The sequence below is a fragment of the Asaia bogorensis genome (assembly GCF_900465345.1).
Lineage (GTDB): Bacteria > Pseudomonadota > Alphaproteobacteria > Acetobacterales > Acetobacteraceae > Asaia > Asaia bogorensis_A.
In genome coordinates this window covers 1-57671 of record NZ_UEGO01000010.1, presented here as the reverse complement: position 1 = coordinate 57671, position 57671 = coordinate 1, and the positions used below count along the sequence as shown (strand labels likewise).

At 59.4% G+C, this 57671-nt stretch carries 43 protein-coding genes, 1 tRNA gene, 1 rRNA gene and 1 riboswitch (1 of these 46 running past the window's edge); of the genes, 20 read left to right on the top strand and 25 right to left on the bottom strand.

Annotated elements, in window-relative coordinates:
* A protein-coding gene (locus ED655_RS03935) for a DUF885 domain-containing protein (RefSeq protein WP_162993381.1) crosses the window boundary here: on the bottom strand, positions 1–1722 show its 5' portion. Its footprint begins 87 nt before the window's first position; 1722 of the gene's 1809 nt are visible here — the first part of the coding sequence; its start codon is at positions 1720–1722; the stop codon falls past the left edge of the window.
* Between the two features lie 191 nt (positions 1723–1913).
* The gene (locus ED655_RS03930) at positions 1914–3503 is read right to left on the bottom strand and encodes an FAD-dependent monooxygenase (protein WP_162993380.1); all 1590 of its coding nucleotides are present in this window, start codon (positions 3501–3503) and stop codon (positions 1914–1916) included.
* A gap of 50 nt (positions 3504–3553) precedes the next feature.
* Between ED655_RS03930 and ED655_RS03925 the strand changes: the two genes are divergently transcribed.
* From ED655_RS03925 to ED655_RS03910, 4 genes are all read left to right on the top strand, one after another.
* Entirely contained in the window at positions 3554–4240 is a 687-nt protein-coding gene (locus tag ED655_RS03925) for a TetR/AcrR family transcriptional regulator (RefSeq protein ID WP_122049223.1), read from the top strand.
* Positions 4241–4406: 166 nt separating this feature from the next.
* Positions 4407–5360, top strand: a complete 954-nt coding sequence (locus ED655_RS03920; RefSeq protein WP_122049084.1) for a metallophosphoesterase family protein — start codon at positions 4407–4409, stop codon at positions 5358–5360.
* A gap of 181 nt (positions 5361–5541) precedes the next feature.
* On the top strand, positions 5542–6819 hold the full coding sequence (locus tag ED655_RS03915) for an anthranilate synthase component I family protein (protein ID WP_122049083.1): 1278 nt from the start codon (positions 5542–5544) through the stop codon (positions 6817–6819).
* The gene (locus tag ED655_RS03910; RefSeq protein ID WP_122049082.1) at positions 6816–7619 is read left to right on the top strand and encodes an aminotransferase class IV; all 804 of its coding nucleotides are present in this window, start codon (positions 6816–6818) and stop codon (positions 7617–7619) included. Before ED655_RS03915 ends, ED655_RS03910 begins: the two co-directional genes overlap by 4 nt.
* 47 nt (positions 7620–7666) lie before the next feature.
* On the opposite strand, the gene cls is transcribed toward ED655_RS03910, so the two are convergent.
* A complete protein-coding gene (gene cls, locus ED655_RS03905; RefSeq protein ID WP_122049222.1) occupies positions 7667–9115 on the bottom strand; it encodes a cardiolipin synthase in 1449 nt (482 codons plus the stop codon).
* 117 nt (positions 9116–9232) lie between these two features.
* Positions 9233–9745 carry a hypothetical protein gene (locus ED655_RS03900; protein WP_122049081.1) on the bottom strand — a complete coding sequence of 171 codons (513 nt, stop codon included), beginning with the start codon at positions 9743–9745 and terminating at the stop codon, positions 9233–9235.
* Positions 9746–9988: 243 nt separating this feature from the next.
* Here ED655_RS03900 and ED655_RS03895 point away from each other — a divergent pair, with 243 nt between their 5' ends.
* The 4 genes from ED655_RS03895 to cyoD are packed head-to-tail and all read left to right on the top strand — an operon-like array spanning position 9989 to position 13989.
* Positions 9989–10921, top strand: a complete 933-nt coding sequence (locus ED655_RS03895) for a cytochrome c oxidase subunit II (protein WP_122049080.1) — start codon at positions 9989–9991, stop codon at positions 10919–10921.
* Positions 10922–10958: 37 nt separating this feature from the next.
* Positions 10959–13022: a cbb3-type cytochrome c oxidase subunit I gene (locus ED655_RS03890; protein ID WP_122049079.1), complete on the top strand. Its 2064-nt coding sequence runs from the start codon at positions 10959–10961 to the stop codon at positions 13020–13022.
* Positions 13022–13675, top strand: a complete 654-nt coding sequence (locus ED655_RS03885) for a cytochrome (ubi)quinol oxidase subunit III (RefSeq protein ID WP_122049078.1) — start codon at positions 13022–13024, stop codon at positions 13673–13675. Before ED655_RS03890 ends, ED655_RS03885 begins: the two co-directional genes overlap by 1 nt.
* On the top strand, positions 13672–13989 hold the full coding sequence (cyoD, locus tag ED655_RS03880; protein WP_122049077.1) for a cytochrome o ubiquinol oxidase subunit IV: 318 nt from the start codon (positions 13672–13674) through the stop codon (positions 13987–13989). Before ED655_RS03885 ends, cyoD begins: the two co-directional genes overlap by 4 nt.
* Before the next feature lie 9 nt (positions 13990–13998).
* Here the strand turns inward: cyoD and ED655_RS03875 are convergent, their stop codons facing one another.
* From ED655_RS03875 to ED655_RS03860, 4 genes are all read right to left on the bottom strand, one after another.
* On the bottom strand, positions 13999–16089 hold the full coding sequence (locus ED655_RS03875; protein ID WP_122049076.1) for a Hint domain-containing protein: 2091 nt from the start codon (positions 16087–16089) through the stop codon (positions 13999–14001).
* Positions 16090–16550: 461 nt separating this feature from the next.
* Positions 16551–17429: an SDR family oxidoreductase gene (locus tag ED655_RS03870; protein ID WP_122049075.1), complete on the bottom strand. Its 879-nt coding sequence runs from the start codon at positions 17427–17429 to the stop codon at positions 16551–16553.
* A 181-nt stretch (positions 17430–17610) separates the two neighbouring features.
* The gene (locus tag ED655_RS03865; RefSeq protein WP_122049074.1) at positions 17611–19233 is read right to left on the bottom strand and encodes an NAD(P)/FAD-dependent oxidoreductase; all 1623 of its coding nucleotides are present in this window, start codon (positions 19231–19233) and stop codon (positions 17611–17613) included.
* A 200-nt stretch (positions 19234–19433) separates the two neighbouring features.
* Positions 19434–21122: a M28 family metallopeptidase gene (locus ED655_RS03860; RefSeq protein WP_346773208.1), complete on the bottom strand. Its 1689-nt coding sequence runs from the start codon at positions 21120–21122 to the stop codon at positions 19434–19436.
* Positions 21123–21860: 738 nt separating this feature from the next.
* On the opposite strand from ED655_RS03860, the gene ED655_RS16040 reads away from it, so the two are divergent.
* The 5 genes from ED655_RS16040 (at position 21861) to ED655_RS03840 (ending at position 26524) form a co-directional block, all read left to right on the top strand.
* Positions 21861–22061: a hypothetical protein gene (locus ED655_RS16040; RefSeq protein WP_408735641.1), complete on the top strand. Its 201-nt coding sequence runs from the start codon at positions 21861–21863 to the stop codon at positions 22059–22061.
* The gene (locus ED655_RS03855) at positions 22052–22939 is read left to right on the top strand and encodes a cation diffusion facilitator family transporter (RefSeq protein ID WP_408735640.1); all 888 of its coding nucleotides are present in this window, start codon (positions 22052–22054) and stop codon (positions 22937–22939) included. The genes ED655_RS16040 and ED655_RS03855 overlap by 10 nt, the downstream gene beginning before the upstream one ends.
* A complete protein-coding gene (locus tag ED655_RS03850; protein ID WP_122049073.1) occupies positions 22933–23832 on the top strand; it encodes a cation diffusion facilitator family transporter in 900 nt (299 codons plus the stop codon). Before ED655_RS03855 ends, ED655_RS03850 begins: the two co-directional genes overlap by 7 nt.
* Positions 23833–23972: 140 nt before the next feature.
* A complete protein-coding gene (locus ED655_RS03845) occupies positions 23973–25409 on the top strand; it encodes a chloride channel protein (RefSeq protein WP_122049072.1) in 1437 nt (478 codons plus the stop codon).
* Positions 25410–25528: 119 nt separating this feature from the next.
* Positions 25529–26524 carry an LLM class flavin-dependent oxidoreductase gene (locus ED655_RS03840; RefSeq protein WP_122049071.1) on the top strand — a complete coding sequence of 332 codons (996 nt, stop codon included), beginning with the start codon at positions 25529–25531 and terminating at the stop codon, positions 26522–26524.
* A 140-nt stretch (positions 26525–26664) separates the two neighbouring features.
* Here the strand turns inward: ED655_RS03840 and ED655_RS03835 are convergent, their stop codons facing one another.
* The 8 genes from ED655_RS03835 to ED655_RS03800 form a co-directional block, all read right to left on the bottom strand.
* The gene (locus ED655_RS03835; RefSeq protein ID WP_122049219.1) at positions 26665–28497 is read right to left on the bottom strand and encodes a glycoside hydrolase family 15 protein; all 1833 of its coding nucleotides are present in this window, start codon (positions 28495–28497) and stop codon (positions 26665–26667) included.
* Between the two features lie 111 nt (positions 28498–28608).
* Complete coding sequence (locus ED655_RS03830) at positions 28609–30135, bottom strand: carbohydrate porin (protein ID WP_122049070.1); 1527 nt, start codon at positions 30133–30135, stop codon at positions 28609–28611.
* A 205-nt stretch (positions 30136–30340) separates the two neighbouring features.
* Positions 30341–32791, bottom strand: a complete 2451-nt coding sequence (locus ED655_RS03825) for a TonB-dependent receptor plug domain-containing protein (protein ID WP_205835986.1) — start codon at positions 32789–32791, stop codon at positions 30341–30343.
* Between the two features lie 136 nt (positions 32792–32927).
* The gene (locus ED655_RS03820; RefSeq protein WP_122049217.1) at positions 32928–33566 is read right to left on the bottom strand and encodes a histidine phosphatase family protein; all 639 of its coding nucleotides are present in this window, start codon (positions 33564–33566) and stop codon (positions 32928–32930) included.
* Between the two features lie 14 nt (positions 33567–33580).
* Positions 33581–34912, bottom strand: coding sequence for a cobyrinic acid a,c-diamide synthase CobB (locus tag ED655_RS03815; RefSeq protein ID WP_122049069.1), 1332 nt, complete (start codon positions 34910–34912; stop codon positions 33581–33583).
* A gap of 90 nt (positions 34913–35002) precedes the next feature.
* The gene (gene cobN / locus ED655_RS03810) at positions 35003–38350 is read right to left on the bottom strand and encodes a cobaltochelatase subunit CobN (protein WP_122049068.1); all 3348 of its coding nucleotides are present in this window, start codon (positions 38348–38350) and stop codon (positions 35003–35005) included.
* A 3-nt stretch (positions 38351–38353) separates the two neighbouring features.
* Positions 38354–39367 (bottom strand): cobalamin biosynthesis protein CobW, encoded by a 1014-nt coding sequence (gene cobW / locus ED655_RS03805; RefSeq protein WP_122049067.1) that lies wholly within the window; start codon positions 39365–39367, stop codon positions 38354–38356.
* Complete coding sequence (locus ED655_RS03800; RefSeq protein ID WP_122049066.1) at positions 39364–39780, bottom strand: DUF1636 family protein; 417 nt, start codon at positions 39778–39780, stop codon at positions 39364–39366. Before ED655_RS03800 ends, cobW begins: the two co-directional genes overlap by 4 nt.
* A gap of 142 nt (positions 39781–39922) precedes the next feature.
* A riboswitch (cobalamin riboswitch) is annotated at positions 39923–40127 on the bottom strand.
* 783 nt (positions 40128–40910) lie between these two features.
* Between ED655_RS03800 and chvE the strand changes: the two genes are divergently transcribed.
* The 3 genes from chvE to mmsB are packed head-to-tail and all read left to right on the top strand — an operon-like array spanning position 40911 to position 44855.
* A complete protein-coding gene (gene chvE, locus ED655_RS03795) occupies positions 40911–41990 on the top strand; it encodes a multiple monosaccharide ABC transporter substrate-binding protein (protein WP_122049216.1) in 1080 nt (359 codons plus the stop codon).
* 4 nt (positions 41991–41994) lie between these two features.
* Entirely contained in the window at positions 41995–43593 is a 1599-nt protein-coding gene (gene mmsA / locus ED655_RS03790; RefSeq protein ID WP_122049065.1) for a multiple monosaccharide ABC transporter ATP-binding protein, read from the top strand.
* Between the two features lie 5 nt (positions 43594–43598).
* Positions 43599–44855 carry a multiple monosaccharide ABC transporter permease gene (gene mmsB / locus ED655_RS03785; RefSeq protein ID WP_122049064.1) on the top strand — a complete coding sequence of 419 codons (1257 nt, stop codon included), beginning with the start codon at positions 43599–43601 and terminating at the stop codon, positions 44853–44855.
* A gap of 121 nt (positions 44856–44976) precedes the next feature.
* Here mmsB and ED655_RS03780 read toward each other — a convergent pair whose 3' ends face one another.
* The 7 genes from ED655_RS03780 to ED655_RS15450 all read right to left on the bottom strand — a co-directional run bounded on the left by ED655_RS03780 (position 44977) and on the right by ED655_RS15450 (position 53384).
* Positions 44977–45258, bottom strand: coding sequence for a hypothetical protein (locus ED655_RS03780; RefSeq protein WP_122049063.1), 282 nt, complete (start codon positions 45256–45258; stop codon positions 44977–44979).
* 832 nt (positions 45259–46090) lie between these two features.
* Complete coding sequence (locus tag ED655_RS03770; protein ID WP_240993487.1) at positions 46091–46942, bottom strand: peptidylprolyl isomerase; 852 nt, start codon at positions 46940–46942, stop codon at positions 46091–46093.
* A 308-nt stretch (positions 46943–47250) separates the two neighbouring features.
* Entirely contained in the window at positions 47251–47592 is a 342-nt protein-coding gene (locus ED655_RS03765) for a TfoX/Sxy family protein (protein WP_122049060.1), read from the bottom strand.
* 93 nt (positions 47593–47685) lie between these two features.
* On the bottom strand, positions 47686–50841 hold the full coding sequence (locus tag ED655_RS03760) for an error-prone DNA polymerase (RefSeq protein WP_122049059.1): 3156 nt from the start codon (positions 50839–50841) through the stop codon (positions 47686–47688).
* A complete protein-coding gene (locus ED655_RS03755) occupies positions 50838–51101 on the bottom strand; it encodes a hypothetical protein (RefSeq protein ID WP_122049058.1) in 264 nt (87 codons plus the stop codon). Before ED655_RS03755 ends, ED655_RS03760 begins: the two co-directional genes overlap by 4 nt.
* The gene (locus ED655_RS03750; RefSeq protein ID WP_162993379.1) at positions 51101–52660 is read right to left on the bottom strand and encodes a Y-family DNA polymerase; all 1560 of its coding nucleotides are present in this window, start codon (positions 52658–52660) and stop codon (positions 51101–51103) included. The genes ED655_RS03755 and ED655_RS03750 overlap by 1 nt, the downstream gene beginning before the upstream one ends.
* Positions 52551–53384: an ImuA family protein gene (locus ED655_RS15450; RefSeq protein ID WP_162993378.1), complete on the bottom strand. Its 834-nt coding sequence runs from the start codon at positions 53382–53384 to the stop codon at positions 52551–52553. Before ED655_RS15450 ends, ED655_RS03750 begins: the two co-directional genes overlap by 110 nt.
* A gap of 220 nt (positions 53385–53604) precedes the next feature.
* On the opposite strand from ED655_RS15450, the gene ED655_RS03745 reads away from it, so the two are divergent.
* The 4 genes from ED655_RS03745 (at position 53605) to ED655_RS03730 (ending at position 57327) form a co-directional block, all read left to right on the top strand.
* A complete protein-coding gene (locus ED655_RS03745; protein ID WP_162993377.1) occupies positions 53605–54465 on the top strand; it encodes a hypothetical protein in 861 nt (286 codons plus the stop codon).
* 79 nt (positions 54466–54544) lie between these two features.
* Positions 54545–55462, top strand: coding sequence for a DUF2961 domain-containing protein (locus ED655_RS03740; protein WP_162993376.1), 918 nt, complete (start codon positions 54545–54547; stop codon positions 55460–55462).
* A gap of 167 nt (positions 55463–55629) precedes the next feature.
* Positions 55630–56325 carry a DUF421 domain-containing protein gene (locus ED655_RS03735; RefSeq protein ID WP_162993375.1) on the top strand — a complete coding sequence of 232 codons (696 nt, stop codon included), beginning with the start codon at positions 55630–55632 and terminating at the stop codon, positions 56323–56325.
* A gap of 171 nt (positions 56326–56496) precedes the next feature.
* Positions 56497–57327 carry a glycosyltransferase family 32 protein gene (locus tag ED655_RS03730; protein WP_122049053.1) on the top strand — a complete coding sequence of 277 codons (831 nt, stop codon included), beginning with the start codon at positions 56497–56499 and terminating at the stop codon, positions 57325–57327.
* Between the two features lie 134 nt (positions 57328–57461).
* On the opposite strand, the gene ED655_RS03725 is transcribed toward ED655_RS03730, so the two are convergent.
* Positions 57462–57538, bottom strand: a tRNA-Met gene (locus tag ED655_RS03725).
* Between the two features lie 35 nt (positions 57539–57573).
* Positions 57574–57671, bottom strand: a 5S ribosomal RNA gene (gene rrf, locus ED655_RS16180); the annotation flags it as partial.

Here is a 57671-nt window from a genome sequence, read left to right as displayed (position 1 = left end):
CAGATCATGGAAGCGCCGTTCATCGAAGCTGGTACCCTGTGCCTTCTCTGCCTGATGACGCAAATCGAGAATGGTCATCTCGCCAATCTTGTAGCCCAGAGCCTGACCCGGCCATGAAATATAGCGATTGGTCTCGTTCTGGATATTTTTCTCGGCAAGGGCCGTGTTGTCACGCAGGCAGGAGAGCGCCTGGTCTCGCGTCCAGTTCTTCCAGTGTATGCCAACATCCATGACCAGACGGCAGGCGCGCCACATCTCCATGGAAAGCTGCCCAAAACGCTCATAGGGCGTTGGGTAAAGTCCGATTTCGCTTACCATCTGTTCGGAATACAAAGCCCAGCCCTCGACGAAGGCGGTCGTGGCATAATCACGACGAAAACCCGGCAGATCGGTCATTTCCTGCGCCAGCGCGATCTGGATATGATGGCCGGGCACCCCCTCATGCGCCACAAGCGAGGGCAATTCGTAAAGAGGACGCTGGTCCAGATGGGACGTGTTGATCATCAGCCCGCCCGAAATGCCAAGCGCCGGGCTGCCCGGATCGTAACGCCCTGTCGTATAGCCCTCTTCAATGGCATGGGGCACTTCACGCACGCCATAGGTCAGCCGAGGCAACTTGCCGATCAGGCGGGGTAGTTCGTTGTCGATCTTCTTGGCCAGAAAACTCGCCTTTTCCAGCAGGGCAAGCCGTGTCGTGACATAGAACTGCGGGTCTGCCTTCATGTGAGTCACAAAGGCCTTGAAATCGCCCTTGAACCCGACGGCATCCATCTGGCGCTGCATCTCGCGATGGATACGGGCAATCTCGGATTGCCCAAGCGCAAAGATCTGGTCAGGGCTCAGGGTGGTGGTGGTCTCCTGTCGCACCAGATAGGCGTAATAGGCACGTCCGTCAGGCAAGGACGATGCCCCGAGAGTCGATCGGCTGGCAGGCAGATATTCCTTTGCGAAAAACGCCGCCAGGGCCTTTTCCGAAGGCTTGATACGCTCATGGACGATGCGCTCTCCCTGCGCACGCAGTTCGCGACGCATGGCTTCCGGCATCGTGGAGGGGAGTGAGTCGAAAGGCCGCAGGGCCGGGTTTTCACGCTCGGGCAGATCGGCCTGGGCCTGCACGGTATGGGCGGCAATATCCGCAATCAGCCTCGGCTGGACAAAGCCGGTGCGGATGCCGCGCCGCATATTGGCAATCTGCTGCGCATTGAAATCAGGAATACGGTTCATCCGCACCAGCCAGTGGCGCGCATCTGCCTCGCTGCGCAGGGGCGTGTTATCGGCAGCGTAGCCGACTTCCTGATAAAAACCTTCATCACTGGTGAACGGCATGCGCGAAGGATCGAATTTCTGGCTCTCGATCGCCAGATCATTCTCCCAGATCATCAGACGGGCATTGAGCAGATCCTCACCATGCAGCGCCTTCTGATCGAGCGCCGCCAGTCGGGTTCTGAACGCCAGACGTTGCGCAAGCCGCGTCTGCTCGGCCTTCGGGCTGTCATCAGGCCAGAGTTCGGCGGCAGCCTGATCACCACGCGAAGCAGCAGAAACAGGGTCGAGCGTCGTGGTAAAGGCATCGTAATCACGGACAATATGACCAATATCATCGGCCAATGCCGCGCCGGGAACGCCCAGAAGGACCATGCTCCCAAGGGCCACGCCCCCAAGAGCCACACTCTTGAGCCGGGCCAGCCTGCCCCTTGCCGAGATCCCGTTCTGATTGCGCATGATGCCTCCTGAAAAACCGGTTCGCCCGCATAACGAACCGATCACCAGCATCCGTCAACGCCTCCCGGACACATGAGACGACGGAGGACCGGACAATACCGCGCCCCCCGTCATCTGACCCAGCGGTCCAGTTAACAGTTGGAGGGCGCACGGGGCGGACAGGCGCACGAATTGTCAAAAAGCCGCCCGCGTCACCTCTGGGCCGATGATGGCATACCGAACCAGCGTGACAGGGCGCGGGTCAGAGCGGGGGTGGCCTCGATACCTCGCCAGACGAGGCAGCCATCCGGGCGGTACAACGCGCTGTATTCCTCAAGCGTGTCTGCAAGGACGAGATTGGGGGGCAGAATGGATAGACCAGCCCCCTGCCGCATGGCGGGAGAGAGCACGAATACCCCAGCCCCATGCTGCATCAGTCCATAGAGCGTCTGGCCGTTGGCCAGAGTCCTGTCCCCCGCGAGGCCGCCGAGGGTATCATCGTCACATGCCATACCCTTCTCCAGTGCGTCCTCATCCAGCGCGTAGCGCATGGAAAACCCTTTCATGTCCGCGCTCAATTCAGCGGCGATATCCGCATTGGCCAGCATAGTCGCCATGACATCACGCAAGGCGCGTGACCGTGGATCGGGCCTCATGAGGGCGGCCTGCGCCAGCGTGTTGGCCAGTACGGATGCTGCCACCGGGCGCCGTTCTGTCTCATAGCTTCCAAGCAGGGCTTCGGCCTCGACACCCGTTACCATTCCCCGCACCACTGCGGCGAGTTTCCAGCCCAGATTGGCCGCGTCGACCAGCCCAAGCCCAAGCCCCTGCCCACCGAAAGGGGCGTGGATATGCGCCGCATCACCGGCCAGAAACAATCGACCCTTGCGGTAGCCATCTGCCAGACGGGTATGGTCGGCCCAGCAGCGCCCACCGTGATAAGCAGCCAGAGGCACAGCCCGACCACAGATGCGCACAAGGGCCGCCTCGACATCGGCACGGTTGGGGATTTCCTGTCCCGCCCCCGGAGGGCCGGAAAAGTCGATCATGAAGAGCCTGCCGGGAACGGGGCCATACGCCGTGACGCCACCCGGCTGCATCTGCCAGCCAGAGGGAAACGCGCTGTCAGACGCAGCAAACGTGACCGAAACCTGATAGAATTTCAGACTGGGAGGCGTACCATCGAAGGTAAAACCACCCTTCTTGCGCAGCGTACTGCGGCCACCGTCGCATCCCACCGCATAGCGTGCCGCGATCTGTGCCGGTCGTTCCCCGTCGCGCCCGTGGACTGCGAGAGTGACACGCTCATTGTCGCTCTGCACATCGCACACCGTACAACCACGGCGAATGACAATACCGCGGGAAGACGCCTCGGTTTCGAGCGCCTGTTGCAGATAGCGTTGGTCGATCAGCCGTGTCGGGCGACGTGCATCGACAGGCTGGGCAGGCAGCGGGATACTGCCAAAATGCCCGGCAAACCGCTTCTTCAGAGGCAGCATGTCCGCCGGCGCATCTCTATCCCCGCAGGAGAAAGCGCCCTGCGCCCAGCCACCGCGGTTTTCGGCAAGGAAAGGGGCAACCAAGGCCTTCGTCTGCGCCTCCGCAGCATCGAGCGCCTGACTCATCCCTCGTCGCATCAGGGCTTCGGCGCCCAGCGGACCGATGGACAAGGCCTTCTGCACGTCCTCGGCAGTGTCTCGCGCCTCGAGCACCACACAGTCGACCCCTGCTACCGAAAGCTCTATGGCCAGAAGCAAACCGACAGGCCCTGCGCCTACAATGACGACATCGACATGTTCCATAGACCGAATCCATAATTGTACCGGGTATAGTTTTCTGATATGAAGGCGGTATGTCAACATCCAACAATCGGCAAGGCCGAAAACGTCAGGCCACGCGTCAGCGCATCTCCGATATCGCCACGGCGCTCTTCGCCACCCATGGCTTTGATCACGTGACGATCGACGCCATTGCCGAGGCGGCAGATGTAGGCCGGATGACGGTTTTCAATCATTTCGCCCGCAAGGAAGATCTGTTTTTCGATCGTGAAGACGAAATCAGGCAGATCATACGCAATGCGCTCACGGGGCCGCTTTCAGGCCACCCCCTCGACGTGCTGCGCCAGCTGGCTCATGAGATGGTCTTTAAAAACGCGCCTTTTCTGCGCTTTTCCCCCCAGACCCAGGGCTTCATCGACACGCTGACAGCCAGCGAAACCCTGAAATCACGCGCACGCGCCCTGCGCGATGTCATGACGGATGACCTGCGCGAGGCATTGTCTGCTGCCCTGCCTTGCCCGCCCGATAACCCTTCATTGCATCTCGCTGCGGCGCTTCTTGTCACGGGCTGGACGACAGCCTTCATCGAGGCGCAGCGTCTCTATCGACGCGAAAACGACAGCCGATCAGCCCAGAACCTGTTCCTGTCACTCGTCGATACCAGCACCGTCTCGGCGCTCTATGCCCTGCGCCAGATCGACACCTCGCCCCAGACGAGCCGGGCGTCGCCACACGCCGGAAAGACGGGGGCACCTGACTGAAATCATGCCCGTTCAACACGCGATGATGGGACACACTGTCACCAAAACTTAACCCTGCCTCCTTGCAAGGCGGGCTATGGCTGCCGGTCTGTTATCCCGTGCGCGTCAGATTTCGCTTCGCTGCATCCTGTCACGCGCCTCATCCTGATTGTGCAAGGGGCTTTCGATGCTGCTACCCAGACGCCGGTTTCTCCGTTCCGCCGCCCTGACCGGCCTTGCAGCGGGCACTATCGGCCTGACGGATCGGGCTCTTGCGCTCGCACCGCAGCGCCCGGCGATGCTCGGGCATGATGATTTCTCGTTCGTGTTCCTGACCGACACGCATATCCAGCCTGAGCTCGATGCCTCGAAGGGTTGTCTCGACTGTTTTCGCCAAGTGCGCAGCGCCAATGCCGATTTTACCCTGCAAGGCGGCGACCACGTTTTCGATGCCCTTGGCGTTCCCAAGTCACGCGCCCTGAGTCTGATGGATCTGTACAAGCAGACGGCCGACACACTGGGCCACCAGGTTTATAATACGATGGGCAATCACGACGTGATGGGCATCTATACCAAGAGCGGCATCGAGCCGAGCGACCCGCTCTACGGCAAGAAATACTACACCGATAATTTTGGCGCCCCCTATTACGCCTTCAACCACAAGGGTGTGCATTTTGTGGTGCTGGACTCGATCGGCATCACGGCTGATCGTTCCTATGAAGGGTTTATCGATCAGGCACAGATCGACTGGCTCAGCCGCGATCTCGCGGCCATGCCAGCGGGTATGCCAGTTATCGTGTCCACCCATATTCCGCTCGTCACTGCCGTCGAGGATTACGCTCCGCCACCGGGCAAGGCCCCGGCCCATCAGGGCATACGCGTCAGGAACGCTTGGCAGGTGCTGGAGCTGTTCGACCATTACAACGTGATCGGCGTGTTTCAGGGTCACACCCATGTGCTCGAAACCGTCACATGGCATGGCGTCCCCTATATCACCGGGGGCGCAGTCTCGGGTAACTGGTGGCACGGGACCCGCCTTGGCACGCCAGAAGGCTATCTGGTGGTGCGTGTCGAAAAGGGCCGCGTTATCCCCGATTATGTCACCTATGGTTTCAGGACCATCGACCCGAAAAACACCTGATCGGCCTGGGGCGTCAGCCAGCCTCGGTTTTCAAGAACCAGCCGCACCCGTATGGTTCCGCCCAATTTCTGGACGGGACCATTCAGGCGCGGTAAGGCCGATTGATGCGGCATTTCACCCACCCGTCCTGTGTCCCTGGTGCTTCCCTCTTTGCGAGACGGCATCCGCAGGGATTCATGTGATGCTGGAGCAGGAACTCCCTTGGCGCTCGCCCGACTCATTCATCGCCCGTTATGGCGATGAGGCCTGGGCGGTCATGCTCGATAGCGGCGGCCCTGCAGGCGCACGCAGCCGCTGGAGCTTTTTCTGCTGCCGGCCTGTCACAACGCTCACCACAGATGACAGTGCAGCCTGGGCAAAGCTCGATGCGCTGCTTCCTTCTGTCCCGCCGCTGGGCACCCTGCCTTTTTCAGGCGGCGTCATTGGTCTGGCGAGCTATGAGGCCGGGCTCGCGCTCGAAGATATTGTCTCGCGTCATAAACCCTTCATCCCCGGTGTCAGCGCAGCGCTCTATGAAGGCGCATTCGTCTTTGATCGTCAGGAAAAACGGCTCTGGTGGAGCAGCTATTGCGATGCGGCCATGCCAGTCCCCCTGCCCCAATGTTCGACGCCGCCTGTGCCCTTGCCGAAACTCGATTTCGTGGCCGATGCCGACCGCGAAACCTATTGCGAGAGCGTGCGCCAGATCATCGCGCGCATCAATCGCGGAGAGCTTTTTCAGGCCAATCTCACCACGCAGTTTCGCGCACGATGCGCTTCCCCGCTTGCGGCAGGGGCTGTCTATCGCAAGCTGAGGCGGGCCTCTCCCGCGCCATTCGGAGCGCTGTTCACCCTGCCCGGCTTCTCGCTGCTTAGTGCCTCGGTCGAGCGCTTTCTGAGCATGGACCGTGAGGGGCGTATCGAAACCCGCCCGATCAAGGGCACCGCCGCCCCCGGTCGCGATGCGGCAGAAGATGCCGCCATTGCCGACGCTCTGGCCCGTGATGAAAAGGAATATGCCGAGAACCTGATGATCACCGATCTGATGCGTAATGATATCGGGCGTGTGTCACAGATCGGTTCGGTGGGTGTGCCCGTGCTGTGCGAGGTCGAGCGCTTTGCCCATGTGCATCATCTCGTCTCCTCGGTCACGGCGCGTTTGGCACCGGATATGACGGCACTCGATCTGCTGCGTGCCACGCTTCCTCCCGGTTCGGTCACGGGCGCCCCAAAGCACCATGCGCTCAAGGTGATTGACCAGACGGAACACGCTGCCCGTGGTGCCTATTGTGGAACGCTGTTTCGCATCGGGGCCGATGGTGCGCTCGACAGCAATGTGATTATTCGCAGCTTCGTGCTCAAACCCGATACCATAAGCCTCGGTGCCGGATGCGGCATCACCACATTGTCGGACCCGGAACGAGAATATGACGAGCTCTGCCTTAAGGCAGCTCCCCTGCTCGGGCTCTTTGGCGCATGAAACAGGCCTGGCTGAACGGGCGTCTGTGCCCCGTGGCGCAGCTTCAGATCGATCCCGCCGACCGGGGCTTCACGCTGGGTGACGGGTTGTTCGAAACCATGAATCTGCATCAGGGCTGGGTGCTTCGCCTGCGGGCGCATCTGTCGCGTCTGGCAGAAGGGGCTGCGTTGCTTCATCTGCCAATGCCAGGTGAACCCGAAATCCGCCATGCACTGACCAGCCTGATCACGGCTAATGGTGAAACAGAGGGCGCCCTACGCCTTACCCTCACACGCGGTGCCGGACCACGCGGCATCATACCGCCTGCCAACCCGCAACCGACCCTGCTGATCACCCAGGCCCCGCGTGCGGCGGCGCTACCACCCTGCGCCCTTCATATCAGCCGCTATAGGCGCGACGGGGCCTCGCCGCTCTCGCGTGTCAAACATCTCAACTACCTGCCGCAGATCCTTTCACGGATCGAAGCGCAGGAGGCCGGCGCTGACGATGCCCTCCTCCTGTCATCGGATAATCTGCACATTGCCGAAGCGAGCGCGGCCAGCCTGATCGTCCTGCAAGACGAGCGCCTGCTCACGCCGCCCCTAATGGATGGCGCCCTGCCCGGCACGGTACGCGCGGCTCTGATAAAAACTGGCTTGTGCCACGAATTCCGTCTGACAACCGCATCCCTCATGGGCGTCGAAGCGGCATGGCTGGTCAGCAGTCTGTCCATCCGTGAGGTGAAATCCATCAAGGGCCACGCACTGCCGCTGCGCCCAGACTGGACAGTGCGACTCAACGCGGCGCTGTTTACAGATTGACTGGCAAACGCCTCGAAGCGAGGCGTTTGCCCAATTGACGCAGTCTCTTAAAGAACCGGGCCAATCATCGCGAGGGTGTTGTGCCAGAGCTGCCTGTACCACGGCCAGGCACATACATCGTCCAACGTGATTTCCACCGCAGCATCCAGATAGCTCTGCTGACGCTCGCGTATCTGGCGGGTGAAATCAGGGTCGGCAAGCAGGATGTTATTCTCGAAATTGAGGTCGAAACTGCGACGGTCGAGATTGGCCGAGCCAATGAGCGCCATGGCGCCATCGAGCGTCAGGGCCTTGGTATGAAGCAGACCGAGCGGATATTCGAAGATACGCACTCCGGCCTCGAGCAGCTCCTTGTAATAGCTGCGGCTTGCACCGGCGACGATCCATGAATCGTTTCGCGTCGGCACTGTCATGGTCACCTTCACACCCCGTCGGGCCGAGGCGCAGAGGGCGGCCTGAATGGGTTCGTCGGGCACGTAATAGGGCGTCGTGATGGTCAGCTCATCTGCCGCAGCATTCATGAGCGAGACGAATATCTCGGGCATGGCCGCATAGCGCAGGGCAGCACTCGTGCCGATCACCTGCGCCACAAACCCCTCACCCTCGATCAGGGGGGCAGAGGCCAGAAGCGGACCGAGATCCTCATCCGTATGCGCCATCCAGTCTGTCGCAAAGAGATGCTGATTCTGCAGCACGACCGGACCTTCGAAACGCGTCATCAGGTCGACCCAGGGCGCGAATTTCGCCTTCACACGAAATTCCGGATCGGCACAGTTCTGGCTGCCGCAATAGGTGACCCGGTTATCAATCACCACGATCTTGCGGTGATTGCGCATGTCCATGCGGCCATGGAGGGGCCAGGTCACGATGTTGCCTAGGGGCATGGCACGCACCAGATGCGCACCAGCCTGCTTCATGCGTGCCCATGCCTCGTTATGGATAAGACGGCGCGAGCCAAGATCATCGGCCATCACGCGACAGGTCACACCGCGCGAGGCGGCACGACAGATCGCATCGATGATCTTGGTACCGTTATGATCGGTTAGCCAGATATAGAAGCAGATATGAACATGATCACGGGCCGCATCGATATCACGTACCATCGCGTCGATGGCACTATTTGAATCAGGCAGCAGGCGCGCCTTGTTTCCTCCCTCGGGCGGGTAACCGCTTGCTGACTGGCCGACCCTGAAAAGGGGCGCGAGGCGCGGTGGCAGGTGATATTTCTCTTCAGCGTCGATCAGGGCTTCGCTGGTCTTGCCGGGAATACGAAGTGTCTTGCGGGCTTCGGTGATGCGGCTCACCAGTCTGCTGCCCATATTGGTCTCGCCCAGCATCAGATAGGCAAGCGTACCCAGAATGGGCAGTGCCGCAATGATCGCGACCCAGGCTACTCGTGAGGCAGGCTGACGATGCGGACGCATCAGGGCGCGCCCGATAAAGATCATCTGAACGATAAAGCTCAGCGCTGCGCCGGTCAGGCGCCAGCCGGTCATTTCCATCCGCAAGAATCTCGATTGCTGAGGGGATTACCATAAAGGACGTGGCGACGATTCAGGTCATGCGAAAAAGGTAGCCCGCCTTCTACGCCGGTTCGTCGCCTGGAGCGGCTTTTACTGGGCCGCCAGCTTTTCGGTCTTGTCCGGCAGGAGCCTGAAACGCAGACGCATCACGGAAGCCCCGACATGGGCACCCTTGATGCTCATGGTCAGGTTGAGTTTCACGCCATACTGGTTTTCGAGCACCGCTGCCCCGACACCGGAGCCGATGGCGGCATCTGCCTTGACCGTCCAGTACGTGCCATCGAACTGATCAAGGCGGGCCAGATCTTTCACCGTGCCGGTACCTTTGACGGTGATATAGCCGAGAGACGCGATCCCACCCCCGCCGATCTCAAAGGCATAATCCCTGCCATTATGGTGGAGGGTTCCCTTGCCCCATTCGTATCCCAGACCACCCCCGACTTCCTTCAGGCTGAAGGAGATGGTGGAATCAGGTGTCGCGGCATCAGCTGGCTTTTCCTGCGGCAGGGCGGATGTCGCCATACCGGGCAAGGCATGAGCGGTTGTGGCGAGGAAACACAGAGGGAGTGACGCGGCAAAAGCCGCAAAAGAACGTGGGGTCATGACCTTCGCCTCCTTTTTTGTTCGCTCAGGCTTGCTGTTCAGACGCCTCAGCCACCGCGCAGTTGCCTGAGGCCGAGTGTAGCGCCGAAAGGACGGCCTGCCTATCGCCCAGCCGGCAGGCGTTCCAACGCTTCCGGAGGCAAAAACATCAGACATGAAAAGACATTTTAAGGAGAAAAAAGGGAAACACTGATCACGATTGAGAGTTATCAGCCCGAACCCTTGCCATGGAACACGCCCCACGTGCCACGCCTCGCCCCGAACAGGTCGGCCCTGCGCCCTGGCCGACGTGTCCTTGCCCTGACAGCCATGGCGCTGCCGCTTCTCCTGCTCGGCGGATGTCAGACAGATCACATCTCGTTTCTCGCCCCCGCGGGCCCTATTGCAGCATTGCAGCGGCACTGGTTCGAGCTTCTGGTTGCAGGCCTAATTCTGGTCATTCTTCCCGTGCTGATCGGCGTACCGTTTTGCCTGTGGCACTACCGGGCTGAAAACAGGCGAGCGACCTTCCGACCGGACTGGGATTTTGCCCTGCCCCTCGAATTTCTCGTGTGGGGCTTTCCCGCTGTTGTTGTGATTGCTTTCTCCCTGCTCGTATGGGGGCCAGAGCGTCGTTACAGCCCGGAGCAGCCAATCACCGACGGCGCCCCGCTCAGCGTGGATGTGGTGGCCCTGAACTGGAAATGGCTCTTCATCTATCCCGATGCGCATGTCGCGAGCCTTGACCATCTGGTGCTGCCCAAAGGACGCGAAATCGTCTTTCACCTCACCTCCGATGCCACCATGCAGTCATTCCTCATCCCGTCTCTGGGCAGCCAGATCTATGCCATGGCGGGCATGGTCACCCGGCTCCATCTCCTGGCCGACCGGCAGGGCCGGTATCTGGGTGAAAACACCCAGTTCAATGGCATGGGCTTTCAGGATCAGAAATTTGCCGTCGATGTGGTGCCACCCGACCAGTTCAAGCAGTTTCTGACGCAGGCCAGCCAGAGCACCCTGCATCTCGATACCCAAACCTATGACGCCGTGCGCAAGCAGGAAAATGGCCGCAAGACAGCGCAGACGCTGCTGCATGATTCCAACGCTACCATGGCCAGCTTCTCGGCCGTACCCGACACCTTCTTTCATGACATCGTCAGTCGCTACGACGATTCCATGCCCCATGATCACGGCTGAACTGCCGTGATCCCGCCGTTGTTCACGCAACGCCCCCATGACCGGAGACCCGCTTTTGCGCCATTTTCTTTTTGGTGAGCTCGGCTATGACGCCCTGCCATTTTATAGCGCAATCGCAACGGTTGCTGCCTCGGTGGTGGTGCTGGGGGCTCTGGCCGTGCTGGTCTTCGTCACCTGGCTGAAGGGCTGGAAGGCGCTCTGGACTGAGTGGCTGACAAGCGTGGACCACAAGCGCATCGGCATCATGTATGTGGTGGTCTCATTCGTCATGCTGGCCCGCGCAGTGGTCGAGGCCGCCGTCATGCGTTCACAGCAAGCCGTGGCCTACAACAACCCCGGCTTCATTCCGCCGGAACATTTCGCCCAGCTTTTCACCACGCATGGCACGATCATGATTTTCTTCATGGCCATGCCGTTCCTGATTGGCGTGTACAACTTCGCCATGCCACTCCAGATCGGCGCGCGGGATGTCTCCTTCCCCGCCATGAATTCCATCAGTCTGGGCCTGACCAGCGCAGGTGCGGTGCTGATGATGGTTTCGCTATGCGTGGGCAAGTTCTCGACAGGAGGCTGGACCGGTTATCCTCCTTATACGGAGTTGTCATTCAGCCCCGGTGTGGGGGTTGATTACTGGATATGGGCGCTCACGCTCAGCTCCATTGGCAATACGATGACCGGCATCAATTTTGCCGTCACGATCTACAAGAAGCGTGCGCCGGGCATGACCCTGTTCCGTATGCCGCTCTTTGCCTGGACGGCGCTGTGCATCTCGATCCTGATGATCTTTGCCATGCCGCCGCTCACGGTCGCGACGCTCATGCTGGCGATGGATCGCTATCTGGGCATGCATTTTTTCACGAACGAGCTTGGCGGCAACATGATGAACTACATCAACATGTTCTGGCTGTTCGGTCACCCGGAAGTCTATATCCTCATTCTGCCCGCCTTTGGTGTCTATTCCGAAACCATCGCGACGTTCTCGAACAAGCGCCTGTACGGTTACACCTCGCTGGTGTGGGCCACGATCTCCATTGCCGTTCTGTCCTTCACGGTGTGGCTGCACCATTTCTTCACCATGGGGCAGGATGGGAACGTCAATGCGGTATTCGGCATTGCCACCATGCTGATTGCCATCCCCACCGGGGTGAAGGTGTATGACTGGCTGCTGACCATGGTGCGTGGGCGCATACGGACCAGCGTCCCGATGCTCTATGCCTGCGCCTTCATGGTGCTGTTTGTGGTCGGGGGGGCAACCGGTGTCATGCTCGCCAATCCGGGCTTCGATTATCAGGTGCACAACACCCTGTTTCTCGTCGCGCATTTTCATAACATGCTCATTCCCGGCCTGCTTTTTGGCATGTTGAGCGCCTATCACTACTGGTTCCCCAAGGCATTCGGGTTCCGGCTGCATGAAGGCTGGGGCCGGGTGATTTTCGGCTGTTGGGTCGGCGGCTTCATTCTGGCTTTCATGCCGCTCTACATTGTGGGCGCGCTTGGCATGCCGCGACGGAGCCAGGAGTTTTTTGAGGCAGTTTACCGCCCTTATCTCTGGGTCGCGCTTTGCGGCGCATTGCTCGTCCTGTGTGCGCTGGCCAGCATGGTCATTCAGCTCTGGACCAGTATTCGCGATCGCCAGATCCTCGCTGTGCCGGCAGGCGATCCATGGAATGGTCGCACCCTAGAATGGTCGGTGGCGGCACCGCCCCCCGAATACAACTTTGCGCTTATTCCTCAGATCGACAGTGTCGATGCCTTTCATCAGGCGAAGAAGCAGCACACGGCGTGGCGCGCACCGGAGCATTATTACGATATCGAACTGCCTTCGAGCACGCCGGTCGGGTTTGTCTGCTGCGTGGCCAGCGGCGTGTTCGGCTTTGCGCTTGTCTGGCACATCTGGTGGGCGGTCCTGCTGGGCGCTGCGGTGTTCTTCGGGGCGATTATCGTACGCAGCTTCAACCGCGATACATCCTATGTGATCCCGGCTGCGGAAATACGGGCGACCGAGGAACGCTGGCTGCTGACCCTGCGCGAAAGCCCGGCCATTTCCAATGATGCCATGTTTACGACCGCCAATCGCGGTCTGGTCAGGGAGCCTGTCTGATGGCGGCGGATGTTCACGGCAAGGGGCCGAGCCATATCGGTATCCGTCTGAGCCACTCAGCACCGGAATCACACCAGGAAGCTGTGCGCTCCCAGGCCGAGGAAGCCCTGTTCGGGTTCTGGGTCTTTCTGATGAGCGACCTCATCATCTTTTCGATGCTCTTCGCCACCTATGCGACGATGGGGCACTCTCTGGCCGGTGGGCCCGGCCCGCATGAGCTGTTCGATCTCTCATCCGCAGCGTGGGAGACTGTGGCACTCCTTCTGAGCAGCTTCACCTGCGGTCTTGCGACGCTGGCCATGCGTTATGACCGCTCGACGGGCAAAACGTTATTCTGGTTTGCGGTCACCCTGGCGCTGGGCCTCGTTTTCCTGTCGCTGGAATTGCATGACTTTATCAGCATGGCGCAAAAAGGCGGTGTTCCGTCGCGATCCGGCTGGCTCTCGGCAAGCTGGGCGCTGATCGGCACACATGGCCTGCATGTCACGAGTGGCTGCATCTGGATGCTGATCATGTTTGCGCAGGTCGCGAAATTCGGCCTCGATCCGCTGGTGCAGACACGCTTCATGCGCCTGGCCCTGTTCTGGCATTTTCTCGATATTGTCTGGATCGGGATTTTCTCGATCGTCTATCTGCTTGGAGCCCTGTCATGAGCGATCGTCATGCGCAGGAGCGCCGCCAGGAACTGCATGGCTACATCATCGGCCTGGCCCTTGCACTACTCCTCTCCGCCATACCTTTTGCGGGGGTCATGCTGGGGCTGTTACCGCGCCCGAGCCTGATCTGGATCATCGCCCTGCTTGGGCTTGCTCAGGTCGTGGTGCATTTCCGGTTCTTCCTGCATATCGACCTGTCGCGCTCCCATCGTGACGACCTCCAGCTGATCCTGTTTTCGCTGCTGATCGTCATCCTGATGGTGGGTGGAACGCTATGGGTGCTCGGCAATCAGCGCCATATGATGGGCTAGGGCCGACAGTCAGGCAGCCCGTGTCTTAGAGATGGTCTGCCTGTCGCAATACGGTCCGGCGGCGACAATGCGTACGCTAAGCAGTGCAGGATCGTCCTGCACGGGCAGGTCGAGCGGCAGAGTCGCGTGACCCAGCGTCCAGCGACAATCCTCACCCCGTGCCCCGTCCCATCCCGGCAGTTCATCCTGATCCAGATGAGTTCGTATGGTATGCGTGCCATTCGGGCGATAGAGCGTGATGTCACTGACCAGCACACCGAGCTCGCGACGATCATCAATGAACGGCCCCAGCGTATCGAATGGTCGTGCATGACGTGAGACCAGACGGACACGCTCTACCCCCGGCGGAAGGGAAAACAGGAACTGATCGCCGGCGCGTCTCCGCTGCTCGATACGCTGCCCACCATCTGTGACAAGATACAGCCCATGATCATGGTCCAGATCGTCTCTTGTCGTGTCCTCACATCCGCAACGTGCCATGATGGCCTTGTATATCGGCTCTACGAAGGCTCGCTCGACACGTAAAGACGCTGCCCCATGAGACGCCCAGCTTCTATAGCGCGTCAGCCCTTTGCCTTCACGGTTGTCCAACGGTGTGACTGTATCGAGATAACTCTCGGTGAGGACGTTATTGGCGCGAATGATACCATGCCGGGCCAGTTCGACATGGTAGTAATCATAGCTCTCATAACCGCGGTCATAACGGATGGACTGTCCATTGACGAGCATACGAACGGGAACAAACCCTCCCTCTAAGTAAAGGCAGTGCTCGGCCGTTACCAGCAGATCCCGATCGGGCGTGTTGCACCCAAGACTATGGGCACCAATCCTGACCGGGAACCCGGCCATATCATCATCACGCAGGTTCCCGACAGTCATGTGATCCTTGCAGATGCGTGACACCGTCTCGATACAGGCCTTATCATTCCGGTAGACCATGATTTCCTGCCCTACCCGAAGGGCTTCGACGGCGCAGGGACCCTGAGGGGTCTCGATCATGGCGCCCGCGAGAAAACAGGTCGTTGCACTGCCACCGTAAATCGAGAGCTGTCCCCCAGACGTCACCACTGGATCAATGATCGTCGCGCCACTGCTGACGACGACAGGTGCACCTGCCGAAATCGTCGGGTTGATGAGTGTTGCCCCATTGAGGGCATAGACCGTATCCGCCGCATAGCCACTATTGAGGAAGATATCATTGACCGAGCTTGCGCCTGCGCTGTAGCGCATCGGATTTGAGTTCAGCAGATTGCCACTCGTGATGCCGCCCCCATTAACATAGACATACCCATTATTGATTTGGGAATTGAGCAGCTTGCCACCGCTGAGAACCGAGACGACAGGCGTCCCTCCCAGAACGAGCAGCCCGGAGACGGTTGCGCCACTCGTGATATAAAGCGTGCCAGCACTCAGGCGAAGAGGGGCCTCAAGAGCCGTGCCTGCGGCATTTTTGTAGATTGTCTTGCCTCCACTCAGCACAGCCGACCAGACACCAGTCACCGTTGTCACCCCGCTCGTGGGCATAACAGGCGCCGAGTTTACTGGCGTACCGACGATTGTACTGATGAAAGCGGAACCGCCCGGCAGAATATTCAGGTTGGAGACAACTGATCCAGCGCTGAACGTGACAACCCCACCCGAGGACACGGTCACACCATTCACGGTTGCGCCCGAGTAGAAATTCAGCGGCCCACCCGTCGATGCGGTGGCGTTGGTAACAATCGACCCTGCACTGAAATTGGCATTATCGGTACCGTAGCCTCCAGCGGCAAAATACTTGTCATCAATCGACTGCGCACCGCTGAAATAATAGGCCGGATCAGAATTGAACGCATTGCCGCTCGTCGTTGCACCCTGAAGAGCCGAAACATAGCCGTTCGTGATTGTCGAACTAAGCAATGTACCACCCGAGGACACAACAATATTGGGAACGTTACCCGAATTGGTAACCCCCGAGGCCGTCGCTCCGCTTGTCACATAAAGCGTAGCGCCACCAGTCAACTGTACCGGACCCTGCTGAACGACAGTGCCACTCTGATAGACGGTGATACCGTCCTTGTTCAGAACTGCAGACCAGATGCCAGTAATATTGGTGGCCATACTCACCTTCTTTCGGCATCCCTGCCGCTCGTGATACGCTCGCTCAGCCTAGGAAACCAGGCGAGGCTCCCGAAAAATACCAGTACCAGCTCCGATAATATGGCGAGCATGCGACTATTTTACAGTAAACACGCAATGTCGACAGATAGGCGGCAGGATTTGCGGTGTGTTGACTACGTTTTAGCAAAATGACGAGTAATGGACAATTATTTTTATATTAATTTTCATGTCAAACCTCTTGCAGTATTAAATTGTAATTCAATGATAATAATATATATCTATATTTGGGGTATTGGATTTTCTGTTTTATTATCCAGTAGTATTTCGATAAATTTGGAATGATCATAGATCAATATACGGATGTTACCACGAAGCCATCACTGTCTGGATAGTAAACTGCCCGATGCGGGGATCACTCCGCACCGGGCGACAGTCATTTCCCTGTCAGGTGATGACTCACCTCAGAGTTGCGGCATGCCACCATGTACCGGCAGCAGAGCACCCGTGGTGTAGCTATTGTTGGGGTCCGCCAGATAGACATAGGCTCCCGCCAGTTCAGCCGGTTGGCCAGGACGCCCCATGGGGGCCTGCGACCCGAAATCCTCATGCTGTTCAGGCGGCATCCCGGTTGCAATGAACGGCGTCCAGATCGGGCCGGGAAGTACCGCGTTTACGCGGATACCCTTCTCGACCAGGCTCCCGGCGAGCCCAACGGTGAAGTTGGCAATCGCCGCCTTGGTCATCGAATAGGGAATGAGAATGGGCATCGGCGTGCGTGTGTTCACCGATGAAGTATTGATAATCGAGGCTCCCGGCTTGAGATGCGGCAGGGCTGCCTTCGTGATATAGAACATCGCATGGATGTTGGTGTCGAAATGGCGACGCCATTCCTCATCCTCGATATCCAGAAAATTCTCTCTTGGATGCTGGAAAGCGGCATTGTTGACCAGAATATCGAGCCCGCCGAAGGCCTCGACCGTCTGGCTCACCAGATGCTCGCAATGGGATTTTTCGCGGATATCGCCGGGCAGGAGCAGGCAACGACGACCGGCCTTCTCCACCGACCGCGCAATATCCTGCGCGTCCTGCTGTTCGGCTTCGAGATAAGACAGGGCGATGTCTGCCCCTTCCTTCGCATAGGCGACAGCCACAGCGCGCCCGATGCCGGAATCACCCCCTGTAATCAGGGCGACGAGACCGCTCAGGCGATTACTGCCCTGATAACTCTCATCACCATAATCGGGCTCGGGCTTCATCCTTGCGGAGACACCCGGAAATTCCTGCGGTTGCACTTCGAAAGGAGGGCGGGGATAACGCGTGCGGGGATCGATAAGGGTCATGATGGCTCAACTTCTCGAAAGATGATGAGCCTGCAACGGCGGCCAAACGACGCGGTTCTGCCTATTTATTATCGCGCTGCCATGCAACTCGTGGGCCGGTCCGCGAGCGCAGCGGAATTACCCCGGCTCAGGCAGAACAGATGTTACCCCTTCGTATGCGCTAATATGCCGCCGCCGAGGCTCAGCCCTCGGCACCGGCCTTAGCGCCCTGATGATCCCCGATCACCCATTCTGCGGCGCGAATGCCATCTATACCTGCCGAAAGAATACCCCCGGCATAGCCTGCGCCCTCACCAGCTGGAAAAAGGCCGACCAGCCCGGGGCTCTGCCCCGTCTCATCACGCGGCATCCGGATGGGCGACGAGGTACGTGTTTCCACCCCGGTCAGCACGGCATCGCCCATCGAGAACCCCTTGAGCTTGCGCTCGAAAGCCGGCAGCGCCTCGCGAATGGCCTCGACCGCAAAATCCGGCAGGCAGAGCGACAGATCAGTTGGTGTCACGCCAGGCTTATAGGAGGGTACGACCTCACCCAGATGGGTCGAGGGGCGGTTGGCCAGAAAATCCTCGACGCGCTGGGCGGGTGCGCGATAATCCCCGCCACCCGCGACAAAGGCAGCCCGTTCCCAGTGGCGCTGGAACGCAACGCCGCCCAGTACATCCCCCGGATAGTCACGCTCGGGCGAGACATCCACCACAATACCGGCATTGGCGTTACGCTCGGCGCGCGAATACTGGCTCATGCCATTTGTCACGACCTGCCCTGGTTCGGAAGTAGCGGCGACAACCGTACCACCGGGGCACATGCAAAAGGAATAAACCGCCCGCCCGTTTTTTGCATGATGCACAAGCTTGTAGTCGGCTGCCCCCAGGAGCGGGTGACCACCCTGATCGCCAAAGCGTGCGCAATCGATCAGCGATTGTGGATGCTCGATACGCACCCCGATGGAGAATGGCTTGGGCACCATGGGCACGCCCGCGTCACGCAGCATCTCGAACGTATCACGCGCGCTGTGACCCACCGCCAGAATGGCGCGGTCAGTATCGAGCATGCTGCCATCGGAAAGAACAAGCCCAGTCAGGCGCCTTGGCTCGCCCTCGGTACGCAGACCATCCACGCGCACGCCAAAACGATATTCACCCCCCAGACGCTCGATCTCGGCACGGATATGCTCCACCATCGAGACCAGCCTGAATGTCCCGATATGAGGTTTGGAAACGTAAAGAATTTCCTCCGGTGCGCCCGCCTTGACGAACTCTTCCATGACCTTGCGGCCCAGATGGCGCGGATCGCTCACGCCGCTATAAAGCTTGCCGTCCGAGAAGGTCCCTGCCCCACCTTCGCCAAACTGCACATTGCTTTCTGGAGTCAGTTCAGAGCGACGCCACAGGGCAAACGTATCCACCGTTCGCTCACGCACGATCTTTCCGCGCTCGATGACGATGGGCTTGAGACCAGCCTGCGCCAGAACCAGCGCCGCCATCACACCGCATGGCCCGGCGCCGATTACCACGGGGCGAAGAGGACCCGGTTCAGCCGAGGGTGCCTTGTAGCGGATCTCTGGTGTCGGCATGACCGAAACCGTGTTTTCATGAGCTGCGAGAACGGCTGCTTCATTCTCGACCACGCAATCAACGCTGTAGATCAGCATGATGCGCCCGCGTTTGCGGGCATCATAGCCACGCCGGGCGATGGTGAACGCTGTCAACGCCTCGGATGGCACACCGAGACGCTGAAGAATGGCCTCGCGCAGGGCATCGTCTGAATGGTCGAGAGGGAGCCTGAGTTCTGTTAGCCGGATCATGTGGGCTGCAAGTCACGAACTGGGCGTGTCTTGTCAAGAAGAATAGCGCGATCTGGCCCGATCTGAAGGACCGCTCCTGAAGGAGCATGCCTCCTCCGCCTAATATTGCCTTATGCCCGCGCCATCGAGGTACATGCCTGCTGCGTTGCTAATAGCCCCATGGCAGGCAGGGCGGAGGCCGTTCCCGGCCTCCATACCCGTCAGAGTGCAGGGCGCTGCGACTCCGTGCGCTCACGGATTGCCTTGAATTCCGAGCCCTGCTTCCAGCTTGGCCACATACGCGAGAAGGCCAGACTTCTGCCAACCTCGTAAAGCGCCGCGGCGTCCTCAGCCGCGCCACGCAGATCCCAGCTGGCGCTCCAGGCGTCGCAGGGCTGATGGTAACAGGCCATATAGCCCTCAAGCCATTTGCGGCCCGCTGGAACACCACCGTTCACGAGGTCCGGATATCCGGCCAGATCCATGATCGGCAGCACCGGCACACCGGCACGGGCAAACGGGAGGTGATCGGCGCGATAGAAGGCCCCGCGTTCAGGCAGGGCTTCGTTGACAGTCACACGTCCCTGCGCGGAAGCGATTGTCGCGAAGTCATCCTGCAGACTGTCCTGCCCGGCCCCTACGAGAAAGGCATTATGTGAAAGACCACCCATCTGCAGCACGTCGATCGTGAAATTTGCAACCGTCTTGGGCAGAGAGATAAGGGGATGCTCGACATACCAGGTGGATCCCAGAAGCCCGCGCTCCTCAGCCGTCCAGGCGCTGAAGAGAATCGTCCGCTCCGGCTGAGGGCCGGATTTGAAAGCACGGGCAATTTCCATCACCGCCGCAATGCCCGAAGCGTCGTCAATGGCGCCGCGCCGTATCAAAGCCTCGCCATTGGGGCCGCGGCTCTTGCCGAACGCATCCCAATGCGCACCGTAAACGATCGTCTCGTCAGGATGAGTGCTGCCCGGAAGCTTGGCCAGAACATTCCGGCTTTGCAGATGCGACGTGGTGACATCCAGCGTCGTGGTCATGGTGACACCCGGCAGGGTGACAGGCGTGAAATCGGCGCGACGTGCCTGCACGCTCAGCTTGTCCAGATCGAGCCCCGCTCGAGCAAACAGGTCATGGGCCGCCTGCCCCTCCAGCCAGCCTTTGACGACCAGCGATTCCGCCTTGCCCTTGCGCTCGAGATCGAAGGCCTCTCCCCCCGCCGCAATGACTGTGCTCCAGGGATAGGAAGCGGCCTCTGTATCATGGATGATCAGCGCGCCAACGGCACCCCTGCGGGCCGCTTCCTCATATTTGTAGGTCCAGCGGCCATAATAGGTCATGGTCCGACCACCGAAGCGGCCCTTCACGGGTTCATCCGCAGCCGCCTTGAAGTCAGGATCGTTGATCAGGATGACCGCAATCTTGCCCTTGAGATCGACATTCTTGAAATCATCCCAGTCGCGGGCCGGTGCAGTGACGCCATACCCGACAAACACGAGCGGCGCGTCCGTAATGCGTATCTGGGACGAAGGTGTCCCGGTAGTCAGATAGATCTGTTCCGATTGATGGAAATCGAGCCCTTCCGCCCCACCGGCCTTGAAATGAATCAGGGAGTCGGGCGCGATCCGCGTATGGATCATCGGGACTTCCTGGGTCCAGCTCCCGTTATCCCCCGCTGGCTCCAGACCAATCGCCTGAAACTGGGAGACGATGTAATTGACCGACCGGATCGCCCCCATCGTGCCAGGTGCACGTCCCTCGAATGGATCTGAGGCGAGCGTACGAATCACATCCGACATGCGGCCGGGCTCCATCGGCGCATAAACCAGCGGTTCAGCCGCACGGGCTGGCATTCCGGCCAGAACCGTTCCGACGATGAGGGCTGCAACGGAAGGGCGTAGCGATCGCATCATATTTTCCTTGCTTTTATGGGACGCGATAACGTCTCGGTCACGCTGATCCGCTGAAAGCGGCACGGTGGTGATAGAGTAATGAGCGGCAATTCCGCTCCGGATCCTGTGTTTTATTCCCACCGGGGAGGACACATCGCCCTTCCGGGAGTGAAGAGATCCGGCTGAAGCCGGACATGGAAACTGTGACGCCGCAGCCCCTTGGCACATCTGCCCGATGAACGACCGGAGCTCGCCGCGCATGATCGGGACTGTCCTTTCGGAAGCCGGAAGACCCGAGGCGCAAACTCGGAAAAGCTGAGAGACCTTCACCAAAATACCCAATAACGTTAAAAGCTCATTAACGGCCAGTAGCCCAACTTGGTGCCACGCATACCACCCCAATAAAGCCGATAATTCAATAACGAAATTGAATGATTTGATGACAAACCCTTTCTGAACGGAATAACCACCCGAATCATTCACTTTCCATTCTATTCCTTTATCAGAAACCGGGCACATACATGTCGTTAAACAATCGATGCATTACAATTTGACTAAGTGTTTCGTAGTAACGATTTTAGAATTACGTTAACTTTTGGGGAAGAATCACCCATATTGTGCGCCGCCCGTCATTTCTCACCCACAGTCCGGCTTCGCCTTGGCGGGTATCGTGTCGATGCCCTATATGATCCCTGACCAGCACAATCCCTGTGGCAATTTCTTTCGAGAGCAATTTCATGGCCGAACACGCCTGCGACCATGCCCACCACCATGATCATGACCCGCATGGACATGACGCGGATACGCATGAACACGGTCATGACGATCACGAAACGCATGGGCATGGGCATGGGCATGGGCATGGGCATGGGCATGGGCATGGGCATGGGCATGGGGGACACCACCATGTTCATGAGCCCGCAAGTTACGGCGGTGCGTTCCTTCTGGGAATGGCACTGAATATTGCCTATATCGTTGCCGAGACCATTTGGGGATTACTGGCTCATTCCCTCTCGCTCCTTTCGGATGCTGGCCATAACCTTTCCGATGTGCTGGGACTTGGGGCCGCATGGCTTGCCCATAGTCTGGCCCGGCGTGCGCCAACTACGCGCTTTACCTATGGGCTCAAGCGCTCCACCATCCTCTCGGCCCTTGGCAATGCGGTACTGCTGCTGCTGGTAACCGGCGGCATTATCTGGGAAGCCATCACGCGGCTTGTCGCACCGGGGGAGGTTGCCGGACGCGTTGTCATGCTGGTGGCTTTCGGGGGGATTCTGGTCAATGGCGCGACAGCCCTGCTTTTCATGCGGGGCGGCAAGGATGACCTCAATCTGCGCGGGGCCTTCCTGCATATGGCCGCCGATGCGCTCATGTCCTTGGCTGTGGTCGTCACAGGTTTCATCATCATGATGACCGGATGGGCCATTCTTGACCCCATCGTGAGCCTGCTGGTCTGTGTGTCCATCATCATCGGTACGTGGTCCCTCCTGCGCGCCTCACTCGATATGGCACTCGATGGCGTGCCCGAGCAGATCCGTCTGGATGAGGTCGAAGCCGGCCTGCTGGCACTGCCCGATATTGAGGGCCTCCATCACCTGCATGTCTGGTCGCTCAGCACGACTGAAACCGCGTTGACCGTTCATCTTGTCAGCAATGCCGACGCCACGAGGCAGGCCGGTATCCTGCGGGAGGCGACCACCATGCTCGCCAAGCGCTTCAGGATCGGCCATGCAACCTTCCAGATTGAGGCCGCCGGGTCGCCTTTTCCCTGTAGCCCTCATGATCACGGGACGACATGCGGCGATAATCCTGCCTGTCAGGGTGCCGTTTCATGCTGAAGCAGCCCGAAAAGATCGTTTTTGGCTGGTTCTCGCTGCTCGTCAGCCTCGTTGCCCTCGGGCTGAAATACGTGGCCTGGCGCGTCAGTGGCAGTTCTGCCCTGCTGTCTGACGCGCTTGAAACGATCATCAATGTTGCTGCCGCTCTGGGGGCTCTGTGGGCACTGAAAGTGGCGCAGCGACCGGCGGATGAGAACCATACCTACGGGCATGACAAGGCCGAATATCTCTCTGCCGTCAGCGAGGCTGTTCTGGTGGTGCTCACCGCCATCGGAATCGCCTGGGTCGCGTGGCAGAGCTGGTGGGCGCCCAACCATGATCTCGCCCCGTGGCGTGGCATCGTCTTCAACGCGCTTGGCGGTGTGGTCAATCTGATCTGGGGGCTGGTTCTGGTGCGTCAGGGCCGCATGCGCCGCTCGCCCGCCCTTACTGCCAATGGCCGCCATGTCATTTCCGATGTCTGGACAACAGTCGTTCTGGTGATTGGTATCACGCTCATCCCGCTCACCGGCTACACGCGTCTCGATGCCATTCTTTCGGCCCTTGTGGCCGTGAACGTCCTGCGCGTCGGATTCGACATGATGAAGCAATCCATCGCCGGTCTGATGGACGAAGCGCCGGACACAGACACGCTCCAGATGATCCGGGCCGTTATTTCGAAACATGCAAGAGGCGCGATCGAGGCCCATGACATCCGTGTACGCACCGCAGGCAGTGTCAGCTTCATCGAATTTCATCTGGTGGTGCCAGGCACCATGACGGTATCGGAATCGCATGATATCTGCGACCGGGTCGAACACGCCTTGCGTCGTCATATCGGCCGCGCCCTTATCCATATTCATGTCGAGCCAGAAGAAAAGGCCAAGCAGACCGGCATCCCGGTGCTGGCCTGAAACGATGAACGGGCGAACCGGAAAAGGCGCCGCCCGTTACGTTTTTTCGTGACAAGAGTTTCTTGACCAGTCGCCTGGGGTGCTGGCAGGAGCGTTCCTCATCGGTCGGGGCTTCCTGACCCTCAGCCAGGCGAGAACCTATGCGCCCCAGCACCGCTTTGCGGCAAAAGAACCGGATTCTGCATCTGCGCCGCTCTGCGCGCCGAACCACCACGCAATGGCGACGCACCCTTACCTACTGGCTGGGCGCCGTTCTGGTCGGCGTCGTGGCTGTCGCTTTCGCGGGTACGGCGGACTGGGCCGCCCGCGCCCGAGGCCGTCTGCTGCACTGGGATCCCTATGTCATGCTGGTGGTCGTACCCGCGGGTCTGGCCCTTTCAACCTGGCTCACCCGTCGCTTTTTTGCAGGTGCGCAAGGCAGTGGTATCCCCCAGACCATCGCCACACTGCATATCGAGAACTTCTCGATCGTTAATCGTGTTCTCTCGCTGCGCATCGCCTTCGCAAAGATCATCCTCACCTGTTTTGGCTTGCTCGTTGGCGCATCCATCGGCCGCGAGGGTCCTACGGTGCAGGTTGGCGCCGCGATCATGCACGGCTTTTCGCGATTGCTTGGCATCTCGAACGTGGCAGCCCGTCGCGGCGCCATTCTTGCTGGCGGTGCCGCAGGTGTTTCGGCTGCCTTCAATACGCCTCTGGCAGGGATTGTTTTTGCCATTGAGGAACTCTCGCACTCCTTCGAGCAGAAAACATCGGGCACCATGCTGACCGGTGTTGTGCTCTCCGGTGTGACGGCCATCGCTCTCGTCGGCAATTACTCGTATTTCGGGCATACGGATGTCGATGTCCCCATTGGCACAGCCTGGATTGCGGTGCTGACCTGCGGCATCGTAGGGGGGATTGCAGGCGGGACATTCTCGGCCCTGCTCATCCGCTTCTCCAAAGGCCTGCCGGGGCGCATCGGGGCGCTGATCAAGGCACGACCGGTTGCCTTCGCGGCGTTGTGCGGTCTGGTTCTGGCGCTTCTCGGGCTGGTATCGCACGGCGCAACCTATGGCACAGGTTATACCCAGGCCCGCGCCATCATCGACGGCTCGGAGCATTATCCGGCATCGTTCTTCGTGCTGAAATTCATCGCGACCGTCGTGTCCTATTGCTCGGGTATTCCGGGCGGCCTCTTTGCCCCTTCCCTGTCCGTTGGTGCCGGAATCGGCGGCTGGATCGCGCAATATCTGCCCCATACAACCGCTGGCGCCGTAGTGCTGCTGGGTACAGTGGCCTATTTCTCTGCCGTAGTGCAGGCCCCGCTGACAGCGACAGTCATTGTCATGGAAATGTGCGACAACCAGCAGGTGACGCTTGCGCTAATGGCCACGTCCTTTCTCGCTTTCGGTGTCTCGCGCATGATCTGCAAGCACGCGCTTTATGGCGCGCTGGCCGACCGCTTCATGGAAGCAGCGCATAGCGCCGCCCCTGCCCCGATCTATACGCGCAGCAGCCCCAACCCCAGCCCTGCCATCGAGACTCTGGTCGAGGAAAGCGACCGGAAGCCAGGCGACAAGCCCCACGAGGCCTGATCCGAGGCCAGAGCCCGTCGGTTACGCGCCCCGCGATTGATCTGATACGCCGCGAGGCTGCGCCCCCGGATCGCTCCGGGGGGCTTTCAGAGGGCCAGACAGCATCCCATATCGGGATCATGACACCGCTCTCAGTACTTGATCTCTCCTTCATTCGCGAAGACGGCACGGTTCGGGAGGCCCTTATGGAGTCCCGCGATCAGGCAGTTCACGCGGAGGCCCTTGGCTTTCATCGCTACTGGGTGGCCGAGCATCACGCCATGCCAGGCATTGCCTCAGCGGCCACGAGCGTTGTGATCGGCCATCTGGCCGCAGCCACGCAGACAATGCGTATTGGGGCGGGGGGCATCATGCTGCCCAACCATGCGCCGCTCGTCATCGCCGAGCAGTTCGGCACGCTTGAGGCGCTTTTTCCCGGACGCATCGATCTGGGGCTTGGCCGGGCACCGGGTTCAGATCAACGCACCATGCGTGCGCTGAGGCGTCATATCGACCACGCCGAACGCTTTCCCGATGATGTGCTCGAGCTCATGGCCTATCTCTCGCCAGCAGGCAGCGCCAATGGTGTGGTGGCCACGCCGGGCGCCGGAGCGAACGTGCCGGTCTGGCTCTTGGGGTCATCGCTGTTCTCGGCGCAGCTTGCTGCGGCGCTGGGGCTGCCTTTCGCCTTTGCATCGCATTTTGCACCGCAGATGATGGAGCAGGCGATCGCGCTTTATCGTCGCGACTTCCAGCCTTCGGCCCATCTGGCCACACCCTATGTCATGCTTGCGGTCAATGTGATTGCCGCCGACACAGCAGAAGAAGCCGATTACCTTGCCACGTCACGGCGCCTGTTCGTGGCAGCCCTGCGTCAGGGCAAACCCGGACGCATCCTGCCCCCTGTCCTGCCAGAAGATCTCCCTTGGTCGCGAGAGGTCAGTGCGCAACTCGATACGATGCAGGGCACCAGCCTGATTGGCACATGTGAGCGGGTCGCTGAGGGTATAGAGCAATTCATGTCCCGCCACGCGCCCGATGAACTGATGATCAGCGCGCCGATCTATGCCCCCGCAGCCCGTCTGCACGCGCTGACACTTGCCCGCAAGGCATGGAGCCTTACGGGGCGCGACTGATTCTCCCCTGCATACGGTCAGTCCGATCTTGCTCCTGCATCAGGCTCGCTGACGAACCGACAGGATGCGAGGCCGTGAAAGTGAGCCGTCCAGCGCCAATCGAAGCGTGAACGACCCATCCGATCGGTGACGTGCCCGCCTCAGGACAAATCGAAAGCCTTCATCCTGTTGCCTGCAAGCGCACAGGCTGCGTGGATGACGCCGAGATGGCTCAGCCCCTGCGGCGTGTTGCCCAGATACATCCCCGTTTCGGGATTGATCATCTCGGCCATGATGCCGGTATTGCTTGGCAGACGTTCGAGGAAATTGGCGTACAGCTTTTCAGCCTCATCTTTCTCGCCCAGGAGATACAGCGCCTCGACCATCCAGCAGCTACAGGCCAGAAAGGCGCCCTCCTCCTCACGCATGCCGGTATAGCGGAACAAAAACGGCCCGTGGCCAAGCTCCTCTCGTATCGCACGCAGGGTCGAGAGCATACGATCGTGCCTGTCCAGACCAAAGGGCACGGCAAGCGCGATTGAGGCGTCCAGACCGTCCGATCCGGGGTAGAATAGATATGCCTTGCGCCTGTCGCACCAGCACTCACGATCGATCCATTCCAGGATACGCTCTTTCTCACGTGCCCAGCGCGGCGCACGGTCCTTCGCCAGATGCCCACGCTCGGCCATCTGGCATGCACGATCCAGCGCCTGCCAGCAGCTGATCTTGGACATGGTGTAGTGCTGGTCCTCGGTCAGCTCCCAGATCCCGGCGTCTTTCTGACGCCAGTGATCGGCGCAGCGATCGGCGAGATCGGCCAGAAGCACGGCGGTCTTCTGGTCGAGCAGATTGCCTCGCGAGACGAACAGCGCCGCCGTCTCGAAGATATCGCCATAAATACCATGCTGATGCTGGCCCGCCGCGCGGTTGCCGCTCACGACAGGCTTGATGCCGCGATAGCCCTCAACCTCGTCATAGACAATCTCGTCATCGACACTCTGCCCCGAGAGGCCATACATCACCATCGGGCCTGATTCGCCGAGGTGATGCACCAGCCAGGCCAGTGCGGCCTTGACCTCGGCCACCGCGCCAAGCCGCAGGAAGGCATTCGCCACATAGGCGGCATCGCGTATCCAGGCGTAACGGTAATCCCAGTTCTTGCCGTCTTTCAGCCGTTCGGGCAGCGAGGTCGTGGCTGCCGCCGCAATAGCCCCGCTCGATGAATAAAGCAGCAGCTTAAGGGCCAGCGCGCTGCGCCGCACCTGCTCACGATAGGGGCCGTCATAATGCAGGGTGTTGTCCCAGCTGCGCCACGCCTCATCGCTGGTCTCGATACGCCCGTCGATCTCCTCGACACTCGGCACGGCAAGAGGCTCGTTTTCGGTCGCGACCAGCGCCACGAGGGCGTGGGTTTTCTCACCCACCACGATCTCGGCCTCGATGGCCTCATCCTCTTCGCGGAGGATGCGCATGTTGGGCGTGTGCACCATATGGGCGAGCACGGACCCCACATGGAAGATATTGCCGTTCTGTGTGGTCTGGATCCAGGGCGCGACAGTGCCACAGCGCGTGCCGAGCCGGAAACGCACGACGAATGTCATGCGCCCCGTCAGCCCCTCAATACGCCGTGCAAATTCGGTCCAGGGCAGACGCCCGGCGAAGGTACTGTTGAGAGATTCAGTAAGTCTGGCCGTGCCCGTTTCGGTTTCGATCAGGGTCTCGAGAACATTGCTGTCCTCACGATAGCGCCGCGTGGCCTTGTAGGCGCCGACAGGGCGTATCTGGAAAAAACCGCCCGCACGATGCAGGAGACGATCGAACATCGGAGGTGAATCGATATTGGGGACGCAGAGCCAGTCCACACTGCCATCGGGCGCCAGCAGCGCCACACAACGGCCGTCGCCGAGGGCTGCATAATCCTCGATTGGCCAGAACCCGTCGAGGGGCCCTGCGGGAGAGAGCTCCCTGGCCAGTGCGGGAAGGTCGTGCGTCATGGGCGCTTCTCTCTCGATCATGCTGAGCTGACAGGCCGTAGCGACGGCCATGCAGTCTCGTCGGGCCATTGCAACAATCGAGAGAGGGGCAAGGTTGCCCCCTGGTATTTTTCAGAAGATTTCTATGTGACTCTTGAAGCCGAGCATGGCCTGATTACGCAGTTGTTTCTGGCCACCCGGATTGAAATAATACTGGAAGTCAGGCGCGAAGGTGACACCGCGCAGCACATGGATCTGGTACATCGCTTCCACCACATACGCGCTGGTCTGTGGGAACAGCGAACCATTGGGCAAAGGCAGGCCCTGCGCCGCGTACAGACGCTGGGAGCGTGTCAGATCGTCCGACACATGAGTCCATGAAAAATTCACACCGACCGCATCGAGCGGGCGCGACTTCCAGAACCCGCGATCGAGCACACCAAACGAAAGCTGATCGGCGCGGGTCTGTGTCTGGGCCTTGTTGAAATAGGCGGCCCCGATCAGGGTCACACCGGCATCAGGGGCCTGACCGGGATGATGATAGACCATCTGGTCAACCAGCCCCCAGGCGGCCCAGGCACCATGCACATCGCGTGGCTTGAGCCCGCTCAGGGCGAAGGGATTGCCGTTGCCGTCGTAGTAATTGTCCTTGTGGTCTGCCGTGTCATAGGCGAAGCCCGCCTTGTAATGGCCCGGCAGGGAATGGTCATGGCCAAAACGCGGCTCCCAGATGAACTCGACCGGCATGGCCTCGCCATCGATCGTCGCGCCATTGAACTTGAAACCCGTGCGCATCTGGGCATTGCCGTAAATGGCCTGTGTCTGGGTGAAATAGACACCGAACTGGAAGATCGTGTTGTCGGTCGGTCTCAGGCGGAAGCGGGCTGCCCAGTTGGCGTCGGGATAAGAGGCATGGGCGGTGTTATCGCTCGACGCTTTCGGATTACCGCAGAACGCATTGTTCATGAAGTTGCAGTAAAGCGGGTTGGCCGAAAAATCTGACAGGAAGGACATGCGCCCCGCTGCGACATCGAAGCGGTCGTTGAACATGGTCTCTTCGCCATAGGCGTAAACAAGGTGGACGAATACGTTACCACCGCCGCCATAGATTTCCTGACTGGGGTTCAGATTGTCCCCGAACATGCGACTGGCGGGAATACCGTAACGCCCGACAATCACGTCATGAGTCGAGAATCCGGTCCAGCCTGCCAGACGCTCCCAGTCGATATCGTTTTCCATCGAATACTGACCGGCATTGCTGGCGCCTTGGCGCAGACCAAGGCCTTTTGTCGGGGCATTGAGCATGCCCGACATCTCATTCGTGTTGTCGAGCAGGATCGCAATGCCACGTTCACGCAGCCAGGCATTGATGCCCAGAGGATTGACGAAAATTGCCTCCGGCTTGGGCAGAGGGGCGACCGTCGTGTCCTTGTGCAACTCCGATAGCGATGTCTGGGTCAGGGCAGAGGGCTGCTGCCCCGCATTGACCGCACCGAGCCCGGCGGGTGCAGGAACGGCGTTCGCTGCCACGGCAGGGCCGGTCTGTGCGGATGCTATGGCCGTTGTCGACTGCTGTGCGTGAGCCACGGGGGTCAGGCAGGAAACGGCAAGGCAGGCGGAAAAGAAGCGCAGGACGGTAGAAGACAATGTCTGGCTCAAGCTCCCTGTGAACAGATGACCGTCTTTTAAGAAAACTGACAGGTTTTTTGGACCCTGAGAGTCGTCATTTTATGCCGGTTTCGTGAGCAGACCACCACTGACGGGGAAAAAACACCGTTAAATCTGATGCAAAGCCCTCATGACAAATCATTGCTGGACCGGCATAGCCGGTCGCAGCAGAGGGGCCGTCGCGTTAATCGCCGATTCAGAGATCGTAATTCACGCGGAAATAGTAGTAGCCGCCGTTAATGCCGAGCTGTGACGTGCTCATGTAATATTGCGGGGCACCCAGATAGCGGTTTCCGTCAGGCACGCGGCTGGGATAGGCCGAGAAGATGTTGTTGCCGCCGATCGTGGCCGTCCAGCGCGGGGTGATGCGGTAGGACACATCCAGATTGGTCGTCCATTTCGGCTTGTTCTGGTACTCCAGAAAATGCGTCGTGCTGAACTGATAAGGGCCCGGCGCATAATAGGTCAGCTGGTTGGTTGTCTGGCCCCAGCGGATCTCGTGCAAGCCGACGATCCACTTGGCGTGTGTCCAGTTGCCACCAAAGATGATCTTGCTGCGCGGATAGGCCGTCGTCAGATAGGCAATCGACGCTGCATTGAGCAGCGGCGCGCCCGTGACGGGGTTGCTCGCCTGATGCGACAGACGCGTGCGGTTGAGGTTGATCGCGGCATCCCAGTCGATACGACCATAGGCGCCGAGCTTCGTCAGATAGGTGACCGTGATATCCAGACCCTGTGTGCGGGTGCTGGCCACATTGGCAAACCAGTTGGCCGTAATCGCACTCTGGTTCCATGTGCTGATATCCGCGGGCAGCGCAAAGCCGTTCATCTGCATGGCGCTGATGGCTGTTGCACCCGAGATATTGCCCCCCGGCATGATCCGGTCGCGCATGTTGATCTGGTAGATATCTGTCGTGACATGCAGATTGCGGATCGGCTCGACGATAAACCCACCCTCGGCATTGGTCGAACGCTCCGGCTTCAGGCCAGACGAGCCATTGGCCAGCGCACCGGGTGAGCCCGCACCGATCAGGCCACGCGCTGCAGTCGGCGAGATATTGAGGGCCGAGTAGTATTTCTGGGCCAGTGTCGGCGCATGAAAGCCATTGCTGATCGTGCCACGCAGCGCGATACGGCGCGTGATGTCATAACGCAGCGAGACCTTGCCGTTCTGGGTGTTGCCTACATCGGTATAGTGCTCGTACCGCCCGGCCAGGTCGAGTTGCAGTCCCTTGGCGAGATAGGTCGAGATATCGAGATAGCCCGCCGCAACATCGCGGCTGTAATTGCCCGCATTGCCCGGATTGGTACCCGCCAGAGCATCGGAGCCATTACCATAGAGCGACCCTGGCGACCCCGTTCCCACGGAATAGCCTTCATAGCGATAGGACGCGCCACCGGCGAAGTTCACGCTATGCGGCCAGCCGCTGAACGTGAATTTGCGGCTGAAATCGAAATCATTCGTCCATTGCTGGTTGTTGAAACCCTGGACATTGAATGAGGTCGGCGTGGCGCCCGTCGCCTTGTTGGTCGAGAGATTGACCGAGTTGATCAGCCCGATATCGTCGTAATCGCGGCCATAGACACTCGACACGTCCCAGTGCCAGCCACGGAAATCACCCTTGATGCCGGCCTTGAGTTCATAGTCGTTTTCGTTGAGCGTCTCGACCGGCGAATAGCCCCAGGGGTAGATCGCCTTGTAGGCGGGATAGGCATTCAGCGATGAGGCCAGACGGTAGTTCTGGTAGGATTGCGCATAGCGATGGGCATAGGTGCCGAGCGCGTAAAGCTGGATGTTGTCCGTCAGATCATAGCCTGCATTGACGGAAACGCTCTCGCGCGTCTGCTCCGGCTGGCTCAGGATATTGTTCTGATACGTGCCGGTGCGGTTATCGGCAGCGCTGCGATAGGTGTGATCCTGATGGACGAAATCCCCGCTGACATGCACGAAGCCGCGCGAGCCCAGACCGGCTCCGCCATCGAGATAGACACCCTGCTGGAAACCGTCGCCCTCTGACGTGATGCCGGTAATGTTCTGGGCGTGAAAACCACGCGCCTGCTTCTTCAGGATGATGTTCACCACCCCTGCCACGGCATCCGATCCGTACTGGGCGGAGGCCCCATCACGCAGCACTTCCACATGGTCGATCGCCGACATCGGGATCATATCGATGTCAGATGCCGTCGAGCCCTGCTGCGGGCCAGGGTTGGAATAGATATTGGCCGTGTTGTGACGGCGCTTGCCATCAACCAGAACAAGCGTCTCGTTAGGGTTCAGGCCACGAAGGCTGATCGTGTCCGTCATCGCACCCGCATCGAAACCGGCGGTCGGGGTGGTGAGCGACGGCAGAAGAAGCGAGAGCGCATCGCGCAGCGTGCCCTGCCCGGTGGCGGCAATCTGCTTGTGCGACACGATATCGAGCGGCGCGATGGAATCACGCGCCTTCTTGCCAATTTCGCGCGTGCCGGTCACCACGATGGCCTCACTGCCACCATCGGCATCGCCAGCGTGAACCGGGGCAGACTGGCGCGTGCGCAGCGCGTTTTTCTTGCCGGCATGGGTGGCCGCCTGTTTGGCCGGGGCCGCCATGCTGCTCGCGGGATCTGCAGAGGCTGTTTGCGCCAGCGCCTCCCCTCCGCAGGACATCAGACACGTCGAGGCAATGAGGAAAAACACCCCCTTGCGCGCAACTGATGGCAGGAGGGTATGGGAGCGTAACAGCATGACAAACCTTACCGTTGATTCAGGATTGCATCACTCCTCATTTGTCTGTTGCAGTTTGTCAACGGATCGGCGGCTTTTGCGCAACAAACTCACCTGTATTGTTGAAAAAATGCAACAGAATTGCTGCACCCTGTGCAGGGGCCGGGTCTGACACCTCGAAAGGGCGGCGTTCTGCCAGCGCCAGCATCACGCGTAACGGGCCACCATGTGTGACAATGCAACAATCCTGAGCCGCTGCCATGCGCTCCTGCCAGAAACCCGTCACACGGTGCGACAGCGCCTGCACGGTTTCGCCCCCACCCGGCGCATAGCCCATCGGATTGGCCGCCCATTCATCCAGCGCATCGCGCGGCACGTCTGACCAGAGACGGTTCTCCCAGGCACCAAAATCCAGCTCGGCCAGACGGGAATCGCTCTCACACGCCATCGGCCTCTGCCCTGCCTGAGCACCCTGTCCGGATACCTTGACCAGCAACTGAGCAGAGAGCGCGCAACGTGATGCGGGCGCATGAAACACCCGGATTTCAGAGGGCAAAGGAGCCCCCGTCGTGCCGGAGGATCGCGCGGTTATTCCGTCGCACCAGATACGTTGCCAACCAGCGACACAGTCCTGCCAACCCGCGGCCAGATCAACGTCCAGCCGCCCGTAACACAGCCCCGCCGCCACCTGCACCGCAGGGTGGCGCGCCAGCAGCATGGAAAAAGCCGGTGTCACCTGTCTGACGACGGTCTGGGACCAGACAGCATGTGAAAGAACGTGCCTGAAACCAGACCACGTCGGCTTCCCGCCTCGCCCAGATCCTGCCCCTCCCCATCACGCAGCGTCACGAAAGCCTCGTCCGAGCCAAGATCCGTGACGCTCGCATAATGAAATTCATGCCCACGCAGCACCTGTCCGGCCGCGCCGAGCACGCCATCATGGCACAGCCGCGCTTCACGATAGCCGAGCACCATCCTGCGGCGTGCGAAGGAGGTCCGATGCGATAACAGCCCCAGCATGGAATGGGTCGTGCCCGATGCATCCTCGAGACCCGCGCCCAGCACCATATACCCGCCGCACTCGCCATGGACCGGTCGTGTCTCCGCAAAACGCGTCATGCCTGCCCTGAAGCGGCTGGCTGCTGCCAGTGCCGCCGCATGCAATTCCGGATACCCACCCGGCAGCCAGCAGCAATCCGCGTGCTCCGGTGGCGCTTCATCGGCTAAGGGCGAAAAGGGCAGGATTTCCGCCCCGGCCTCGCGCCATGTCCGGGCATGATGAGCGTAAAGGAAGGAAAAGGCAGCATCATCAGCCAGAGCGATAACCTGCCCTGGAGACTTGAGCTGGGGGCTGAGTGTAGTCCTGTCCGGCGGGGCAGCCGGGCGATACACCGCAGCCATGTCGAATATGGCGTCAAGATCAAGCTCGGCCTCGGCCTTGTCTGCCAGAGCAACAAAAAAACCAGCCAGATCGCCACGCTCGCGCGCCTGCACCAGACCTAAGTGTCGCTCCGGCAGCACGATACCCCTGTCGCGCCGGAACACGCCCAGCGGGGGATGCCGCAAGGCGGAGCGGCAGAGCCTTTCATGACGGTCCGAAGCGATATTGTTCAGAACGGTACCGGCAATGCGCACATCAGGCATCCATCCAGCCATCCCCTGTGCAATGGCACCCACGGTCTGTCCCTGCCCGCTCGCATCGAGCACCAGCAGAACCGGCATGGCGAAAAGCGAGGCGATATCGGAGGCGGCCCCACGCGCGCCGTCCTCAAGGGGGAGACCATCGAACAGCCCCATGGACGATTCCACGATGACCAGATCCGCCTCTTCCGCCGCCTGAGCCAGCCCTGCGGCCATCTGGCTTCGTGTCATCGCCCAGCTATCGAGATTGGCGCAGGGTGCCCCTGATGCCTCCTGATGAAACGCGGGATCGATATAGTCGGGGCCTGTCTTGAGCGCCCGCACCTTCAGCCCCCTGCGCCGGAAGGCGGCTATGAGCGACAAGGTGAGCGTGGTCTTGCCCGAACCGGAGCGCGGGGCTGCCACCATTAGCATACGGGTCATGGACTCTCCCTCATGATGGATGCGTTCATGAGCATAGCCTTTCTCATCAGAACCGCAGGCGTGCTGAACCGGGGTTGCCCTCTTCGCAGATCAGACAGGCTCATCGTCGCTCGCCAGCACTCTTGCGACGGCATTGCTGCGCGGCCGCCACAGATCGCGATCCAGCAGATCGGCAAAACGATGCTTCATGTCTGATAGCGCCTCCGGGTTATGGGCCTCCAGAAACGCGGCACATTCCTCGTTTTCCAGCAGCGCCGAGAAGGCGAGATCGATCTGTCGGTCCAGCCGTGTGGGCAGGGTCGCCGCCCAGCCCTGAAGCGCTGCGATACCACGCGCCATTTCCGAAGCACCCCGATAGCCATGGCGCATCATGCCCGCAATCCAGCGCGGATTGGCCAGTCTGCCCCGCGTCACACGCGCCACTTCCTGCGCCACATCGCGCAGCCGGGGCGTATCGGGCTGGCTGGTATCGCCATGAAGCAGGATCGGTGAATTCCCAAGGCTGGACGCTGCGGCACCAAGCCCGCCTTCATGCGCTGCCATATCGACGCTTTCGAGCAGATCCGTCTCGGCATGGTCCTGCATGTGCAGCACGACCTCTGCCCGGCCGAGACGACTTGCAAGCTCCGCCCCGGCCCTGACGCCTTCCCGACCGCCGCCATAGCTCCATTGCGACCCTTCAAGATAGCGACGGCCAAGCTCGTCCCTGTCCTTCCAGCCCCCCTGGCTCAGTGACGTCTCAAGTCCTGTGCCATAGGCCCCCGGTGCCGCACCGAATATGCGCGAGCTGTCAGGGTCGAGAATGAGCGGGTTCCACGCCGCGTCTTCGGCACGTGCGGCCACGGCACGTGAGGCTTGATCGAACAGATCGATCAGCCCCGGAAACGCATCGCGAAACAGCCCCGATATACGCAAGGTGACGTCCACACGGGGCCGGTCAAGCACGGTGAGCGGCACGATCTCGAAGCCGCAAAGCCTGCCACTTGTGGCATCCCACCGGGGCTGAACGCCCATGAGCAGAAAAGCCAGCGCCATATCCTCTCCCCCCGTGCGCAGCGTGGCGCTGCCCCACAGATCGAGCACGAGATGACGCAGGTTTTCGCCTTCCTCCTGGATATGCCGTGCCAGCAAAAGCTCGACCGTGCGATGGGCCAGAAGCAGGGCGGCCCGCGTGGGCACCATACGCGGGTCGGTCGTTGTCAGGTTGCGGCCTGTCGGCAGCACATCCAGACGCCCGCGTGTGGGTGCGCCCGAGGGGCCGGGGGGGATAAAACAGCCGTCAAGCGCCGCCAGAAGAGCCAGACGCTCGGCCTCGGGACAGACATCCAAACGCGCCCGTACTGCCTCGGGGGGGACATAGGCTGTTTCGGACAGCATCGCGACCAGCGTATCATGACGGGGCGGCGTACAGCCGAAAACATGCAGGCCATCACGTATCTGGAGGTCCTTGACGTCGCACAGATAGGCATCGAGCCGCGCCAGCGCCTCAGCCTCATCCGCCGGATCATCTCTAGGCGTCCCCAAGCCTACATTGCGCCCGTCGGCCCCTTCCTGGCCCGCAGCGCCTGAATGGCTTTCGGCCAGCACTCCCAGATCGGCAGCCCGGTCGAGAATCTGACGGCGCAGCATGGTGCCGCGTCGCTTGTCCAGCCCGTCTGCCTCGGCATATTCGTCAATCAGGCGTTCGAGGGACTCCATGGCGCTGTCGAGCCCTGCACGCTGCACGGGCGGGGTCATGTGACCGATCATCACCGCACCGAGGCGCCTCTTGGCCGCAGCGGCTTCACCGGGGTTGTTGACAATGAAAGGGTAGATGACCGGTACCCCGTCCAGCAGCACAGCGGGGGCACATTCTGGTGAGAGCGCCACAGCCTTGCCGGGCAACCATTCCAGCGTGCCATGCGTGCCCAGATGTATCATTGCACTGATATCGCCGATGCGACGCAGCCAGAGATAGAAGCCGATATAGGCATGGCAGGGCGCAATATCGGGGTCGTGATACTGCGCCTTGCGGTCAGCCTCCTCACCACGACCGGGCTGGAGGGCGAGAATGAGGGCGCCGACGCGCAAAAAGCGCACACTGACCGGCTGAGAGGGCATCCCCCATGTCGTAATGACTTTTTGCCGGAACAGCTCAGGCAGGGTGTCGAAAGCCGCCCGATAAGCGTCGGCACTCATGATGAGAGTGGGTTCGGCGCGGCACAATCTGTCTGGCAGTTCTGACGCGACGAGAGGTGGCACGTCGTATCCTGCACTGGCCAGCATGGTGGCGATGGCCTCGACACTGGCAAAACTGTCCAGACCCACAGCATGGGCAGCCTGCCCTTCAGCGCCGGGATAATCGGAGAGAACCAGCGCCAGACGCCGCTCGCCCGGGGTTTCGGCTGCCAGACGCAACCAGCCCTGCATCTGGCGCACAATTTGCGCGATACCGGGGGCATAAGCCACGCGCCGGGCTGGCAGGCCGGGCGGTGCCTCATCGCGAAACGATATGGGTGCCCCTGAAAGACGACCGTCAAATTCGGGCAGGACGATCTGCATGGCAAGATCGGACGGTGACAGCCCCCGGGCGGCCTTGCGCCATCCTTCAAGCGTCGTGCCCGGCTGGAGCAGCTGGACGATGGGCACACCCGCTGCCTCAAGGACCGATGCCGCGCCATCATCCCCACGCGAGGCGAAGAACGTGGCATTCAGAATGATGTCGGGGGGCTCGTCCACTAGCCACCGGTCGAGAAAAGGCACGACTTTGGCCGCGCGAAGGGACGAGACATACACCAGATCGACCCCGCATCCGGCGGCTGCGATCGCCTCTGCCAGCGCATCGATCCCATCGAGATCGGCAGAAAGGAGGTGGGCGCGATAGAACACGACCAGAGCCCGACTGGAGACGTCCGTGTTCAGGCGACGGTAAATTCCGGCCTCAGGCAGCTTTTCGGCCTCGGCCCCGTCATCCGCATTTAATCCGGCAATAGCCCCCATAAGGGTGAGCGCACAGCGCAGATTGCGTGTTCCGCCCTCGCGAAACAGGCTGTCGAGCCGGGCCCACTGGGCGGGCGCGATGCTCGAAAGGCTTTCGAGTGCGGTATTCGGCGTGGCCTCGCCGGTGATGAAGGCCAGTGGAATGGCCTTCTCCCGGCAGACGAGCCTGAGTTCATCCACGCCGTAACGCCAGTATTCGGTACCCCCGAGCAAGCGCACCACCACACAACGTGCATGGGCAATCGTCTGCTCCAGATAAAGATCGACCGACAGGGGATGACGCAGGCGCGACAGGGTGGCGACCTGCAAACTGGGGTCTGACGCCCTGTGCACATCGCGCAGGCCCAGCAGGTCACTCTCGGAAAACGACAGCAGGACAAGATCGGCTGGCGCGTGGGCGAGGTCTTCAGCCACGGCCTGCCCATCCAGATCATGTGTTTCCCGAAAGAGAATATGCATGGCTCAGCCTGCGTCGAAGCTGCGCTGCACAGCCTTGGGGTCAAGCCCATGCAAGCCAATCACAACCAGCCTGCCCTCTGGCGCCTCGCCCTGCTCATAGGCATGTCGGATACGTGCGCCCACCGCCTGCACGCCCAGACGAAGGCTCTTGCCTGCCACGCGGGCAAAGCCTTTCATACGCAGCACATCATGCTCACGCGCCACCTTCTCGAGTCTGGCGATAAAGGCTTCGGCACTGGCCTGTTCGGGCAGGCTCAGCACGAAACACGTGAAATCGTCATGCTCATGCTCATCCGCCCCGTCATGATGCGAGGGCCGTGCTGCCAGATCGTCCTCTGCCGCAGCGGCAAGGCCGAGCAGCACAGCCGGATCGACACGCCCTTCACGCGCACGAATCACACGCACCCGACGCTTGCGTGCAGCAAGACCGGCCTCGACCGCCGCGAGGGCGGCGTCATCCAGCAGATCCGTCTTGTTGAGGATGACCAGATCGGCTGAATCCAGCTGATCCTCGTAAACCTCTTCCAGCGGGTTATCATGGTCGAGCGACTCATCTTCCTCGCGCTGTTTCGCCACGGCCTCCGGGTCATCGGCGAAGCGTCCATCGGCCACCGCCGGGGCATCCACCACGGTAATCACGCCATCCACCGTCATGCGCGTGCGCACGCTCGGCCAGCCGAACGCCTTGAGGAGCGGCTTGGGCAAGGCAAGACCCGAAGTCTCGATGACAATGTGATTGGGCGGGGTCGGACGATCGAGTAGGGCTTCCATGGTGGGGATGAAATCATCCGCCACGGTGCAGCACAGGCAGCCATTGGTCAGCTCGACGATATCTTCCTCAGGGCAGTTCGGAATACTGCACCCGCGCAGGGTCTCGCCATCGATGCCCAGAGACCCGAATTCATTGACCACGATCGCGATGCGGCGGCCATCCGATTTCTCGATCAGGTGACGCAGCAGGGTGGTTTTGCCCGCGCCGAGAAAGCCGGTGATAATGGTAACAGGAATCTTGCTCATGACAGTCTTTCAGATGCGGCAGGTTGGGCAGGTGCAGCGGGTTGATGAGATTCGCCCGACGGCGACAACTGGCCAGGAAAACGCCCCAGAATGATATCGCGCAGGCTTTCAGGACGCTTTGAGGGCATGACCGTACCTGAGCGCGAGTGTTCATAGGCCTTGGCATAGACCATCAGATCCTCCGCCAGGTCGGGCCTCAACCCTCCCAGAAGCCACGACCATTTGCCGGGCATGGATAGGGTGGCGGTGCAGCCCCGCTGGCACGCCGCAAGACATTTGACCCCCTCGACACGCACACCGGCGATGGTCGCCTGCTGCAAGAGGGCCTCGTGCAGCGCCTCACCCCCGTCCCTGCAGGTGAGGCAGACATGAATGACGGGAGGCGTATCGCAAGATGTTATCGGTTCGGCCATGAACAATCCCGGACCAGGCCCGCAAAACGGGCGCAACAGGGCACAAGGATGATTGCCGGGTTTCCCGGCCTGCCATAAGCCGCCCCTCGATGACGGGTACAGCTTCATGGTCTGTCGCGCTCCGGGCACCCCGCCGGATCGTGAAATCGGTGACGCGACGGCAGGTCTCCTGGCTCATGGTCCCGGTTACCCGGCATTGCCGCCCCCTTCCCGGCATGGTCACCAGTGGGCTGCGACGGCAATGATATACCACCTACAGTTGCGGGGGCAGCGCAGGACTGATGCACGTGGCACGAACCTGCTTCCCTTTTCACCCCTTGCGAGGCACCGTCACGCCTGTCCTAGCAGGTTTACCAAAGGAGACGCAAAGCCCCGCCGAAGGACGCGAAGTGATGAATTGACCAGCTGAATACCGGTCTACCCACCCCCAGGCACGACATCACCCGGGCATCTCAGGACAGACAACCACAGACATCCAGAGTCAGGCAGCAGCGACAGAGTGCCGGGATATCGGGATCATATGCCCAATGGTTCTGCAGGCGCTCCCATGACTGCCCGCAGGAGCTACCCGTCCGGCAAGCCTGTCATTCGGATCCTATACAGATATCCCGGGATCGGGATTGGCCTTGATGTCCGGAATGGCAATTCGTCAGCTTGTTGTCTGCCTTGGGCCTCCAGGCTGTCCTGTTAGGAATCTTCCACCGAAATAGGAGGCTTTTCCGCGGTGCCTGCGAGGAAATATCCCGGCGCCACCGGACTGTTTCTCTCGCGGTGACTGCTGCCGATCAGAAGAGCGAGCCGCATCGGGACATCAATGTCACGTTAGCGTGAAACGTTAATTATGTTATTTATAACGTCAAAATGATATGTTTAACTCGTTTCATGTTACGCTCCTTATTTCGCGAGGCGTGACATGACCATCTTTGCAGAAAGCTTTTTGCATACAGGGATCGCCCTCCCTGCCGGATTTTCTCTCTAGCGTCGGTCTGTCTCTCGATCTGCCTTCGGGACGTTCAGGAGCTTTCCGACGCACCCTTTCATCAAGCTTCGACCTCTCTCCCGCCGTTGTCTCTGTCGCAGCCCGCATCATGCCCAGCGCGGCTTGTGACTGGAATTTTGGACGTCACGTCATGAGCAGAATCAGTACCGGTCTTGCCTCTCTTGCCCTCGTTACCACCGCGCTTTTTGGCCCGGCCGGTCTGGGGAGCGCCAATGCCGACGACAAGCCCACCGTCGGCATCGCCATGCCTACCAAGTCGTCCGCGCGCTGGATTGCGGATGGCAACAACATCGTCAAAACCCTGCAATCGCGCGGCTATCATACCGATCTGCAATATGCCGATGATGACGTGCCCAACCAGGTCTCGCAGATCGAGAACATGGTCGCCAAGGGCGACAAGGTACTGGTGATCGCTGCCATCGACGGCACCACATTATCCGACACGCTCCACAAGGCCGCACAGCGTGGCGTGAAGGTCATTGCCTATGACCGCCTGATCCGTAATTCACCCGATGTGAGCAACTACGCCACCTTCGATAATTTTCAGGTAGGCGTGCTTCAGGCGAGCTCGCTAGTGAAGGCACTTGGGCTGCCCGACGCCAAGGGACCGTTCAATATCGAACTCTTCGGTGGCTCACCGGACGATAACAACGCCTATTTCTTCTTCAATGGCGCCATGTCGGTGCTCAAGCCCTATCTGGATAGTGGCAAGCTGGTCATTCCGTCCGGCCAGAAGACCATGGACAAGGTTTCAACCCTGCGCTGGGATGGCGCTACAGCGCAGTCGCGCATGGATAACCTGCTGAGCGCCTATTACACCGATCGTCATCTCGACGCCGTGCTCTCGCCCTATGACGGCATTTCCATCGGCATTATCTCCTCGCTCAAGGGCGTAGGCTATGGCAGTGGCGACACCAGGATCGCCTATGTCAGCGGGCAGGATTGCGAAATTCCTTCCGTCAAATCCATCCTCGCGGGCGATCAGTATTCCTCGATCTTCAAGGATACGCGCAAGCTCGCCGGCGTAACGGCCGATATGGTCGATGCCATGCTGGCCGGCAAGACCGTGCCTGTGAACGACACCAAGAGCTACAATAACGGTGTCAAGATCGTGCCTGCCTATCTCCTGACGCCTGTTGTTGTGACAAAGGCCAATATTCGCCCGACCCTGATTGACAGCGGCTATTACACCGCAAGCCAGATCGAGTAGCGTCATGAGCCCCATTCTTGAAATGCGGAACATTGCCAAGCGTTTCGGTCCCGTAAAGGCCCTGAGCGATGTCAGTTTTTCGGTCGAGCCTGGCGAGATTCATGCACTCTGCGGCGAAAATGGTGCAGGCAAATCGACCCTGATGAAAATCCTGAGCGGGGTATACCCCGCCGGGAGCTATGACGGGCAGATCGTGTTCGATGGTGAAGAGCGCCGCTTTGCCGATATCAACGGCTCCGAGGCGCTTGGCATTATCATCATCCATCAGGAACTGGCGCTTATCCCGCTGCTTTCGGTACAGGAAAACATCTTCATTACCCACCCGCCGGGGCGCTTTGGCGTGATCGACCGCGACGTAGCGCGTGTGCGGGCGCGTGATCTGATGCGTCAGGTCGGGCTGACGGATGCACCCGAAACACTCGTCACGCATCTGGGCGTGGCCAAGCAGCAACTCGTCGAGATTGCCAAGGCGCTCTCGAAAAAGGTGCGCCTGCTCATTCTGGATGAGCCAACAGCCAGCCTGAACGAACGCGATAGTGCGGCCCTGCTCGATCTGCTCCTTGCCTTCAAGGCAGAGGGGCTGTCGTCCATTCTTATTTCGCACAAGCTGAATGAGATCTCACGTGTGGCTGATCGTATCACCGTGCTGCGCGACGGGCGCAGTGTCGGCACAATCGACTGCCGCAACGGCCCTGCAGATGAAGACGAGATCATCCGTCTCATGGTTAATCGCGATCTGGAGCATCGCTACCCACCGCATACGCCGCGTATTGGCGAAATGCTGATGGAGGTTCACGACTGGTCGGCCTGGCACCCCCTCCACCCCGACCGTCAGGTGATACGCCATGTCGATTTCCACGTTCGCGCAGGCGAGATTGTGGGCATTGCAGGCCTCATGGGTGCGGGGCGCACGGAATTTGCCATGAGCCTGTTCGGACGCTCCTTCGGCACGCGCATATCGGGTGATGTCACCATGCGCGGCAAGGCGGTCGATGTCTCTACTGTCAGCCGCGCCATTGCGGCCGGGCTCGCCTATGTCACCGAGGATCGCAAGGAACTCGGGCTGCATCTGAGCAACGAGATACGCCACAACATCTCCCTGGCCGAACTGCGCGGCATCGCTCATCACGGCGTCATTGATGACATTGCCGAACTGCGTATCGCGCAGGATTATCGCAACAAGATGCGCATACGCTCGCCCGATGTGCAGCAGATGGCGGGTAAGCTCTCGGGCGGCAACCAGCAGAAAGTGGTGCTGTCCAAATGGCTCTTCACCAACCCCGACGTGCTCATTCTGGATGAGCCCACGCGTGGCATTGATGTCGGGGCCAAATACGAAATTTATGCCCTGATTCAGCAGATGGCCGATAGCGGTCGGGGCTGCGTGGTCATTTCATCCGAAATGCCTGAATTGCTCGGCATATGCGACCGTATCTGCGTGATGAATGAAGGGCGTTTCGTGGGTGAGTTCACCCGCGAGGAAGCCAGTCAGGAAAAGATCATGCGCGCCATCGTGCGCAGCACATCTGAATCCATGCCGATTGCCACCATTCCAGGCGAGACAGCCGATCTCGCTGTTTCCTCTCTCGCTGCGGGAACGTAACAAACATGAGCGAACATATTCTCCTCCCCGGCAATCCGCTCTCTCCTGCTGGCGATACCGGCCCCACCGGTGGTGCACCGGGCGGCCACAAGCTGGGCAATAGCGCGATGGGGCGGTTCATCCGCAATAATCTGCGCGAATACGGCATGTTCATCTCGCTGGTCGCGATCGGGCTGTTTTTCGAGATCGTGACCAACGGGACCCTGCTTCGTCCGCTGAACCTGACCAATCTGGTGCTCCAGAACAGTTACATCGTCATCATGGCGCTGGGCATGTTGCTGGTGATCATCTCGGGCCATATCGATCTGTCGGTCGGCTCGGTCGCTGGTTTTACAGGGGCCGTGGCAGCGGTGTTGATGGTGCAATGGCACTGCAACGTCGTCGTGACGACACTGACCTGCCTTGCCACTGGCGCGCTGATTGGCGCGGCACAGGGCTACTGGATTGCCTATTTCAAGATCCCGTCCTTCATCGTGACGCTGGCAGGGATGCTGGTTTTCAAGGGACTGGCTCTGGCCCTGCTGGGCGGCCAGTCCCTAGGGCCTTTCTCGACCGTTTTCCAGAAGCTTTCTTCCGGCTTCATTCCCGAGTTTCTTCCCAAAATCGGGCATTACAATCCGACCTCGCTCATTCTGGGCGTGATCGTGGCGGCGGCCATGGTGTTTGGCTCGGTCCGGGCGCGGACGCGTTATCAGCGCAACGACATTGATGTCGAGCCCATGCCACTTTTTATCGGCAAGAACATCGCCGTTTTCGGGATCATCGTTTATCTCGCCACCCTGATTTCCAGCTATCGTGGCCTGCCCAATGTTCTGATCATCATGGCCATGCTGATTGCGCTCTACAGCTTCATGACCAGCCGCACCACGCTGGGACGGCAGATCTACGCGGTGGGTGGCAATGTGCGCGCCGCAGCGCTTTCGGGCATACGCACCGAGCGCCTCACCTTCCTCACCTTCGTGAATATGGGCGTACTGGCTGCTCTTGGCGGCCTGATCTTTGCTGCAAGGCTGAACACCGCTACACCGAAGGCTGGACTTGGTTTCGAGCTTGACGTGATTGCCGCCTGTTTCATCGGCGGGGCCTCGGCCTATGGTGGGGTCGGGCGCGTTGGAGGCGCCGTGATCGGTGCCATGATCATGGGTCTCATGAATAACGGCATGTCGATCCTGGGTATCGGCATCGACTACCAGCAGGTGCTCAAGGGATTGGTGCTACTCGGTGCTGTCTGCGTCGATGTCTATAACCAGCGCAGGGCATAGAAACTGACCGGACCATCGGAGCCATTCCGGCGGTCCTGGTCACGTAACCGCCACAAACCCTGCCTTGACGGTCAGTCGCTCATCAGACTGGCAAGGCCGGGTTTGGGGCTCTTCCTGAATTCTAGAAACGATAGCCCAGGCCCAGCTCCAGAACCGGATAGACCGGAATATTGACATCGTGCTGGATACGACGTCGCTCCCGTTCAACACTGTCTGTGAATGAAGGCAGCGACGCAGCAGGCCCTTCGGTTGTCATGGAAACCTTGGGGTTGCCTTCGGCCAGAATACCGGCGTCAACCGAGAAGACGATATTGCTTACGATACGGCCAGCGTAACCAAACCCGATATAAGGTGCGACCTGATTGGGAATGGCCTTGAGCGAAACGTTGCCGGCATCCTGCACATCATAAACACGTCGCCCGTAGGTGTTGCACGCGCCGTGACGCGGTTGCCCACACCATAGACACCAAGCGAAACGCGCAGGCCAGAACCCAAGGGATAGAAGTCGGTGGTCAGACCACCGTTGAAGAACCTGAATGATCCACCAAATTGTGCATCCAGATCATAGCCGGTCGCGAGATTATTGTTCGTGAAGCGATGATGATAAATAGACGAATCATTATAGGTAAAGAAGTTCATATTACCGCGAAATCCCCAATGAGAATGGGGAATACGGATACTGACTTCAGGGCCAATACCAAGCGTGCCGACGCGTGCGGAAACAGTAGGCTGATACCCGTCGGGCAGTGACGAGGCGGAGGCCTGTCCTGCTGCCACGCTCGAAAGAGCCATGGAGAGTATGAATGCTGCTGGAAATCTGAATGACACGTTAATGCGCCTCTGCCGTTCCCTCCGCCATCAATAACGGAAGAGCCTAAAACATTAACGAGACGCATCGATACGAAAAAGGAATTAATGGTGCTATAACGCATATTGTGCTTCATCAAGACATTTAGGACACAGCGTGATCACGCGCTTCTGGCAATTGTTACACCCGGACCAGCTATCAACCTGGATTGACAGCATGACAGACCATTCGGGATCGCGCCCGCTTCTGGCTTGATAAATCGCCCGGCAAGAGTCCACCCCAGCAATGCTCAGATGTTGAAGCATCGAAGAGGGATAACATTTCAAGCCTCCCCCCCCCTGTCTGGCATAGCCCTCAAAAAATGATCCGCGCAGAGCGATCTGAGTAAGTGAACAGACTTTGATTAATTGTCAGCCCAAAGTCAGGATCAGGAGTGTTCTGCCGGTTTTTCCCGAGCTGGAACAGGCACGTTGCACAAGGCCACACCATGCGCAGGCCGCACAAAGAACGGATCCTGACGGGCAGCTCGTGCAGCGAGATAGCGTGCAAAACTCCTGCTTTTGATACGCATCACCTGAAAGACAGGACGCTCCCCAGAGGGAAGGTCCGCAGCAAGCGTCATGCTCGCAATTGGCACATTCTGCCTTGGATCAATATAGAAACCGAGCTTTCCGGTGCCTCGTGGCAAGGCGCTCAGATGCTCCATACCTTCCAGAACGCGCCCGACAACCGCCAGATTACGGTCAAGCTGACGCGGTGCCTCGCCATTGACCACATAGAGTTCACGCCCGTCCCCCGTATCGGGCGGCATGTCCCGCCCGACACCGACCACCCCATAGCATTGCGCTGGCCAGATCTGCGCGCCCTCGCGCCCCACGAGCCAGCCCGATGCTATGCCGGACTCTGGTGCATAGGGGTCAGGGTAAGGGAGTGGTGTGTAGTCCAGCCCTTCAAGAGACCGGTCATATTCGGCAGGCGGATGAGCTACGAACCCCTTGGGTAGAGGGGACGCCTCGTCATGCACACGCCATTGCACGACATAATTATCCTGCACTCGGGTAATCGCACCGCCATCCCACTGATGGGACCGGGCAAGACGCACGACATTGGCCACATGCACAGGGGCAAATTCAGGCGCGAGTTCGATCACCACGCGGTCCCCATCGGCCAGCTTCATGACGAGCAGATTCTCTGGTGCCACATCACGCCATGCTGTGGCGGGTGCGGCATCGACAATCTCGGCAGGACTCGGCGCAGAGGAGGGCGCAGTGGCCGCCATCGTCAAAGAGGGAAAAATTAGAGCAGTCAGAGGTAAGAAACAGCGCATCAGGCAAGAGTGCCCATCCGTTACGATCTTGCACAGTCTTTTCTGAGCTGCTGACACAGACTCTGCAAGAACCGGACGTAAGGCTGCGTCAGAGAGTTCATGATCATGGCGAGCCTGACAGGCCCCCACAACCTCGCAGCATGATTGGCCATCAGCCAAGTTGCTCGCCCCCCCTGCGGAAAAACAGCAAATTTCACCTCGAGCCGGACACGGCATCACCCGCTCTCACGGCAACAGCACGAACGCCCTGCCTTTCTTTCCTAGCGACGTGGCTTTGCTGCAGGAAGCGCCGCAACACAGCGCGCTACCCAGATTTTCAGCTCATCCGGACGCGTATGCAGAGACTCCGGCACAACGACATAGGTCTTGCTGGGAGCGCTTTCCGGTTCATAACGCAGGGCACAGGCACCGGGGAGTGCCAGAAGGGCCTCACGATCCTTGGCGCTCATCTTCAGGGCCAGGCCGACATTGGAGAGGGAAGCAAAGACCTTGCCGCCGGCATATCCCATGATCCCGCCGAACATGGGCTTAAAGGACAAATCAAATTCCGCCAGCTCCGGTATTGTCAGTATTTTCTGCAAAACAGCAGGATCATAATTCATTATCTTATCCTTTCCCTGAATCTATACTTGAAGATAACAGAAAGACCAAAAGATTGCTTAGTTTTTTCCAAAAGGAAGAAACAGGTCTGTATCTCAATGAAAATCCCGCGCCTTCAATCTTGGTGCCACCGACCCCTCTTCTTCCTCGGACACGGCAATAGAACGCATCATATTCGTAATATCCTCCAGACGCTGCATCACCACGTGAATGACCTCTCCTTCACGCTGGAGCGTTCCATGGCAGGCCACAGCGTTGACACCAATCACAATACGACGCTGGGCTTCGGCCCGGTCTTTCCAGATGATGATATTGGCTGTGCCGGTTTCATCCTCCAGCGTCATGAACATCACGCCATGGGCCGTGCCCGGGCGCTGACGCATCAGAACCAGCCCCGGCACCACCACGCGGCTGCCATCGCGCAGCCGGCGCAGATCGGCACAGGTCACCATGCCTCGCTCAGCCAGTTGCGGACGCAGAAACGCCAGCGGGTGCTGGCGCAAGGTCAGGCCGAGCGTGTTGTAATCTTCCACAACCTCGCGGCCCTCACTCATGGGGCGGGGAGCGTAATCGGGCTCGATCACTTCGGGGCCGGGGCGATTGAGCTTGCGATCGGCAGCGGCAAAAAGCGGCAGAACCGTATCTGCCAGCCCCTTGATGGCCCAGAGTGCGGCTCGCCGATCAAGATCGAGGCTGCGAAAGACATCTCCCGCCGCCAGCGCCTCAAGCGCCGAGACAGGAATGGCAGCACGACGCCAGACATCATCGAGCGACTCATAGGCCGGAAAGCGATGGGCGATCAGTTTGGCCGCATGATCGTTCGACAGACCCTTCACAAAGCGCAAACCAAGACGCACGGCCAGTGTCCGCTTGCCCCGGTCCGGCTCAAGCACGCAATCCCAACGCGAGGCATTGATGTCGATAGCGTGCACGGTCACGCCATGTTCGCGCGCGTCACGCACCACCTGAGCCGGGGCATAAAATCCCATAGGCTGCGAATTGAGCAGGGCCGCGCAAAACACATCGGGATGGTGGCATTTCAGATAATTCGAAACATAGGCCACAAGGGCAAAACTCGCCGCATGGCTTTCAGGAAAGCCATAGGACCCAAAGCCTTCAAGCTGACGGAAGGTCCGTTCGGCAAATGCGCGATCATAATGATTGGCAACCATGCCCTCGATCAACTTCGTTTTGAAATGCGAGACCCCGCCAGTGAACTTGAACGTCGCCATGGAGCGGCGCAGCTGGTCGGCCTCACCGGGCGTGAAGCCAGCGCATTTGATGGCCACCTGCATGGCCTGCTCCTGAAACAGGGGGACACCCAGGGTCTTGCCAAGAATCTGTCTGAGCTCCGGCTGCGGGTAATCCGGCAGCTCGATCCCCTCACGCCGTCGCAGATAGGGATGGACCATATCACCCTGGATGGGACCCGGGCGCACAATGGCCACCTGAATGACGAGATCATAGAACGTCCTGGGCTTGAGGCGCGGCAGCATGGACATCTGGGCGCGGCTCTCGATCTGGAATGTGCCCAGCGTGTCGGCACGGCGGATCATGGCATAGGTCGCATCATCTTCAGGCGGTACCGAGCCCATATCGAGCTGGCGGATGCGATGCTCAGCCAGAAGCTCGAACCCCCGGCGCAGACATCCCAGCATGCCCAGGCCCAGCACATCGACCTTCATGAATTTGAGAATGTCGATATCGTCCTTGTCCCAGACGATGATCTGCCGATCCTCCATTGCAGCAGGCTGAATGGGCACGAGTTCATCCAGCCGGTCGCGGGTCAGCACGAAGCCCCCCGGATGAGTGCCAAGCTGGCGTGGTATGCCCACCAGCTCAGCAGCCACACGCAGGGTCAGCGCCAGGCGTCGATCTGACAGATTGAGGTTCAGCTCCGCCGCACGTGCCTTGAGCTGTTCCGGATCCCCCAGTGACGAGGCAAGATATTTCGAGAGCAGGCCCAGCAGATCCTCGCTCAACCCCAGCACCTTGCCTGTCTCGCGCAAGGCCCCCTTGGGGCGATAGCGCATGAGGGTGGCACACAGCGCTGCATGGCTGCGACCGTAGCGGCGATAGATCCACTGGATGATTTCCTCGCGCCGGTCGCTTTCGAAATCAACATCGATATCGGGGGGCTCACGACGCTCTGCGGAAATGAACCGCTCGAACAGAAGACCGGAACGCACGGGGTCGATCGCCGTGATACCCAGCACATAGCAGATGGCGGAATTGGCGGCAGAACCACGCCCCTGACAGACAATATCGAGCGCACGCGCCTGATGCACGATGCTGTGCACGGTCAGAAAATAGGGCGCGTAATCAAGCGAGCCGATCAAGGCGAGTTCATGGGCGATCTGTTGCCTGACCGCATCCGTCACCCCGGCAGGATAACGCCTTGGCAGGGCCTCCTGCACCAGACGGGTAAGGGTCTGCTGCGGCGTCTCATCCGGCCGGTCAGTCTCCTGCGGATACTGGTAGCAAAGATCATCCATCGAAAAGCGGCAATGCGCTTCGATCTCGGCCACGCGGGCCAGTGCTTCGGGAAAAGCCTCATAAAGCTGCGCCACAGCACCAGGCGTCTTGAGGGCCCTGTCACCATGATTTTCACGTCGCTCCCCCAGCGTATCGAGCGTGCAGTTCTCACGAATGGCAGTTACGACATCCTGCAAAACATGGCAGCGCGCCTCGTGATAGAGCACGTCGCCCGTCACCACGGCAGCTACGCCACAGGAGGCGGCCAGTGCCTCCAGCGCCCGCAGGCGCAGCAGGTCACCCGGCGCATTGCAATGCGAAAGCCCGCAATAAACCGGCTGGCTATTGGCCGCACCGATCCGGGCCAGATGCTGAAACTGCTGCTGTGCCTGGGCATCGGGCTGATCGGGCAGCAGAACCAGAACAAGCCCCCGTGCCCCCTGAAGCAGATCTCCCCAGTCGAGCGAAAAGACGTCCCGCGCACCTCGGCGGTGCCCAAGCGTCAACAGACGGCAAAGCGCCCCCCACCCCGCACGATCAACCGGATAGGCCAGAAGAGTCGACCCATCGAGCAGATCGAGCCGACAGCCGGGCAACAGCCTTACACCGCTCTGACGTGCGGCATCATGGGCGCGCACCATGCCGGCCACCGAATGGCGGTCGGTCAGCGCGAGCGCCCTGTGCTCCTGGGCCTGGGCGACAGAAAACAGGTCGTGCGGCGCACTTACGCCACGCAAAAAGGAATAATAGGACGTGACATGAAGCGGCGTGGTCATGCCCCCTCGCCTTTTGCCCTGTCATTGGGATGATGATGCCCACTCGTATCATGCGCCACGGCATCGGCACGTTTCATGAGCACGAAACCACAGCGCGCCAGATGCGCCACCAGCCGCTCGGCCACGAGGGTCGCCATCAATTCATCAGCATCATGAACACGCCGACGCCCGTCAAAACGCAGGGCATGGGTCAGAGCCTCCGCAATCTCGCGGGGCTCGGCAGAACGCATGGCCGGAGGAGAGGCAAAATCCTGTGTCATCAGAACAGCCCGTGGACGAACCACGCCCCGTCACCCGACCAGGGATGCTGACCGTCCCCCCGACGAAACAGCCAGAAGCGATCGCCTTGCTCGGTTTCCACAATCCAGTAATCGCGTATGGCCCCTGCCTGCGCGGGATGCTGCCACCAGGCACCGTGTAGCCGCTCCGGCCCATCAGCCCCGCAAACACGCAGTTTCTGCCCTTGCCAGACAAAGCCCTGAGGCGCGTCGTGGTCCGTCAGTTCTGGCGCGGCGATAGCGCGTGGCGGTGCAAAAAGCCGGGTTGGTCGCGGCCAGCGTGAGCGCCGTGGAGCGCCTTCCAACGATGAAACAGGCGCAAGGCCCTGTGTCTGGGCCATCTCGGGGAAGGGTGAATCGGTTTCCGCCAGATGATAGATCGCCCGCAAACCCGGCTTGTTGCGCAGTCGTTCTGCCAGAACCACGAGCGACTCTCCTGCCGAGGGATGACCTGCCTGAAGAAGCCCGCCCGCTCCTGTGGAGGACTCCGGTAACATGGCTCCCTCTGTCACCGGCGAGCGGGGCTGGGCGTGACCGACATGCAGGCTCATGACTTCGATGCCAAACCCTGGATCGATTGTCTCGATACGCTCCTGAAGCAGGCGGGACAGGCGCATGGCCTCGTTAACCGGCTCAGCCGTTCCCACCCGCACTGCCTGAACCACGTCATCCACGCGATGGCAAAGCAGATCGACCCGACGCGCGCCAAGGCCCCTCTTCTGCAAGAGGGTCGCGATATCCTGACACAGGACGTCCATGACCTGCGCGATGCTTTCGGCCGTGCCGATTGGTTCCATCAGATGGCGCTTCACGCTCAGGGCTGTTGCAGGCTGATCGAAATCCAGAGCTTCTTTCTGGTGTCCAAGCGCCTGATCAAGACGACACAGCACCGCCTTGCCGAAGCGGCGCGTCAGCGCAGCACGCGGCACGGCACGCAGATCCGCCACACGGCTAATTCCCAGAAGACCAAGCCGCGACTGTGCCTCATCATCAAGCCGCAAGGCAGCGACGGGCAGGGAGTCGAGTGCTGCAGCCACGCTGCCAGAGGGAATACAAAGCAGATCCTTTGCACCGAAGCGGGCCAGAGCATGAGCCGCTCCAGCCGTATCGGCCAAGGCTGCACGAACGGCATGCCCCTGCGCCATGAGCCTGTCCCTTACGGTTTCCAGCATGGCGACCTCACCTCCAAAAAGATGGGCGCATCCCGTGCTGTCGATCCACAGGCCATCTGGCGGATCGACCGCGACAAGAGGTGAGAAGCACCGGCACCATGATGCCAGCCTGTGCAAGGCGCGCGCATCAGCTGCGGGCGTAACGGGATGCGCAGCCAGATCCGGCACAAGACTGCGTGCCATGGCCAGAAACTGACCTTTTTCCACCCCGCAATCCCGGGCCGGTTGATTAACCGCCATGATCTTCCGGCTCTGGCCTTCACGACCATAAAGGGCCAGAGGTCTGGCGGGGTCGGCTTCGGGATGTCCCTTGTGCCAGAGTGTCGTGTGCCAGTGGGGCAGCCACAGGGAAAGAAACCGACGCATCATGGTCTGTACCGACCCTCCAGAACAGGGCATCACCCCCACGACGTCGCAAAAGGGAAAGGGACAGCCCCCCCGAAGCAGAGGGAAAAGAGCGCAGACCTACCCTGACCGCATCGGCACGCGCAGGGCCGATACGCCAGCGCGTCCAGCAGGAATTGGGCGAGAGAGGCTGTGTGTGGCGATGCACGACAAACCCGGTGACCATCGTCTTTTCTGCCGCCAGATGCAGGCGACGCGAAGCTGTAAGGGATAATGGTTCAGGCAGATCAGCCACAACGGCTGTCACCCCTCTGGTGCGCAGCACATCTTCCATCGTACCGACCAGGCGTGCAGCTTCGACCTCAACACAGAGCAGCCGCGCGCCATCCAACCCGGCATCACGCAGCCCCGCCAGGGCCGGCACCGAGGTAAAACCGGGGCCGCCGCCCCTTCCCTGCGCTGCGCCGCGATGCCCTATGGGGTGATTCCCGGAGAGGGCAGGCACAAGCCAGATGACAGGCCCCGCACTCCGCGCCAGAATCTGCGCTATGAAACGCGTCGGGCGGGCGCAAAGCCCTTGATCATGTCCCTCCCCCAGAAACTCATGCACAGCCCCTCGACGCAGCCCACCCTTGAGCGCCTCGTCAACGGCAGCCATGCCCGTCTGTAGGTAAAGCGCTGCAAAACCGCGCTGATAACGCTGCTCGATCTGCACGATGCTGTCGCGCAACATAGCCAAGTTTGCCATGAAAGACCTCCTTTCACGGCAGCGATACCACAAGAACAAAACACGAACAACGAATCAGTGAGCAATTTGCCTCTGACAAGAAACGGCAGATTATTTTTTGCCTCGATACACTGTGTATTTCTATTGGCTCTGGTTTCCAGTATGAACCGAAGAAAATAAAAGCCATAGCGAGAAAAAAATGAAACGTGACTGCTTTGTGATACCATGCAATCTGCCCAAGATGAATTGGCTCATCTCTTTTATCAATTCGGTTGAGGCTCGCACGAGCGATTGCAATTTCGATATCATTCTTGGGGCCTCGAATGAGGAAGAATATCGACGATTTGCCCGACTGGTTCCATCCATCTCGAAATCAATCAATATAATCATTGTGAATATTGATGGATATATTAGTAGAATCCTGAAGTCAGATGAAGTTCTCGCAAGATACAGACACAATACAGATCACTGCGTTGTAAACATCAAAAAATTTGTGCTGCTGAAATGGGCATACGAACAGGGTTATAAAAGAATCTCGAGTATTGATGGTGATACAGCCGCCGTCAGAGATCTGAGCAGCGTTTTCGATGCCATGGAGGAAAACTACCATAAGGAGATACTGGTCGGATCATGTATGCGACTTCCAGATATCTCATCGATCACAGCAACTTGCCTGAGACATTTTGAGGGAGAAAACACAAACGATCTGAAAAATGCAGATGGTGATATCATTTATACGTGGTTCTTTGATGCACCATATTATGCGGGGACTGATCTGGGAGAGTTCTTCGATTATTTATCTGACAGATACGGATCACTTGCAAAATTTCTGGAAACCATCTGTTATCAGGATTTTGAACATCAAATATTTCACTACTGGCTCCACATCAAGAAAGGACATAAAGTATTTGATTTCAAATTTATCACTGATAACTTCAAACCGGAAGCCTGCCTTTACACGCATCTTCTTTCAATAAGAGACCATTGTAACTATAGCCCTGTTTGGGTTTACACATGGGAATACCTGCACCAGCCCGATATAGTTGACGGCTTCCCGACGGTTTACATGCTCAGCCACTTTGATCGCATGGGGCTTTTCTGATCATATGTGCCTTTCCAAGCAGCGTCTGATACGTCATTGGATTCTTCCTGTTCTCATCGCAGCTTCGATCAGAACAGGTATGGCCCAACCCGCTGTGTGGTCATCGCATTGGGAGCGTGTCGTTGTTGAACCTGGGCACGACTTGCCTCTGGCGGTACGACATGATGATGCTGGCAACGTGACAGTCATCAATATCGCCCTGGCTGGAGAAGGCCCTGACGTCGATCTTTCCAACCTCCATTTCAGGATCGGCGGCGAAAAAACACCCAGTGTCGTACTTTCCATGGGGCTCTCTGGGACATATGGGGCCAAGCGTTTTCATTCGCGCACGGTCTCGTGTTCGAGTTCGATCGGTCGTCTGGGCTGCACTTTTGGCCTCAAAATACCCTATCGCAAGGATCTTCAGGCCTTCTTTCACAACGGCGGCAAGCACCCTCTCAAATTATGGGGCTGGCTCCAGGGAGAATCAGATCCTTCTGTGCGGCCCACAGAAGAACTCCACACCGTTAGTGGGGGTGATCAATACGGAGGCCAGATTACCGTTCATCCCTATGAAGAAGTTACTCTTCTTGACGTGAGCGGGCCAGGACGTCTGGCTGGACTGCAATTTTTCATGGACCGCCATAATGACCGGCTTGGCACAAATGAAAACTGTGTCGAAGGGAATTTTCGCTACTATATCGACCACGCGACTGAGCCTCAGTATGAATCCTCCGGCACGGAAGATTACTTCGGATCATCATTCAACTTCCAGGATGCCCCTTTCGCCAGTGATAGCTTCGGTGTGTTTTACAACCGCTATGCAGGCGCAAGCGGGCCTGACGTCATCAGTGACCAGGTCTCAGCCTGGCGATGGCATCAGGACGACCCGATAAGATTTGCACATCATCTGCGAGTCACCTGGCAATGTGGTGATCGTGGCGGCCCGGAAATTCCGGTTTCTCCTGCCGGTATTGCCTGGACGACCTATTACTACAGTTTACTCCCGCAAAAATGAGCGCAGCCTGGCGAACTCCGGAGTCTTTTCGCCCTTCTGAACCTGTCACTTATCCAGTCGTTTGAATTTCCTGTGCTCCCAAGGGCATATCAGATGCAGGGCATGGCCTGACCGGGCGTCCTGCACGTTTTTCTGTGTGTCATGAACGACTTGAAGGCTGCCTGATCGTGATCACTGTCTATCTTTGGGTTATTCTCAAGCTCGTGATCGGGTTTTCCCTCATCATCACCTATCTCAATGTGACCGGGCGTAATCAGATTGCCATGATGTCGGCGGTCGATCTGGTCGGCAATTTCATACTGGGCGGCGTTGTCGGAGGTATTCTCTACAACGACAAGCTGCCCATCCTCCATTATATCGCCCTGCTCATCCTGTGCATCCTGCTCATGGCGCTTTTCAATTACCTCTCACGAAAGATCCCTGATCTGAGAAAGCGCACGATAGGCGAGCCGATCACCCTGATCCGTGATGGCGTATTCCTCATCGAGAATTTCAACGAGAATGCCAGTCGTATCGATCTCAAGGATGTCGCGACCGCTCTGCGCATGCAGAACATCTTCAGCTTTGATGATATTGATTTCGCCCAGATCGAGACGACCGGCCATGTCAGCGTGATCATGAAAAAGGAGACCAAGAAGCCAGCACAGTTTCTGGTTCATCGTGGAGAAATTCAGGAAAAGGAACTGGAAGCACTCAAGCGTTCGAAAGACTGGCTCATGGCGATACTCGCGCGCCGCGGACTGGGTGATCTTGAGAATATCTTTCTGGCGGAATGGGTTGGCGATCACCTGCTCGTGGTGACAACAGACGGTGTCGTTCACACAAAGCCGCAAGCTCTCGACGAACTGGCCAACAATATGTGATTGACCCGACCCGAAGCCAGACTGTGCCAGTCAACGCGACGAGACGCGAAAAAGAGATTTGAGTCCGACTTCATATACACGCAGAACAATGAAAGAAGCCGGGTATATATGGCCCCAGCCTTGATCGTGGGGTAGGACGCCGTTGGATAACATGCCTTGCACAGGAGTTGGATGACAGTTCAGGACATGAAAAGCGGTCGCGCAATTTCTGCACCCCCTGCCTTGCGTCGCGTCAGAGAAGGGGACCGCATGGCCTGTTTCGACCTGCTGGCAGAGGGAATGGAAAATCACTGGCTCAGGATCGTTCCACCAGGGCAGGATAACGGATTGCCTTCATCCATCCCATACCGGATTATCCAGTATTGGCATGCTGCAAACCCACCCGAGGATGTGCGGCGCAGCATTGCAACAACCATTGCCGTGAACCCTGAGTGCCAGCACGAGCTGGTTTGCGATGCCTCAGCACGCGCCTTCATGTATCAGGAACATGGCAATGAGGGCCTCAGACTCTTCGATTGCTGCTTTCATCCAGCCATGCGTGCCGATTTTTGGCGTATTGCTGCTCTGTACAAACATGGGGGCATCTACATGGATGTCGACACGCACTCCCACGCACCGGTTACACGCATTGCGGCAGGGGCAGATTTTTCCTGCCTGCTGACCTATTCGTTTGGGTCACCCTGGTGTGTCGATAACGACTTCATCATGGTACAACCGAACCATCCCGTGATCGGCGCTATCCTGGAGGGAATCTTCGCAAACCTTACACGCTACTGCCATGTCGGCGATTTCGAAAATATCTGGGTTGAAACGGGGCCCGGCGTCACGACGATCGCTTCGATGCGTTGGCTGTCGCGGATTGTAAATGATCAATCTGTCGCTGACGATCATGGTGGTCTTGCGTTCAGGCACCACAACGCAATTGCAGAAGCTTTTGATGTGATTGATATGGACTACAAGAAGACACGGCTCGGCAATTGGCGTCGAGCCGTACCACGCTGATAGATCAGATTCTTTTTCCACCAAACGCATGCTGCACGACAAGAGCGCTCAGAGCGAGCCATACGTACAACGCGAGAAGCGCCTGTTCTCTGGGTGAGATCTGCGCTGTCCCTGGATTATGTCTGTAGGGTATTTGGTTGCGGGGGCAGGATTTGAACCTGCGGCCTTCAGGTTATGAGCCTGACGAGCTACCGGGCTGCTCCACCCCGCGGGGGTGGTGGTGTGTTTTGTGGGGTGGATCAGGGGACCTGGCGGCGACCGACTTTTCCGCATCTTGAGATGCAGTATCATAGGCGCTGGGGCGTTTCACGGCCGAGTTCGGGATGGGATCGGGTGGAAGTCTC

Excerpts from the sequence above, each read along its gene's own strand:
- ED655_RS03820 (WP_122049217.1), bottom strand. The coding sequence starts at position 33,566 with ATGCTGCTGGCGCGCCACCCTGCGGTGCAGGTGGCGGCGGGGCTGTGT.
- ED655_RS03845 (WP_122049072.1), top strand. The coding sequence starts at position 23,973 with ATGCGCCCCAGCACCGCTTTGCGGCAAAAGAACCGGATTCTGCATCTG.
- mmsA (WP_122049065.1), top strand. The coding sequence starts at position 41,995 with ATGAGCCCCATTCTTGAAATGCGGAACATTGCCAAGCGTTTCGGTCCC.
- ED655_RS03745 (WP_162993377.1), top strand. The coding sequence starts at position 53,605 with ATGAATTGGCTCATCTCTTTTATCAATTCGGTTGAGGCTCGCACGAGC.
- ED655_RS03910 (WP_122049082.1), top strand. The coding sequence starts at position 6,816 with ATGAAACAGGCCTGGCTGAACGGGCGTCTGTGCCCCGTGGCGCAGCTT.
- ED655_RS03865 (WP_122049074.1), bottom strand. The coding sequence starts at position 19,233 with ATGATCCGGCTAACAGAACTCAGGCTCCCTCTCGACCATTCAGACGAT.
- ED655_RS03870 (WP_122049075.1), bottom strand. The coding sequence starts at position 17,429 with ATGACCCTTATCGATCCCCGCACGCGTTATCCCCGCCCTCCTTTCGAA.
- ED655_RS15450 (WP_162993378.1), bottom strand. The coding sequence starts at position 53,384 with ATGGCAAACTTGGCTATGTTGCGCGACAGCATCGTGCAGATCGAGCAG.
- ED655_RS03825 (WP_205835986.1), bottom strand. The coding sequence starts at position 32,791 with ATGTCCTGCGGAGGGGAGGCGCTGGCGCAAACAGCCTCTGCAGATCCC.
- ED655_RS03800 (WP_122049066.1), bottom strand. The coding sequence starts at position 39,780 with ATGGCCGAACCGATAACATCTTGCGATACGCCTCCCGTCATTCATGTC.
- cls (WP_122049222.1), bottom strand. The coding sequence starts at position 9,115 with ATGACCGGCTGGCGCCTGACCGGCGCAGCGCTGAGCTTTATCGTTCAG.
- cobN (WP_122049068.1), bottom strand. The coding sequence starts at position 38,350 with ATGCATATTCTCTTTCGGGAAACACATGATCTGGATGGGCAGGCCGTG.
- ED655_RS03890 (WP_122049079.1), top strand. The coding sequence starts at position 10,959 with ATGACCGGAGACCCGCTTTTGCGCCATTTTCTTTTTGGTGAGCTCGGC.
- ED655_RS03875 (WP_122049076.1), bottom strand. The coding sequence starts at position 16,089 with ATGGCCACCAATATTACTGGCATCTGGTCTGCAGTTCTGAACAAGGAC.
- ED655_RS03815 (WP_122049069.1), bottom strand. The coding sequence starts at position 34,912 with ATGACCCGTATGCTAATGGTGGCAGCCCCGCGCTCCGGTTCGGGCAAG.
- ED655_RS03740 (WP_162993376.1), top strand. The coding sequence starts at position 54,545 with ATGGCCCAACCCGCTGTGTGGTCATCGCATTGGGAGCGTGTCGTTGTT.
- ED655_RS03730 (WP_122049053.1), top strand. The coding sequence starts at position 56,497 with ATGACAGTTCAGGACATGAAAAGCGGTCGCGCAATTTCTGCACCCCCT.
- ED655_RS03930 (WP_162993380.1), bottom strand. The coding sequence starts at position 3,503 with ATGGAACATGTCGATGTCGTCATTGTAGGCGCAGGGCCTGTCGGTTTG.
- ED655_RS03760 (WP_122049059.1), bottom strand. The coding sequence starts at position 50,841 with ATGACCACGCCGCTTCATGTCACGTCCTATTATTCCTTTTTGCGTGGC.
- ED655_RS03860 (WP_346773208.1), bottom strand. The coding sequence starts at position 21,122 with ATGATGCGATCGCTACGCCCTTCCGTTGCAGCCCTCATCGTCGGAACG.
- cyoD (WP_122049077.1), top strand. The coding sequence starts at position 13,672 with ATGAGCGATCGTCATGCGCAGGAGCGCCGCCAGGAACTGCATGGCTAC.
- ED655_RS03750 (WP_162993379.1), bottom strand. The coding sequence starts at position 52,660 with ATGATGCGTCGGTTTCTTTCCCTGTGGCTGCCCCACTGGCACACGACA.
- ED655_RS03855 (WP_408735640.1), top strand. The coding sequence starts at position 22,052 with ATGGCACTGAATATTGCCTATATCGTTGCCGAGACCATTTGGGGATTA.
- cobW (WP_122049067.1), bottom strand. The coding sequence starts at position 39,367 with ATGAGCAAGATTCCTGTTACCATTATCACCGGCTTTCTCGGCGCGGGC.
- ED655_RS03840 (WP_122049071.1), top strand. The coding sequence starts at position 25,529 with ATGACACCGCTCTCAGTACTTGATCTCTCCTTCATTCGCGAAGACGGC.
- ED655_RS03850 (WP_122049073.1), top strand. The coding sequence starts at position 22,933 with ATGCTGAAGCAGCCCGAAAAGATCGTTTTTGGCTGGTTCTCGCTGCTC.
- ED655_RS03755 (WP_122049058.1), bottom strand. The coding sequence starts at position 51,101 with ATGACACAGGATTTTGCCTCTCCTCCGGCCATGCGTTCTGCCGAGCCC.
- ED655_RS03885 (WP_122049078.1), top strand. The coding sequence starts at position 13,022 with ATGGCGGCGGATGTTCACGGCAAGGGGCCGAGCCATATCGGTATCCGT.
- ED655_RS03925 (WP_122049223.1), top strand. The coding sequence starts at position 3,554 with ATGTCAACATCCAACAATCGGCAAGGCCGAAAACGTCAGGCCACGCGT.
- ED655_RS03920 (WP_122049084.1), top strand. The coding sequence starts at position 4,407 with ATGCTGCTACCCAGACGCCGGTTTCTCCGTTCCGCCGCCCTGACCGGC.
- ED655_RS03900 (WP_122049081.1), bottom strand. The coding sequence starts at position 9,745 with ATGACCCCACGTTCTTTTGCGGCTTTTGCCGCGTCACTCCCTCTGTGT.
- ED655_RS16040 (WP_408735641.1), top strand. The coding sequence starts at position 21,861 with ATGCCCACCACCATGATCATGACCCGCATGGACATGACGCGGATACGC.
- mmsB (WP_122049064.1), top strand. The coding sequence starts at position 43,599 with ATGAGCGAACATATTCTCCTCCCCGGCAATCCGCTCTCTCCTGCTGGC.
- ED655_RS03915 (WP_122049083.1), top strand. The coding sequence starts at position 5,542 with ATGCTGGAGCAGGAACTCCCTTGGCGCTCGCCCGACTCATTCATCGCC.
- ED655_RS03770 (WP_240993487.1), bottom strand. The coding sequence starts at position 46,942 with ATGGCGGCCACTGCGCCCTCCTCTGCGCCGAGTCCTGCCGAGATTGTC.
- ED655_RS03835 (WP_122049219.1), bottom strand. The coding sequence starts at position 28,497 with ATGACGCACGACCTTCCCGCACTGGCCAGGGAGCTCTCTCCCGCAGGG.
- ED655_RS03765 (WP_122049060.1), bottom strand. The coding sequence starts at position 47,592 with ATGAATTATGATCCTGCTGTTTTGCAGAAAATACTGACAATACCGGAG.
- chvE (WP_122049216.1), top strand. The coding sequence starts at position 40,911 with ATGAGCAGAATCAGTACCGGTCTTGCCTCTCTTGCCCTCGTTACCACC.